Raw genomic sequence first — 56,672 nt, forward strand, 5'->3', positions numbered from 1 at the left:
CCGGGCGTTGGTGGCGAAGACCGACGACGATCGGGAAACCTTCCTGCGGCGTCGTGGGTTCTCCAAACCGGAAACCACGAAAATCATTGAGACGGTGTTGAACGAGGAGGGACGCAAGCCCGAGAGCGTGTTCGATTTCGTGCAGGGGATAACAGCACTGGCGCGGACGAAGACTAACCAGGACGCACGACTGGATCTGGAGGGCAGGGCACGCAAACTGATGGAGAAGGTCGGATGAATGCGTCCATCATCAGAGGCCAGCGTGATGGGGAAGGGGCGGCGGACAGGGTCCGCCGCCTTTCACCTGTCGGCAGGTCAGTCGTTCAGGCTGTCCTTGAGCGCCTTGGCAGGCGTGAAGGCCAGCTTGCGCGAGGCCGCGATCTGGATGGTCGCACCCGTGGCCGGGTTGCGGCCTTCGCGGGCGGCGACCTCTTTGACCTTGAACTTGCCGAAGTTCGGCAGGGTGATTTCGTCACCCGCTTTGGCAGCAGCGGTCATGGTCTCGATCAGCGCGTCCAGCACCTTGCGGGTATCGGTCCTGCTCGTGTCGGTGGTGGTGGCGATATGATCAACCAGATCGGCAATCTTCATGGGACTATCCTTCGTTATCTGTCGGGCCGAAACCCGCTGCTCCTGCCGTTACGGGGGAATTATGGCGTCTTCAAGCCTGCAGGGAGGGTGCAATGACAGACATGCCGCCATGGGATGCTGGTGATCTGGCCCGCAGGCTGGGCGAAAACGCCGAGGCGGTGTGCCGTCATTACCTCTCTGCTGGCCGACGGCACGGCAATTACTGGCTTGTCGGCGACGTTCATAACACGCCGGGACGGTCGCTCTATGTCCGCCTGCATGGTGGACCGGACGGACGTGGCCGTGCGGGCAAATGGACGGATGGCGCGACCGGGCAGCATGGCGATCTGCTTGACATCATCCGCGAAAGTTTCGGGCTGCTCGATTTTCGTGATGTTGCCGACGAGGCACGTCGTTTCCTCAGCCTGCCGCAACCGGCACCACGACCGGCCCCTGATCGCGGCCGTTCCCATGCGTTCAGCCGCGATATTTCGGGGCAGGCATCTGGCACCGCAGACGCCGCACGTCGGCTTTGGGCCATGTCCCGTCCGATCGTCGGCACGCTGGCGGAAACCTGGCTGCGGCATCGTGACCTGACGCGCCTGTCATCCCTGTCATCCCTGCGTTTTCATCCTGACTGCTATTATCGCGCCGATACCGACAGCCCGACCGAGACCTGGCCCGCGCTGATTGCCGCCGTCACCGACCTCGACGGCACTGTGACCGGGGTGCATCGCACCTGGCTGGCGCGCGACGGACGCGGTAAGGCGCCTGTCGAAATGCCGCGTCGGGCGATGGGCGACCTGCTTGGCAATGCCGTGCGCTTTGGCACGGTGTCTGACGTAATGGCGGCAGGCGAGGGCATCGAGACGGTGCTGTCGCTCCATGAGGTCATGCCCGATCTGCCGCTGGCCGCCTGCCTGTCCTCGGCGCATCTCGCCGCCATGGCGTTTCCGGCCACGCTGCGCCGCCTCTACGTGCTGCGTGATGACGACCTGGCCGGGGATCATGCAGTAGCGACCTTGATGGCCCGGACGCAGGAAGCCGGGATCGAATGCCTCGTGCTGTCACCGCGTCTGGCGGATTTTAACGATGATCTCCGCTACCTCGGGCGTAGCGCTATGCGGGCGATCCTGCATCCCCAGCTTGCCCCGCAGGACGTGGTGCGGTTTCTGCAACCCGTTGCGCACTGAGGCGGGCCGGGAAGGGGGTGTGAGATCCGTCTTCTTTCCCGTGTGGCGCGGGGCTGTCCTGTTTCCGGATGGGGCGCGCCCGCAGCCTTTCTGGAAGGGGAGCGGGCGTCAGCCAGGCCGGCCCTACAATGGCGGAGCCGGCTATTTTCCGCCGCGCGGGACTGCGTCCGCGCTTTGCATCGCGAAGCAAAATAGCCGGCTCCCTGCCATCCTCCACTGCGTTCCGGCCGCGCGCTGCGCGGTTCCGGCCCGGCCTTCGTCTGCCGCTATCCGCCCCCGGAAAGGCCGCGAGGGGCGCGGCCAGAACCGGAGGACAGACCCATGACCCGCACACCGGACGATTTTGAACCCGCACACGCCACCTCTTCCACCGCCCACGTGCTGGCCGAACTCCAGCTTTACGGCCACCGTCCCTTCGAGGATGAGCCGGACGCGAGGCCGTTGCCCGACGCCAGCCAGATCGAGGGCGCGGTCGCCGATATCTTCGACGCGCTGTCCGCCACGCTGACCGACACGCGGCTGGAACCCGATCTCGAACCGCTGCTCTGGTCCACGGTCAACGTCTTCCATCGCATGGTCGGGCAGGTGGAGCGTGATCTTGACCGCAACGAGCAGGCGCAGAAACGCAGCCAGCAGGAACAGGATGGCAGTGATATCCGCTCGGTGGAACTGGAACGCCTCATTGCCGAGGGGCTGACTTTGCTGGAGCGACGCAACGCTTACGAGATCTTCCGCGACCTCGCCTGCGACCAGTTCGAACGCCTGACCCTATCGCCCTGGCGGCCACGTTCCGGCTCGCTGGTCAGCCGCAGCACCCTGACGGCCTCCATGATCGACAGCCGTGATTTCCTCAACGCTCGCCGCAAGGCCGAAACCGAACTGCTCGTGCCGGCCGGCCCCAAGATCGCGGTCACGGGCGGCCCTGATTACGAGGACCACCATCTGATCTGGAACCGTCTCGACAAGGTGCGCGAGAAGCATCCCGACATGGTGCTGTTGCATGGCGGTTCACCCAAGGGGGCGGAATTCATTGCCTCCCGCTGGGCCGATCATCGTGATGTCGCGCAGATTGCCTTCAAACCTGACTGGAACCGGCATGGCAAGGCCGCCCCGTTCCGGCGCAACGACGCTCTGCTGAAAGTCCTGCCCATCGGCGTCATGGTGTTCCCCGGATCGGGCATTCAGGACAATCTGGCCGACAAGGCCAAGCAGATGGGCATTCCGGTCTGGAGGTTCCACAGGGAGGCTGGCGCGTGAGCGTTTATTCAAACTATTTTGATTGAGAGGGATGAATGATCAATCCACGTAAATTTGTGTCGTCCGGTTGCAGAAATTGATATGCAGTATGTTTGGCGTTTATTGCTGGAATGACGCCGCGCCAAAAGAACAACACCTGTTGTCCAACGTAGTCGGCCAAGTTGTTTAGACAAGGGTTTCTAATAGGCACATCAAAGCGCAATGGCAAACTTTCGCCATTGAACAAAAACCGTTTTATGGACGACAAAAAGTAATAATGTTTGCCCCGAGAGACTGTGGCGTCTCCGTAGATGATATGATTTTCACAGTCCAGAATATTTATATCGTTTTGTAAATATCGTATATATGTAAATGCAGATTTGTAATTCCATTGATGGTCGTTAATAGTCAGAGAATGAGCTTCCCGCTCGGTTTCGGGTATCTTGAACCATGTGTCGACAATTTTCGACATCGTAGCAGGATAAAGTGGGCGAGATGCTTTTGCCGTACGGGACAATGCGATTAATTGTTCTTTTGAAGGAGGTATTCGCCGTTGTGGGCGTGGTGGCATACCGAGACAGTTCGGTATTGGGGTCGGAGGTAATATACTAGGTTTCGGTTTGGCTTCCCCGGGTTGAAGAGGATCAGAGTGACTTTCCGCTTCGTTAGGGCATCCAGTTACATGTCCCTCCTCCGCATAGAAAAACGTATTCTTGATTGTCTTTGGGTAAACTCTGACAAGGCAATGCTCGTCCGGACAAAAGCAACTGAGGCGTCTGTCTTTTTCTGCATAAGAGACATGTATTTTACTCTGGGTTTCCCAACAGAGTGCCTCCACCATCAACTCTTTCCGCACGGTCTTTCCTATCCTGACTGTGACGCGAATTATAGTATATTACTTATTACTGCGTGTGGTTGATAGGTTCAGTTGGATTTTAACCACGACCTGACAGGATAGTGTATTTGGGGTGCGCACTCTACTCGCACCCCGGAAGGCCCCGCCCAGAGAGATCGGGGGCGGAGTGTGACCTCTTTCACCGTTCTCGCTGCGGGGACGATGGATGAGGGAGGCGATGGCTCCCTTCCTCGTCGGTGAACCGGTCGAAACAGCAGCGGCGAAAGAAGGATCGTCCAGCGGGCAACTGGCTGGCCAGCCTTCGTTGGAACGATGGGGCCATAGGATGCGGCCCGAACCGTTCGCAGTAGAGACGCGGCAGTCGGGGCAGGTATCAGGCCGCAGCCCGCGCCATCAGCATGGAAGACGGTCGCACCGGTCGAGCGCGATATTCTCCTATGTCGCACGTTCCCCACCTGTCGGACCGGTCATGCCGGCATCCTATCTTCTGGGGCTGTCGGGTCCGCACACCATGGCCTCTGTCGGATGGCTGATCTAGCCGAAGACCGGCTGCGCCTCGATCGGCTGGCCGCAACGGCGTTCCGGAACTTTCTTCCCCTGCCGGCTGCGCCGTCATTCCTCGCGAGCCAAGAAAGTTCTGGTCCTGCCGTCCTCCGCTGCGCTGCGGCCCTGAAGGGTGCTCTGCCGCTCGCCTCCGGCTGGTCGATCGCCATCGAGGCCACGGTGGTCGCGGCCCGATAACAGCATGGAGATACGACAATGGCTAACATCGGTTCCTTCAAGAAGGTGGGCGAGGGCTTTGAAGGCGAAATCGTCACCCTGGCCCTGCAGGCCCGCAATGTCCGCCTGGTGGCCGAGACCAACCGCGCCAACGACAACGCCCCCAACTACCGCGTCTATCTCGGGCGCGTGGAACTGGGCGCCGCATGGACCCGCCGCTCCAGCGAAGGCCGCACCTATCTGAGCCTGAAGCTGGACGATCCTTCTTTCGCCGCCCCGATCTTCGCCAACCTGTTCACCGACGAGGAAGGCGAGGGCTACTCCCTCATCTGGACCCGGCCGCGCAGCCGGAACGGGGACTGAACCTCCCACGACCAACCCCGCCCGGTCTCTCCGGGCGGGGCCTTCCGGGTTTTCTGGCGGGCTCTTTCAGGGCGCGGGCGATCGTGCTGGTCGCCCGACGTGAGACGCAGGAGGAACATGAGGCTTTCCCTCAGCCTTCCCATTGTACCATGCGCGAGGGCGCACCGCGTCAAGGACGCGCGGTGCCCCCAATTTTGCCCGACGCACCCGTGCCGGGCGCGCCAGACAAAATCGGCTCCCCCACGCGCCGGCGAGCCGGTCGCCTGCGGCGCTCCCTGACCCGGTCCGCCCCGGCATGAGCCGTCCGTCCTGTCTTCGAGAAACGAAAGGAGCAGGACGATGACCACGCGACACGACCATATCCAGATGCTGCGCGCCGAACTGACCAGCTTTCACCTCAGCCGTCGCGAGCGCCGACAGATCGAGCACGAACTCAAAGAGGCGCTTGCCCGACGCGATGCCGAGCCCCCCGCCTGACGGGGGACTTCCGGTTTGCAGGGCAGACTTATCGGTCAGTTGGAACAGGCAGGATCATGAGACATCACGACCCTGTCAGAATGCGCTGGTGTGGCATGGCACCGACCTCTCTGGCGATACGGCCTCTTTCAGCCCCGAACTCCCTTTTTCGTCGCGATAACTATAGCCATCATCCAAGCCCCCATGCCCGGAAGGCAGCGTTAGGCGTCATTTCCGTTACGGTTATGTATCGTGATGGTCATGCACTGCCTTTCTCACGGTATCTCCCTCCGTCTCTCGCCAGACCGGTAATTCTGGCCACAGATGGGAGGAGTCCGTCATGGTCGAGCACCTGGAATGGCACGATCCACGCTTCCGCGAGCATCTGCGTCTGCTCAATGGTCCCGGACTGGCACAGGAACTGCTGCGGCATATCCCTGCTTATGTGACCGGATACCACCATCTTCGCCAGCACCTCGATACACTTACGGACCTTCGGGTACGCTATGAACTGGCGGGCGATTTCGCTCACCACTGGGGGTTATCCTGTTCCGGCTGATCCGGATATTCCCGCATGGATCAAGCCTGCATTATGGAGCCCTGAAGTCTATCCGGGTGTGACAATTCTTGTCGAAGCCCCTGAAGACTTTCACGTTCGCACGATCCCCGCGCGCTTTATTCACGGGGCATCCCCGATGGAACAGCAGCCCGGTATCCTTGTCGTTGTCATCTCGCCCGATGATGGTGCCCATCATCTGCAGATACAGGGATGGGCGGCGTCTGCCCGTCCTGCAGCACTCATCCCTCTGGACGGCGCTGAGGAAATCCGTATTGCAGAACTGCGACGTTTTCTGAAACGTCTCACCGGTGCATCTGTTCCCGGCCTGCCACGCTCGCTCTCGCTCCGGCCCTACCATGTCTGGCGGATGGCCGATGTCATCTGCGCATATGCCGGGCGTATGGCCGGGGCCTCGCAGCGTGAGATCGGCCGGGTTCTGGATCCGTCCGTCCGCACCATGAATGCCCGGCAGTGGGATACATCGTCCCAGCGTGCGCGTGTCGGACGCCTGCTGAAGCGGGCTACACGTCTCGCTGACCGACGCGAATATGTCTCCCTCCTGCGACCGGGCCGTTTCCGTCTGCGCGTGTGATTTTGACGAATCCTGCTTTCGCGACAGGACCGTACGCGCCAAAGGAACGGTCGTTTTTCGCACGTCTCCCGCACGACAATTATTGCCGAAGCTCCGCGTGGTTACGCCCGAACAGACGGAGGCCGACATGACGATCTCACCTCCGCGTCAGGACAGTTTCCTGCGCGAGCAGCTTCTCACCACGCCACAGGCAGCCCACAAACTCAACATCTCGCCACGCACGCTGGAGCGCTACCGCTGTCGTGGCAGCGGCCCGATCTTTCGCAAGATGGGCGGGCGCGTGCTCTATCACGTCGATGATATCCGCGTGTGGGTCGAGAATGTGGCCTGCCGCTCCACGTCCGAGACGGCCTACGAGGTCGCCCGCATGCTTGGCAGCCGCAAGCACGGGAGGGGGCCATGATATCCCTTCCCGTATCGCGACCTATCACGCCATGTCTGCTGATCGACCTCATGTCGTGGCCATTCTTCAGTCTCAGCAAGTCGCCGCGGCACGTGCCGGTCAGCTTTCGCATGGGCCACGTCATCATGCACGTAGCCGGACGCGATGATACGCCCATGGCGACGATATGGGATGCGGATATCCTGATCTGGGCCGTTTCGACCCTTGTTGCCGCCCGGCGGCGGGGACAGCCTCTGTCGCCGCACGTCCGGGGCAGCATGCGCGACGTCCTGCGTTTTCTCGACCGGGGCGAGACGTCCGCCCGTTACGCGCGGCTGCGGGCGGGACTGGAACGGCTTGCTGATACCCGTGTCACGACATCCCTGCGTCAGACCCGGGAAGGTGCGCTGGGGTTTTCGTGGATTGTCGCCTGGCAGGAACGACGGGGCGAACTTGATCTCATTCTCCCGCAATGGCTGTGCGATGCGGTCGGTCGCCGGGCGGTCCTCGACCTTGATCCGCGTTATTTCGCGCTGACCGGTGGCTTTGAACGCTGGCTCTACCTTCTCGTGCGGCGGCATGCCGGTCGCCAGAAAGAGGGCTGGGCCTTTGATCTGCCGCACCTGCACGAGAAATCGGCCTCGCGTTCGCCCTATCCCCGCTTCGTCTTTGAGATCCGTCGCCTCGTCACGGCAGACAGCCTGCCGGGCTATCGGCTGCGGCTGGAGGCGCCGTCGGGGGACGTTCCGGTGCTTCATTTCATGCCTGCTTCCGAAACTTATCCACATGGAATTGTGGATAACCATGTGGAGGACTCGTGATGCCATTCGGCCTATCAGGAATCGATTTCCCGGCCTATCGGGAATGGGATGTTGCGATAGTCGATTGTTATAAAAGGAGAAAATCGCGCTCTCTAAGAGTACTAAATATTATAACTATTCAGTACTTGTACACCGCGCCAGGGCGCGCGCGTGAGTCCTCGAATACCATAAAAACCGCTGGATTCTTCTCGACATTTCCCGACAGTCCTGCGCCACGCCACGACTTTTTGAGAACAGGCTTTCTGCTCGGGAAGCGACCCGTTTGTGGCGGCAGGCGGTCCGTCGTGATGCAGCACCAATGCACGGCCAACGTCCGTCCCTCCGTCGTAGGAGGACACGCATGAACCACGCATCTCGCGAGGTGATGACGCATCTCGAACTGACCTGGCTGGAAAAGCGCATCGAACAGTGGCTGCGCTTCGGTCATGCGCTGGAAACGCAACCGATCGATCGTTATCGCCGCCGTCTGTGTTTTGCGCCGGGCGCCGTGTTCGCCCTGCTGCGCTGGACACAGGCGGAGTGCGGGGCGGCAGCCTGCTGCATCGATATCGTGCGCGCACCCCATGCGGGTGAGCCTCGGGAACGCCTGCCTTTTGTGCCGACGGGTGCGGAACGTCTGCTGCATCGCAGCGGCTGGATGCAGGTCCGGACCGTTCTGGCTGTCATCGATGCGCTGGAACGGCGCCGGATCAATCCCGTGCATGTCTGTCCATCCTACTGGCAGCAGCTTGCCAACGGTCTGCGGGAAGGCGGCATCGTGCCGTCCTACACGACCGCCCGGCATGAGGCATGGTTGTGTGGGAGGACCGTGCCATGACGCGTAGGGGCTGGTTCTTCACCACCTATTTTGCAGCGCTGGGCGTGGGCCTGTCGATGGCCCTGCATCCGGTGCCATGCCTGATCTGGAACGTTACGGCCAGTGTGCCAATGGGGCTGTATCGCCTGCACCCCGAACGCTTGCCTCATGTCGGGGATCTGGTGGCGCTTCGTCTGCCGGAAGGCGATGCGGACAGGCTGGCGCGCGGTGACTATCTGCCGCGTGGCGTGCCGTTGCTCAAACCGGTGGCGGCGATTGGCGGACAGACGGTCTGTCGCACGGGAAGTCATATCGTCGTCGATGGACTGGGTGTCGGCGAGGCACTGACCACTGATCATCGCGGGCGTCCATTGCCTGTCTGGCAGGGCTGTCACCGTCTCGATGCGCGCGAAATCTTTGTGATGAACACGCACGAACCCCGCAGTCTGGACGGCCGGTATTTCGGTCCGCTTCCGGTCAGCAGCGTGATCGGGCGCGCGACCCCGCTATGGGTTGCCGCAGATTCCGTGCCTGCCGCCAGCCTTTCTTCGCCACGCTTTTTGCAGGATCACTGACATGGCCCAGATCGGACTCTTCACGCGCACGGCAGACGGTTTTTCCGGACGCCTGCGCACACTCTCGCTGGATGCCGACCTGACACTGGTGCGCATTGACACGCCGGAAGGTGGCAACGCGCCCGATTATCGCATCCATCTCGGTGATGGCAGCGACGGCCCCGAAGTCGGCGCGGGCTGGACACGCACCGGCGAACGGGCCGGCGAATACATCGTCGTGGTGCTTGATGACCCGTCGTTGGCACAGAGCGTACGCGCGACCCTGTTCCAGTCGGGCCGTGGCGGACGGGTCTGGCAACTTGTCTGGAGCCGCCCGCAGAAACGTCAGGGAGCCCGCGAATGATACGCCTGACTGCAGGAACAGGGCAAAAGGGCAGCAACTCCCATGTGTGTGCCCGCTCCATCCTGTGTCGGCTGTGCTGCACGGGACTGGCAGCGTCGCTGATATTTCTGGCACGTCCGGCCTGTGCGCAGGATATCGACGGGCTGATCCGTCAGGCCGCCCTGCGTGTCGCCCTGCCGCCGGAATGGATCCGTGCGGTGATGCAGGTGGAAAGCAGTCAGGATGCGCATGCGATCTCTGCAAAGGGCGCGATGGGTCTCATGCAGATCATGCCTGCAACGTGGCAGGGGTTGCAGCATGATCTCGGCCTCGGTGCCGATCCTTTCGATCCGCAGGACAATATCCTCGCCGGGGCCAGCTATCTCCGAATGCTGCACGACCGCTACGGGGATGCGGGCTTTCTGGCTGCCTACAATGCCGGTCCGGGGCGTTATGAAGCCCATCTCGTCACGGGGCGGCCCTTGCCGCAGGAGACGCGGGATTACGTGGCGTCCGTTGCGCAACTGCTGGACGGACGCACGTTGTCTGCAGACGTTCTGCACCACATCGACGCAACTGTTGCGCGGAATCAGCCGGAGGATACGCTGTTTGCCGGGCACGTCATATGGCGTTCGTCCGGGGCTTTCCCGCATGCCCCGAAAGCACTGGCTGACATGTCGCAGGCGTTGTTCGTGCCTGTCTCGATGGGGCCGGCACCATGACCGGGTATGCGCGGAAGCCCTCGCAGCAGAGGGGTAAGAAGGCAGGGAAACGGCGATTGTCCTGGGGATCGGGTCTCTGGGGCTTAGCGCAAGATAAAAGCCGCAAGGTGCGGCATGGTTGGGGAGGGCGGTTTTTCAGGGTTTTTCGCAAGGTCATTTTATCGTCCCAAGGTTTCTGGCGGTCTGATTGCCCTGTTTTCAATATGTTAGCGCAAGGTGCGGCCTGTCATGGCCCGCGATGACGATTTCCGGGTCAGGCCCGGTCGCATCCGCTCGACCCGTGCCCGCCAAGGCCGGTCTTTCATCGGGCGCGTGCTGGCCGCGACCAACCGGGCCGGGGGCATGGGGCGTCCAGGACCGGCAAACGGACGCAAGGGACCATCGACCTTCGGGCGGGGCAGGGGAGCGGCAGCGCGTGCCAACCGTCTCCTGTCGCGGCGCACCCGGCTTGCCATCGTCAAGGCGAGGGTGGTTCGACATGGCGCACGGGCTACATTGCGTGCCCATCTGTCCTATCTCCAGCGTGAAGGTGTCACGAAGGACGGGGAGAAGGCCCGGCTGTTCGGGGCCGAGCGCGACCATGTGCCCGCGCGTGAATTTGCCGAGCGGTGTCAGGATGACCGGCATCATTTCCGCTTCATCGTTGGACCTGAGGATGCGGTGGACATGGCGGATCTGAAAACTTTCACGCGGGAACTGATGACGCAGGCCGAGCAGGATCTCGGCACGCATCTTGACTGGGTGGCGGTCAGTCACTGGAATACCGACAACCCGCATGTCCATGTCATCGTGCGGGGCAAGGATCAGGCTGGCGAGGATCTGGTCATCTCGAAGGATTATATCCGCGAGGGCCTGCGTGCCCGTGCCCAAAATCTTGTTACCCTGGAGCTCGGGCCGCGCACTGAAAATGAAATCCGCCGGAACGTGGAGCGCCAGGTAGAGGCGGAGCGCTGGACCCAACTGGACCGGCAGTTGCAGCAGGACGCGGATCAACGCGGCATTATCGATCTGGCGCCATCTCCAGACCGGCAGCCTGACGCCTTCTCGGTTATGAAAGTCGGACGGCTGCGGCGTCTGGAGCGCATGGGTCTTGCCCATGAGGTGCGTGCCGGGCAATGGCGTCTTGATGAAACGGCGGAGGTCACCTTGCGCGAGATGGGCCAGCGCAATGACATCATCAAGCGCATCCATCGCGGTCTGAGCGAGCAGGGGATCGAACGCGCTTCAGCGTCCTGGGTGCTGGCCGGAGAGGAACTGGCCGAGCCCGTGATTGGGCGTCTGGTTGCACGCGGTCTGGATGATGAGCTGAAAGGAAACGCCTATGCCGTAATCGATGGCGTGGATGGGCGGACACATCATGTCCATCTGCCTTCGCTGGAGGCTGCTGGGGATGTCCCGCCCGGTGGTCTGGTTGAATTACGGAACTATGAGGATGGCAAGGGTCATCGACGGACCACGCTCGCTATGCGTTCGGACCTGTCGATCAGCGAACAGGTGCAGGCACGTGGCGCAACATGGCTGGACCGCCAGCTTGTCGCCCGTGATCCGGTGGCGCTGGGTGAGGCGGGCTTCGGGGCGGAGGTCCGCGATGCCCTGCGCCAGCGCAGTAACCATCTGGTCGAGCAGGGACTGGCGCGACGTGACGGTGAGAAGACCATCTATCCGCGCGGGATGATTGCCACGCTCCGGGAAAGGGAGGTCGGTGAACTGGCCCGACGGCTGGAGGCGGAGCAGGGGCTTTCCCACCAGCCATTCGATGCAGGCGAGTATGTGTCTGGGACTTATCGCCAGCGCTTCGTGCTGGCATCCGGTCGGATGGCAATGATTGATAACGGGCTTGGCTTTCAGTTGGTGCCGTGGACGCCCTCGCTGGAAAAACAGCGGGGCAGGGAAGTCTCTGGGATCGCCCGTGATGATGGCGGTGTCGACTGGTCGTTTGGGAGACGGCGGGATCAGGGTCTGGAAATCTGATGCCTCCTGTTTGCGGGAGCGGACGGCTCAGGTTCGACCTGTCCGGCCCCATCGCAGTTTCAGGCGCTGCAGGTGATCGGCGCATCGCGCCACCAGCAGATAGAGCGCTGGCGTGGTGAACATGGTCTGTGCCTGACTGACCAGCAGGCCACCGATCAGCGTGATGCCGAGCGGCTGGCGCAGCTCCATGCCGTAGCCGCCCATCAACACCAGCGGCAACGCGCCGAGGGCAGCGGCAAAGGTAGTCATGACGATGGGCCGCAGGCGCAGCAGGCAGGCCTCCCGAATGGCATCCCGTGACGTCAGGCCGCGTTCGCGTTCGGCATGGATGGCAAAATCCACCAGTAGGATCGCGTTCTTGAGCGAGATACCAGTCAGCAACAGCATGGCGATCACCGCCATGCCCGAGAACGGCAACCCGAAGAGATCGAGGGCCATGATGGCCCCGATCCCGGCCGAGGGAATGGTGGAGAGAATGGTCAGCGGATGCCACACGCTTTCATACAGCATGCCCAATGTCAGATAGACGGCAAGCACAGCGCCGATGATCAGGATCTCGCTGTCATGCGTGCTTTTGCCAACATCCCCTTCGTCGCTCTGCAACTCGCCGGTGATGCTCTCCGGCAGATGCAGGCTCCGCCATTCCTGATCAATGATCACCTGCGCCTGCGACAGGCTGACACCGGGCGCCAGTTCCAGCGCCAGCGAGGCGGAACTGGCGTAGCCGATATGGGTGACGGCCACCGGATCGAGGCTCGGTGTTATCCGGGCCACCACCGACAGCGGCACCAGCGTTTCCGCCCCGGTCGCCACGGCCGAACCGGTCGAGGCATTGGCGCCACCCGCCAGCGAATTGGCGATCTGGTTCCGAAACGCCGTTGCACTCGTGGAGGCTGTAGTGCTGGCCGTGGCTGATGTCACCACCCGGATGGTGTTGGACGCCGAACTGCCCGAGGCCGAGCCTCCCGAGGGGCTGATCCAGAACCGTTTCAGGATCTCCGGATCGCGCTGGAAGCGGTGTTCCACGGTCAGCACCACATTGTATTGCCCGTGTGTCGTATAGACGACCGAGGCCGTGGTCTGGCCCAGCGCGTCGGACAGGGTGTTGCCGATGACCTGCGGCGTGACCCCGACACGGGCGGCGGTATCGCGGTCGATCGCCAGCGTGATGCCCTGTCCCGGCGGATCGACGTCGGGGTCCACATCCGCGAATTCCGGGTGATGCCGCAGGGCTTTCGCCAGTTTCCGTGTTGCTGGTCCCAACAGCCGGTCATCCTCGCTGCGCAGGATGTAGCTGACCCCGCTGCTGTTCGATCCGACCCGCATCATGATGTTGCCCGGCGCCTGGGCATGGTATTCGGCGTGAATGTCTTTCCCCATCTTGGCGATCACGCGGGCAGCCACTTCCGCCCCCGAAGCACGCCCGGTGGACAGGTCGCACAGCGTGGCGAACACCATGCCGTGGCTGGAGCCTTCAGACGTATCGAGATAGGCGATCACATGCGTCACGACGGGATCCTCCAGCAGCACCCTGCTGAATCGCTCCAGCCGGACCTTGGTCTGGGCCAGTGAACTGCCGCTACCGCGCGATCCGCCCGAGACGATGCCGATATCCTGACGCGGAAACACGACCCTGGGCATACGGGTAAACAAAAAGACGCCCACCAGCAGGGTGAGCGGCAAAAGCAAAGCCGTCTTGCCGGGATGGCTCAGGCAGACTTCCAGGGTGCGACGATACAGGCTGCCTCTGTGTTTCTCATGGTCCAGAAAATCTGCGATATCCACTTCTGGATGCACGGCGGTTCTGTTTTCGGCAAAGCGCATGCACAGCGCCGTCAGACAGGGTGTGAGCACGCAGGACAGGACCAGCGACACCGTGACAGCGATACCCACTGTCCCGGCAAACTCCCGGAACAGCCGTCCCGTCAGGCCCGAGGCCAGCCCGATCGGCAGGAACACCGCGAGCACCGAGACGGTGATGGACAGCAGCGTGAACGCCACCTCGCTCGCCCCGGCAATGGCCGCTTCATCGATGGAAAGTCCTCGCTCGCGCATGCGGATGATGTTCTCGATCACCACGATGGCGTCATCCACCACCAGACCCGTCACAACCGTCAGCGCCATGAGCGAGAGATTGTCCAGCCCGAAGCCCGCCAGATGCATCGGCCCGAGGCTGGCGATCAGACAGCACGGCACGATGATCGCCGCCGCAACGGATGCCGTCCACGAGCGCAGGAACACCCACACCACGGCCAGTGCCAGCAGACAGGAGGCCAGCAGCGTCACCAGCGTATGATGCAGCGAGGAACGGATCACCGCCGAGCCATCCCGCGCCACCGCAATATCCGCCCCCGGCGGCATGAGCGTGCGCAGTTGTGGCAGACGGGCTTTCACCGCATCGACTATCCCGACCAGATTGGCTCCCGGCTGGGCGCGCACCATCAGCGTCAGCGCCGGTTTTCCGTCAAAGAAGGCGGCGGCATTCACGTCCTGCATGCTGTCCGTCACGGTCGCGACGTCACGTAGGAGGATGGGGCGTCCGTTCTTGTAGGCAATCACCAGATCCCGATACGCTGCGGCATGGTCGGCCTGATCGTTCACGGCCAACTGGTAGCGCTGGCCCGCCATGTCGATCACGCCCTTCGGTGTATGCGCATTGGCCGAAGCGAGTGCTGCGCGCAGGTTCTCGAACCCCATGCCGTATTTGAAGAACAGCAGCGGGTTCATCTCCACCCGCACAGCGGGCGCAGAACTGCCCATGAGCATCACATCCCCAACCCCCTGCACCTGGAGCAGCATGGGCCGCAGGGTGGTGTTCACCAGATCATACAGGTGGGACATGGGTTGCATGCCCGGTGTCACGGCGAGGATCAGCACCGGCGTCGCATTGGGGTTGGCGCGATGATAGCTCGGGTCTGACCCCGGCGTGGTTGGCAGGTCGCGCCGCGCGGCCCTTATGGCGGCTTCCACGTCCCGCGCGGCGCCATTGAGATCCCGACCCAGTTCAAACCCTAAAGAGATGGAAGTCTCCCCCCGCGTGGAGGTGGACATCATCTGCGTCACACCCGCGATATTGCCCAGATGCCGTTCCAAAGGTGCTGCCACAGTGCGGGCCATCACCTCGGGCGAGCCGCCGGCGTTGGAAGCGGAGACCGAGATCACCGGCAGGTCGACATCGGGCAGGTCCGAGACCGGAAGATGGGGCAGCGCCATCAGTCCGGACAGCACGGCGGAGAGCAGCAGCAGCGTTGTCGCCACCGGGCGACGGACAAACCAGGCGATAAATTTCAAGGAAGATGTCCCGTCCCTGCGGGAGGGCTCACTCTATAAGACGATCGATGCGGGTATTTTTTCAAAGGAGAACGAAAAAATCTTCGTTTCTTTTTAGCGGGCTTTCAAATCCTACCCGGCTGACGACGTGACCGTGATGGCCGCACCCTGTACGGCCAGTCCATGCTCGGCGGCCACCCGGCGCAACAACGTCGCCACTTCCGGTGCGTGACACGCAATCTTCCGTCCCGTCCCCGCTTCCACAAAGGTAATCGCGAGCGCTGCCCTCGGCTCCGGAGCCACACTGTAGAGCCATTGCCGGTCGGGCGTGACATCGCGGCGCAGGATGCCCCGCTCCACAAAGAGATTCAGATTGCGCTGGATCGAACCCTGTGAGGGAACGTGTCCCTGCTCCATGATCCGGCCGAGCGTTTTCCATATCTCCACCGCGGTCGCACGTGATCCAGCTTCCAGAATGCCGTGAAACAGGATGCGCCGCAGATCGGTCATTTTGATGCCGACCTCCTCGCTGCGTTCTTCCAGGCTACGCACGGCGCTGCGGCTGGCGCCCATGCCGGGGCGGATTTCATTCAGGGACGGTGAAGAACGGCGATGTTCGGAGAAGGCGGGCATGGGTTTGATCCTGTCACGATCAGAGAAAGGGAATGGGAGCCAGAACGGAAAAAATCTCAGTTTCCGCCAGTGTGGATGTAGAACTCGACGGGGACCGTCAGGGTGATGGGATCCCCAGCAACACTGTCCGGCGGGATGGGCAGCGGCTGAGCACGTTTTGGGAGAGCGACTGCCTCCTGGTCCAGCAGAGGATGGCCAGAAGAGCTGGCGAGTGTCACCGAAAGCACATGACCTTTGCGGTCCATGGAGAAGGTCACCGTTGGCACGCCTTCCTGATGATCGGCCATGGCGTCGGACGGATAGCGCTTGAACTTTTCAAGCTGCGCCAGCAAAGCCCCCTGCCAGGTCACCGGATCGTGCGAGGCTTTTGAAGACGACGCACCGGGAGCCGGGGCAACCTGTGCGGGAGCCGGAGGCGCTTCCGAAGAAGGCGGTGCTGTTGTCGCCTCGGCCGGTGGCGTCTTGTCCGGGATCGGCTTTTTGAGCATCGGCACCGGCTTATGTTTCTTGACCAGCTTCTTTGGCTTTTCGGGCTTGGGAACTGGCACCGATGGATTGGGCGCGGGTGAAGGTGGTGCTGTGATCTTGGGCGGTTCGACCGGGGCCGGATCCGGGATGGACTGGGTCTGCTGCGGCCCCGGCGGCAGATCAGTCGGCGGGGTTGGTGTGGATACCGGCTCGGGGGCCATGTCGATGGCAATCGCAGCCGGTGGTGGTTCGGGCACGGCCATGACTGGCGGGGGCAGCCGCATGACCCACCATACCACCCCACCACTGACGGCGAGCACGGCGAGGAACGACAGGCCCCAGCGCAGGGCGTCCTCACGCCGGGCCAGACGAAGCTGCCCGCGCTGCCAGTCGGCAAAGGACATGACCGAGTTTTCGACAGCCTCACCCTGCCCCTGCATCATGTCTGCGGTGCTGCTCACGGTGTCCTTCCGGATGCTGCGGTAGGAGGCGCATTACTGGGCGGCACGGGCGTTGAACCGGCTTCGCTCCCTTCTTCCTGTCCCTGAAGGTTGACCAGAGCGACCTTGAGGTATCCCGCAGTGCGCAGCTTATCCATCACGCCCATCAGCGTGCCGTAATCGACCGTCTTGTCGGCGCGCAGGAAGATGCGCTCATCCTTGTTGCCCTTGGTCGCAGTTTCCAGCGCACCGGGAAGAGCATCGGTGCTGACGTCAGCCTCCCCCAACGCGAGACCATGATCGGCTTTTACTGTCAGGAATACCGGATCATCGGGGCGCGGTGTGGGTTTCTCCGACGAGGACGGCAGGTCCACCGGCACATTCACGGTGGTCAACGGAGCCGTGACCATGAAGATCACCAGCAGGACCAGCATCACGTCGATAAACGGCGTGACGTTGATCTCGCTCGCCTCGTGCGGACTCTCATCGGTGTGGCGGATACGGATCATGGCCGATCACTCCCCGGCGACTGTGCGGGCGTCACGCGATGCGCCCAGCCGCACCACCTGTCCGCTGGCAGTCAGCGCCTGCATGCGTCCGAGATCACGCGAGACAAGGCGCATCACAAGGGACGTCAGGTCGGCCACTTGGGCGCGGCAAGAGGCCGTCTGACGAGCGAGATGGTTGTAGATCACCACCGCCGGAATGGCGGCCACCAGACCGAGCGCCGTCGCCAGAAGGGCCTCGGCAATACCGGGTGCCACCACCGCCAGGCTGGTCGCCTTGCTGGCCGCGATGCCGGTAAAGGACGTCATGATGCCCCAGACGGTGCCGAACAGACCGATGAAGGGTGAGGTGGCCCCGATGGTGGCCAGCACGCCGGTACCACGCATGAGCCTGCGGCCTTCGGCAGCTTCCAGGCGTTCGAGATGCAGGACAACACGCTCCTTCAGGCCCTCGCTATCATCGGGGATATCCTGAGAGCATTTGCGTTCTGTCTCGGCGGCCATGACCAGTGTGTGAGCGATGGAGGACGTGTCACGCGTCCACTCTTCCCCCAGATCCAGTGTGTTGGCCTCTTCCAGTGCTTTCTCTGCTTTTGTCAGCTTTACCCGCACCCGCAACAATTCGACCGACTTCGCGATGAAGATGGTCCAGGTCAGCAGACTGGCCACGGCGAGCAGGATCATCACGCAGCGGACGACCGGACCGGCGTTGAGGAACATCTCCCATGGGGAAAATGAAATGGGAGCAAGATCGGTCATGAGAGACCTCCTTTGGAAGACGGTCTGCGCCACGCCCTGATCAGGCAGATGACCGTAACGATGAGGGGAAGGGAAAGGGCGGCCCATGACAGGGCCAGCCAGATGCCGTGCTGGCCCAGCAGGGCGGACAGCAGGCCGAAGGTGGTGAGCAGTCCCAGAGCGATCGGCCATGGCCAGACGGCAACCGGAGTACGCGACGGAGATGCTGCAAAGGATGATTGGCGCGTTTCGGGTCCCAAGGCGTTCATCGCGCACCCTCCCCTGTCAGGGCAGAAACAGGCGCACCCTCCGCATCATCCAGATCATACCCCAGTGCCCGCAGCCGGGCATCGGTGGCGATCTTCCGCTTGCCCGCCCACAGCACCAGCCCACTGACCAGCACGCCGATCACCACCACATCGAGCAGCGCCCACAGGATTTTCAGCGGCATGCCGCCATAATCGCCGAAATGCAGAGGGCGGGAGATTTCGAGGAAGCGCAGATACCACGGCATCGGATACGCCCCGGTCAGCTCGCCCGTGCGGGCATCGACCAGCACTGGTGTGAACAGACGCGCCCGCAGCGGGGTCGCGCCACGCGTCCAGAGCACGTAATGCACCGGGCTGCCGAAGGAAGCGCCGGGGAAGGACAGGCCCGTGACTTCATTGCCGGGCGCCGCTTTTGCCGCCGTGTCGAACGCGGCCTGCACCGAGGACAGATGGTCCTGCGACGGCACCGGCAGATTGGCATAGGGACGTAAAATCTGCCGCACATCGGTCACGCGCCACAGGCCGAACAGCGGGGTCTGGAGTTCGTTGACGAACCCAGTAAATCCGACGACCAGCGCCCAGACCAGTGTTGCGGTCCCCAGCAGGTTGTGCAGGTCCAGCCAGGTTAGGCGTGAGGCCCGATCCGTTCGGACAGAGCCGAACGGCAGGCGCTTCATGAACCGGCCATACAGCACCGTGCCGGATACCAGCGAGGCGACAAAAACACCGCCCATCGCACCAAGAAACAGCCGGCCCGGCAGATAAGCAAACAGGCTGGTATGGAGGCGATTGCAGATACCCATGATGATGCCGGTCCAGGTGCGCGGCTCCTTGGGTGCATCGGTGGGACGGGACTGTTCCAGCACCTTCGCCGTGCGGGCATCGAACTTGATCCAGTGGCCCGAATGGCGGTCGGTGTAGTTCTCGTCGTCCTTCAGGGCCTGCCAGCTTGGCGCCATCGAAACCAGCACTGCCGGCTCATCGTCGTCCGGATTGACGCTGGTGATGATCTGGCCGGGATAGAGCGCCCGCGCCTTGTCCACGATCACGTCAAGGCTGGCGTTGGGCGTTCCCGGCGGGAGAACTTCATACGGCGGGTCGTCGTCGCCGACGAACGTGTCCCATATCTGCTCGGAGAATAGTAGCGGCAGGCCCGTCACGCACACGATCAGCAGGAACAGTGTGCAGACAAGGCTCGTCCATTTATGGACCACGAACCAGCGGCGAAGCGTGCGGGTGGTCATGGCACAAATGCGTCGATGGATACCGCCGGTCTGCTATTCTTGAATGAATAAGAATAACACTGAATCGCAACTGTATGGCGGAAAGGCGGGCAACCGTGCTGCATATGAACTCTCCCTGCGTGCCCGGAACACGCAGTCGACGACGGCGTCCGGAATGAAAACGGGGCGAACCCCTGCTGGGAGTATGGATGCTTGGCGATGCTGTTTTTTCAGAAAAAAGAGCGATAAATGACAGACACGTGATATGCGGTTTTTGAAGGACTTGCGTCTTACCCGCAGAAAACAGCCTTTCTTCCAGCGCAGACATCCTGTTCATCGGTCCTCGCTGGACACCGGCGGTCTGCTGCTAAATCTTGCGGAAAGTGGGACCCTGTGCCATCACAATTGCGAATCCTTCTTAATTTCTGAATGCTGGTATTGTGATGGCATCGGGAACCACCTGTCTTGAAGTCCAAACATCCGTCCCTTGAGCTTTACGAGGCTCACCGCCCCGGCCTTCTGTCCTATGCGCGACAGCTGTCGGGTGACAGCGTGCTGGCGGAAGATATCGTGCAGGATGCGTGGGTGCTCTTTGCGCGGCAGTCCGCCAGCACGATTGCCTCGCCCGGAAGCTACCTGCGGACCATCGTTCGCAACCTTCTGATGACGCGTGCCCGCCGGACAAAAATCGAGCGGATGAGCGAGGCGGACTTTGACGTTGTTACGGCGACCGTTCCCGATGATGCCGCATCACCCGAAGAAACTGTAGCGGCCCGTGAAACGATGATGCGTGTGATGGATGCGCTTGATGCCATGCCCGAGCGACAGGCGGAGGCCATTCGCATGTATCATTTTGAAGGGATGAAATTGCGGGAAGTCGCCGCCGTGCTGGGTGTATCCATTCCGATGGTGCATGGTCTGATCACCGAAGGGCTGGCAGCCTGTAACCGGATACGCAAGGAAGGGCAGTAGGCCTCGGTGGATTTGAATTATTTTCTGAAAAACCGGGCATGCCGCGCATCTTATCGGTATGACCTTGCGATCCTGCCTGCTGCGTTCCACCCGGCTTGTCTCTTCCGTTCCGGGACAGGGGAGGCGCGGCATGGCTGAGTCCCGCAGTCCCGATGAGGCAGCAGCAGGCTGGCATATCTATCTCCGTGAAGAGCCGGACGATCCCGAACTGCGCCGCCAGTTCGCGGCATGGCTGCAGGAAAGCCCGTTGCACCAGCAGGCCTGGGCGGAAATCAATGAGACGCTGGGCGTACTCGATCTGGCCCCACCGGAGCGCAAGAGGCGGGGCGGCGCCCGTAGAAAGTTCTGGGGTAATCCAGCGAACGATCGCACAGGCAGGAGAAAGGCAAAGGTCGCCGCATTTGCTGGCTTTGCCATGGCCGCCTGTATAGCCGCCTTCGTGTTCGTGCCCGACCTGTCACTACGTCTGCGGGCGGACCATTACACGCGGGCAGGTGTTACGCAGGACATCCATCTGGCCGACGGCAGTGAGGTCATTCTGGCGCCGCGTTCCGCAGTCGCCGTGCATATGACGGCTCATGAGCGACGGATCGATCTGTTGCGCGGAGAAGCCTATTTTGTGGTGCATCATGATGCCAGTCGGCCGTTTACCGTAATTGCCGGACCGGTGACGACGACGGATATCGGCACGATGTTCGATGCCCGGACAGACGGTGATGAGACGTCCGTAGCGGTGCGGGAAGGGGCCGTGCATGTGTCCGCAAAGGAAGGCATCGGCTTGGAGCGCGACCTGCATGCGGGGGATCGCGTCGATGTCAGAGGCTCCCAGGTCATATCCGATACGCAGGCACCCGAGACTATCGGGCTTTGGCGCGACGGAATGCTTGTGGCGCAGGACAATACCATCGCTGACATGGTGGCAGCGCTCCAGCCCTGGACTAGCACCCGGATCATCGTCGCGCATGACACGCTGGCAGTACGTAAGGTCAGCGGTTCCTACGACCTGCATCATCCGGAAACGTCGCTGCAACTGATCGTGCATCCCTATGGGGGAAAGGTCATGTCCGTAACGCCCTGGTTTGCACTTGTGACGGGGCGCTGAGACAGTCTGGCGGGCTGGTTTCTCGTTGCTCGTAAGGCGTTCTCACAGATATCGATTCAGCCCCGCATACACGGCAGCGGACGTGACATGCTTCAGATCGCAGGAAATGGCCTCTGCGAGAGGACAGCTCTGTCTGGGAGCGTGTGCCGAGGTGTGGGGGCTGAATTCAGAAAAATGCGCAACCTCACGGAAAAGAAAAAACCATTATTAAACAGTGTGATAAAGAGCCTCACGCAAAAAAAATAAAAAAATCTGAAATTTTTTCCGAAAAAACGGTCCTCCCGTGCATCTCACTTACCATGCCCATTGAATGCAAATGAATTGCATTAAAAATTGAGATGACAGGAAGAGCCGCGCCCATGCATTCGTCAGGATTTCTGAGGAGACCGATAGCCGCATCGGTCCTGATGCTCGCCACCACCACAGCGCTGACGTCCTTTGTCCCGACCAGAGCGCGGGCAGAGACCGCGCAGACACAGCCAAAATACAGCTTCAATATTCCTGCCGGATCGCTGTCGAGTGCGCTGGTCTCGTTTAGTGCCCAGTCCCGTATTCAGGTGACATCGCAGGCGCCGACACTGGCCGGTCATACGACTACTGGGCTACGTGGACAGTTTACGTCTAGTGAAGCGTTGGCGCGTCTTCTGCAGGGCAGTGGATTGTCATACCAGACGCTGGGAGAACATGCTTTCCAGATTGTGCCCGCACCAAAGGCGGCGAATATCACCCTTGGTCCAGTTCGTGTTGGCGGTAGTTTTAACGCACATGAGTCAGCAATCGGGCCAGGTGTTGGTTACGTTGCCCGCTACACAACAGCAGCGACGAAAACTGATACACCTCTTACCGAAATTCCAAACTCGATTTACGTTATTACGAAAGACCAAATTGTAGATCAGCAATCACAAACTGTCCAAGAGGTACTACGCTATATGCCAGGAATCTATAGCGAATCGTTGGGAACAGCCGCTTGGGGAAGTGGGTCAAGCAATACTTCAAATGGAGGAAACTTTACCCAGAGGGGATTTGCATCTACTCAATATGTCGACGGACTTCTTTCAAACTCTATGGCATCTGGCGAACCGGCCTTCATTGAGCGCGTAGAGGCTCTCAATGGACCGTCGTCCGTAATGTACGGTCAAAGTGGCGCGGGCGGATTAATTTCCATGCAATTGAAGAAGCCAACGGACACGCCCTTGCGGAATGTCACAGTAGGCTTCGGCAACTGGGGGCGCTATGAAACTACGGTGGATGTAAGTGATAAAGTAACGAAATCTGGAAGCTTAAGATATCGGATTGCTGCAATCGGGGTAACCCAAGGGACACAGACTGATCACGTTAACTACCACAGAGTCGGCGTACTGCCTTCGATTACGTGGAATATTGATGAGAAGACAAATCTCACGTTACTGGGTATGTATATGTATACACCGGGTACCGGGAGCGGGAATTATTACCCGCTTGCTGGAACTCTTCTTCGTGGAACAGAAGGTTATATTCCGCGCAGCAGATTCCTAGGAGATCCAAAATATAACACCAATGGCACTAAAGAAGCAAAGTTCGAGTACCAATTTTCTCATGAATTTAATAAAAACCTAGAATTCCAGCAGAATTTTTCGTACCAAAATAGTCAATCTTTTTTCAACGATACGTTTGGTAGCGGACTAGGTACAGACGGAGCCACATACTCAATATATGGATGGAAAGGCGGGCTCGGCAACGACACGGCGTACATTCAAAAAACCGTAGCTTTGGATTCCCGGTTAGTCGGACATTTGAATACAGGACCTGTCCAACAAACATTTATAGCAGGTGTTGATTATCGGCATATCGACCAAGATGCTGCTCTCGTATACGACCGAAAAGAAATGACGATAAATATCTGGGATCCGATCATATCAGCTCATCCTAATTATGGGGCAGGAACCACAGATACTCTCGCATCTTATACTTATCCTACAAAATGGGATCAGGTAGGGGTATATTTCCAAGATCAAATTAAGTTTAAAAAACTAACTGTAACTCTTGGGGGAAGGCAAGATTGGTACGATTACAATTATCATTCAACATACTCTCGGAAATCTACGTCATTGGGAAATATTGCTGAAAGAAACCTTGTGTCTCCAGAAAGAGAAGCATCCTTAGCATTCACATGGAGAGCTGGTTTTACATATAACTTTGATTTTGGCCTAACACCTTATTTTAGTTTCTCTAAATCGTTCGAGCCTCAGTACGGAAATATTATGGCTGATGGTTCCGTGGCTCAACCGTTGACAGGTAATCAACTAGAAGCAGGTCTCAAATATATTATTCCACATACGAATGTTTTTTTAACGGCTGCCGCCTATCATATCAAAGAACATCACGTACTGGAGAGTTCACCTGACGTCGTCGGCGAAGAAATTGATGGCGGCACCGCAGTTTCTAAGGGTGTAGAACTTTCCGCCCATGCAAATATAACAAAAGATATAAGAGTAACGGCTTCATACAGTTATAATGATATGCGTTACACAAGAAGCAATAATACCGTTACGAAATATGATATCTATGGTAATAATCTTGGAAAAGTACCTTTGCAAGGAAAATACATTAATGCCTCTCCTCGCAATATGGTAAATATGTTTGTTGATTACACGTTGCCTCGAAATATATTCTACGGCCTTGGTGTCAACTTTGGCGTCAGATATGTTGGTTTTACGTACGCAGATACAGCGAATTCCTTTAAAGTTCCTGCATATACCCTATTCGACATCGGTGCGCATTATGACTTTTCCAATATATCGTCATCACTCTCTGGTTTAAAATTTTCGTTAGCAATGTCAAACCTTACCAATAAACGATACGTTGGATCATGCGCAACGCAGCAATGTTATTATGGGCAGGGCCAACGGATATATGGAAATCTCTCATATAGTTGGTGAAATTTTACCGCCCGAAACTGCACCGACTTTTCCTATTTAAAATCAACGCATTGCCCCTCGTCTCGATGCCAAAGTCGAGGGGCAGCATCGCTGCAACTTCCGAGGGGCATCCCATGCAACAATCATGGGTTATCCCCGGCAAGATCCATGGGGCCATCCATGCCAAACTCGTGGAGTGGGGGTGTGCAATATCCGTGACTTACGTGGGCACATAATGGACGGTTGGTATTCCCAAATCATTTTTGAAACTGCAGAGTCTTTGCGCCTTTGTCAGGATATATCCGGATAGCGTTCGCGGAGCAGATGAAGGAAACGAACTAAGGACGGGTTGGGGTTGTCTGCTCGCCAACAGGCCACAAAACGTAGTTCGACAGGTTGGCGACCGTTGAGCACCTGCCGGTAGACAATGTTGGTCAGACCATCCCCTGTGGCGCTTTCATAATCAATCATGACACTACCATTCTCCGCCACGAAGGGTTTGAGAAACTGTGTCTCCGTATCGTGTGTCACGAGATTGGGGGCGCGCACATCGACTGAGAGATAATGGCGGATGATGTCCGCGATCTCCGGGCCGGGATCCTGTGTGCTGATGAGAAACCGCTCATGGCGCAGAAGGCTCCATTCCAGAACGGGCAGTGCTGCGAGCTTATGATCGGACCGCAGTGCGACCACACAGCGTTCCGACCAGAGCCGGAGCAGCGCATCCTGCCATTCCAGTCCGCCCGCTGTGACAATTGCAATATCGACCTGTCCAGTTTCGACCTTCTGCAACAGTGATGCGCGGTTACCGCCCACAAACTTCCACGGAATGGTCGGGTGTCTACGCTGGAATTCCCCCAGCGTTGCACGGAGGTTTCCGGTCGAGACGGATGTATAATAACCAATCGTAAGGCGGCGGGCTGTCTGCCGGGCACCGGAACCGGGACTGTTTGCCAGCATATCCACATCATGGACGATCTGCCGCGCCACATGCAGGAAGTCGACGCCATGGGATGTTGGGCGTATGCCCGCCGGCGTGCGGATAAAGAGCGTACAGCCAATCATATCTTCCAGCAGGCGGATGTCCTTGGAAAGAAGGGCGGCACGTGTGCCCGATGCAGTTGCCGCCTTGCGGAGGCTGCGATGTTCGGCGGCCGCGAGCGCGGACCGCAGATGGCGGATTTCGATCGTCATAACAACCTAGATGCGCCTAACGCCTGAATTTTAAGCAGAAAATGAGGGCAGGCGATCCAGCAGGATTCACAACGTCGTTACGGATGTTAACGGCGTGGATCTAGTGCCGTCGTTTCAGGGGAGGCCGTCCACGTGAAAACCTGTGCAAGCGCCATTGTGACGTAGAGCCCACGCGCGCGGCGATAATTTTACGCCCGGATGCACCTGGCCACGCAGACAGGGCTCCGGCGCTGGTATTTGTAAGTCTTTCTCGCCTTTTCTCGATTGATGAAAAGGAGGGAACGGCGATGTCAGGAGCGCGGATCCTATGGGGACAGCTGTGCGTCGTGCTGGCGCTGGTTGTTCTGTCCTGGTGGGTAGCGACAGAATGGGTGGCTTGGCAACTGGCCTTTCAGCCCGAACTCGGCCAGCCATGGTTCACCTTGTTCCATCACTGGCCGGTCTACGCGCCGCCGCTTGTTTTCTGGTGGTGGTATGAATTCGACGCCTATGCGCCGCACGTCTTCTCACAGGGCGGTTGGATTGCTGCCTCGGGTGGTGTGCTGGCGTTTCTCGTGGCTGTCGCCATGTCGGTGCGTCGTGCGCGGGAGGCCAGACGGGCCGCTACCTATGGCAGCGCGCGATGGGCGAGCGCCGAAGATCTGCAGAAATCCGGATTGCTCGATCCCGACGGCGTTGTGCTGGGCTGTCACCGCAAGACCTATCTTCGGCATAATGGCCCGGAGCACGTTCTGTGCTTCGCGCCCACACGCTCGGGCAAGGGCGTGGGTCTCGTCATCCCGACACTCCTGACCTGGCCGGGTTCGGCCATCGTGCATGACATCAAGGGGGAGAACTGGCAGGAGACCGCAGGTTTCCGGGGAACATTCAGCCGTGTCCTTCTGTTTGATCCCACCAATCCACGGTCGGATGCCTACAACCCCCTGCTGGAAATCCGCCGGGGTGAGTGGGAGGTGCGTGATGCCCAGAATGTAGCTGACGTGCTGGTCGATCCCGAGGGTTCGCTGGAACGCCGCAGCCACTGGGAAAAGACAAGCCATTCCCTTCTGGTCGGGGCCATCCTGCATGTCCTGTATGCGGAGAAGGACAAGACCCTTAGCGGCGTGGCCAACCTGCTGTCCGATCCGAAGCGCCCGATCGAGACGACATTACGGGCCATGATGCGCACGAAGCATCTGGGAGAGGCGGGGCCGCACCCTGTGGTGGCGTCGGCCGCTCGGGAACTGCTCAACAAGTCTCCCAACGAACGGTCCGGTGTGTTGTCTACCGCCATGTCATTTCTAGGCCTGTATCGTGATCCGGTCGTGGCCAAGGTAACATCCCGCTGCACGTGGCGGATCACCGACATCGTGCGTGGCGGCCGCCCCACAACACTCTATCTCAGCGTGCCGCCATCGGATATCAGCCGGACCAAGCCGCTGATCCGCCTGGTGCTCAACCAGATCGGTCGTCGCCTGACGGAAGACCTGCAACACCAGAAGAAAAATCATCGTCTTCTGCTCATGCTCGATGAGTTTCCGGCGCTCGGGCGTCTCGACTTCTTTGAAAGCGCGCTCGCCTTCATGGCGGGGTATGGCATCAAGGCCTTTCTGATTGCCCAGAGCCTCAACCAGATCGAAAAAGCCTATGGGCAGAACAATTCAATTCTCGACAACTGCCATGTCCGTGTCTGTTTCGCGACCAATGATGAGCGGACGGCTCGACGTGTGTCTGACGCCCTTGGCACGGCTACCGAGGTCCGGGCACAGAAAAACTATGCCGGACATCGTCTCTCGCCCTGGCTGGGGCATCTGATGGTCTCCCGGCAGGAAAGCGCCCGGCCTCTGCTGACGCCCGGCGAGATCATGCAGCTTCCACCCGACGAAGAGGTTGTCATGGCAGCCGGCACACCGCCAGTGCGCGCCCGCAAGGCACGTTATTATGCCGATCCGCGCCTGCAGGAACGCATTCTGCCGCCGCCTGCGCCTCGGTTGTCGGCGGACGCTGCGGGCGCAGATGACTGGAGTGGCAGACCCACGCCAGACCAGATGCCCCCTGAAGATGAAGACACATTGGCTGGAACGTCTTCTGACGAACCGATGGGTGCAGGACAGAAGCAGACGCGCGAGTTTGATGCAGCCCACATACCGAAAGCGGAGCGGGGGCGGGACGAGCATGAACGCAAAAACCCGGACCTTGATCCTGATCATGCCGCCATGCGGGCCAGGCGGGAATTCGAGGATCTCCAGCGAATGACGCGGCTGGCTGCCTTGGATCGGGATGACGGCATGGAGATGGAAGGCCCATGAAACGAGCGCGCAGGAAGCAGCAGATTACGGTCTATCTGGACCCGGTTTTGGCGGAGACCTTGGGTGATCTTGCCGCCCGTCGTCGCCAGTCCCAGTCCATGCTGGTCGAAACGGCCCTGGCCGCCTTTCTTTCTCCAGAGGACGGGAAAGGTGAGGGCGCGCTAAACCGGCGGCTGGAACGGCTTGATCGCCGGATCGGTCACATGGAGCGAGACCTTGGGATCAACGTCGAGACACTGGCGCTTTTCATTCGCTTCTGGCTGCTCACAACGCCGCCGCTGCCTGAGCCGGCTGCGGCCGCTGCCCGCGCCCAGGCGACTGTACGTTATGAACAGTTCATTGAGACGTTGGCGCGGCATTTGAGCACCGGGCATCGTTTGCATCAGGATTTGAGCGGGGAGGAAGGGACTTCCCCATGATGCATGCAGTAGGAGTTGCAGTGGAAGCACCTTATTTTTCAGAATTTTCTCGATAATAGGCGATCTTTGACTGGGAAACTGCCAATCTGCTCGGGGAAAATGGTGAACATTGGGGAGGTCAGTATCAGGCTGGCAGCTGCTGACTTCGCATGCTATTCAAGAAAGAGGCAGAAATAATTGGGCACCTGACGAGATGGCAAAGGGTTGGTTAAGCGATAGTATTGGTCGGATAGATAACATCTCTCTTGCGCCAAATGCTAAGAATGCTTTGTTCCCGTTATTCGAAGCTGTAATGAACTCTATTCATGCCATCGAAGAACGATTTGGGCCTGACAATCTGTCTCAAGGAACTATTAAGATTTTAGTCCATCGGGATTCTTCTGGTGAATATTGTGGCTTTACGATTACAGACAATGGAATAGGATTTATACGGGACAATCTTACATCGTTCCAGAAATTCGATAGCCGAAAAAAGGTTAAAATAGGTGGGAAAGGTGTTGGACGCCTTCTATGGTTAAAAGTTGCAGATCATGCTGCCGTTCGCAGCACGTTTGTCGATGAGCACGGCAAACTTGTTGGGTGCAAATTTGATTTTACCGTAGATGATCCAGTTTCAAATTACATAGATATCGATAATGCGGGATCATCCGTGCAGACTTCTATAGTTATTAATCCATTTAGAAGTGAATTTGCGTCAAAACTTCCCAAAAAATTGGATACGATAGCAGGACGCTTAATCGCCCATTTTGTTAGTTATTTTACGAATATATCTCATCCACAAATTTTAATAACAGACGAAGCTGAAACTATAAATCTATTTGATATTTTTAGTGAAAAAGTGGAGCGTGATAAGGATTTTACATTCTTTGTAGAAGGCATTGAAGATGAATTTGTCATACATTGTTTTCTTTTGCCAAAAACGATCTCGGATGACGAAAAAAGCGTAAATGCGCTCTATTTGGGGGCAAATGGTAGAGCTGTTTCAAGGCATGAGCTTGATAGTGTTCTTGGATTGAAGGCAATTGGCGGGAAATATGCTTTTTTAGGCTACGTGGAATCTGCTTATTTGAACCGCAATGTGAATGATACGCGTACTGCCTTTTCTCTCGATGAAGACCAAACTTCTAGCATTGTCGATGCCGCGAAAAATTGCGCAAAAGAATTTCTTGAACCTGAAATTCGAGAAATCAGGGATGCACAAACGAAGAAAATTCTAGCAATCGGTAAGGAGTATCCGAGATTTTTTTACGCAGCGCGAAATGCTGCGTCAATTGTTGAAGAGTTGCATTTATCAACCCAGAGTGAAGAAGAGATTTTCGTCGAATTGTCGCGAAGGTATCTCCGTGATTATAAGAAAAGAAAACGTGAATATAAAGACGCTTATAAAAAAGCTCTGCCGGATGTTGAGCAACAAACAGAGCAATTTATGCAAAAGCTCAAAGAAGATGCAATGTCTTCTCTGGCTGAGTATGTAGCGAGGCGGAAAGCAATACTTGAAATTTTCGAGGCCGGACTCCGCTTCAAAGATGCAGACGATATGACGTCTCATTATGAAAAAGTCGTGCATGGCATTATATGCCCTCTAAATTCTACAAGCCAAGAATTATCATACGAAGATCATAATTTATGGCTTCTTGATGATCGTCTCGCTTTTTACACATATTTTAATTCAGATAAGCGAATGAACTCTCAGGCTGGTGGCGAGACGACGTCGACCGATCGTCCTGATATCACGCTGCTCGACGTGAGCTTAGGATTCCAGTCCGAAGATGCTAATCAGCCGATTACTATTGTTGAATTTAAACGCCCGAAAAGGGACAATTACACATTGGCCGATAATCCGATTTCTCAGGTTCGCAGCTATGTGGAGCAGTTTCGGGGTGCTCGCGAGGCAGTAAAATTCGACGGTACGCCCTTAAGGACAATTTCTGCCGATACACCATTTACGTGTCATATTGTCGCTGATATCACAGATTCCTTGATATCTGTAATGAGGCAACTTGGACAGTTTAGCCAACGTGCTGGTACATCATCCTATTATTGGTGGGATGCTAATTATAAAATATTTATTGAAATATCGTCGTTCAGAGAAGTGCTTAACTCTGCAAAAGCAAGAAATCAGGCATTTTTTAAGCATCTGGGAATTGACTGATAAAAAAGGGCACAGGCACGGTAGTCGAACAATCCACATATTCACATTCCGAAACGGCATTGCCATTTTGAGTATTCGGCTTGTGGCGAATCAGTTTTTTCTCCGTTTTAGAACATCATAATCTGGAGTGATGAAACGGTATCCACCGACAATTATACGTTACGCCGCGCCTGCCCACGTCAGGCAATAATCTGCTGTTGAAATTGGTCGGTGCATGCCTTTCCTAATACCTCCCGCAACTGATGGAAGTCCTTCTGTCAGCCAAGAAATGCGGGCAAGGTCATGTCTCACGTTTCGTCACAGCAAGGTCGCGCACGTGGTATTTCCATGCTGCGTACGGCTATGGGGACTGCCGTAGCCCATCATCTTTCGGATCCGTCCGTTATTGAAGTCATGCTCAATCCTGACGGGCGGTTATGGATCGACCGTCTGGCTGACGGCATGGCAGACACGGGGGAGACGATCTCGCCAGAGGATGCCGAACGGATCGTGCGTCTGGTTGCGCATCATGTGGGTGCCGAGGTGCATGCAGAGGCACCCCGCGTATCTGCGGAATTGCCGACTGGTGAGCGCTTCGAAGGGCTGTTGCCACCAGTAGTGACGGCCCCGAGTTTCGCCATCCGCAAACCCGCGGTCGCGGTCTTTACCCTCGACAACTATGTCGAGGCCGGGATCATGACTGCAGGACAGGCGGATTATCTCCGTCGCGCTGTCGCCGAGCGGAAGAACATCCTCGTCGCGGGCGGCACGTCGACGGGCAAGACCACACTGGTCAACGCTCTCCTGGCCGAGGTCGCAAAAACCGGTGATCGTGTCGTGCTGATTGAGGACACGCGCGAATTGCAATGCACCGCGCCCAATCTCATCGCCCTGCGGACCCGAGAAGGCGTCATCACCCTTTCTGACCTTGTCCGGTCGGGTCTCCGCCTGCGTCCCGACCGTATCCCCATCGGTGAGGTACGTGGGGCCGAAGCGCTCGATCTGGTCAAGGCGTGGGGCACCGGACATCCGGGTGGCATCGGTACACTACATGCTGGATCGGTGCTCGCTGCCCTGTATCGTCTGGAACAGTTGATCCAGGAAGCGGTGGTGACAGTGCCGCGCGCCATGATCGCAGAAACCATCAACGTCATCGCCGTGCTATCCGGGCGCGGCACGGCCCGGCACCTCTCCGAACTGGCCGAAATTGACGGTCTCGATCCCATGACCGGAGGCTATCGCATCCGCCCGGTCAGCCTCTCCTCTTCCGAGACATCATTCTCTGCCAATGGAGAATTATCATGAAGCCGCCGTCATGCAAGCGTGCCGTCGTGTGCGCTGGAGCACGTTCTGATCGTCGTCTGCCGGACCTTCGTGTGTTCGGAACATCCATGCTGCTGTCGCTTGTTTTTGCGTCATCGGCATGGGCGTCCGGCACGGGGATGCCGTGGGAAACACCCCTGAACGAGATCTTGGAATCCGTGCAGGGGCCGGTGGCGAAGATCATCTCGGTGATCATCATCACCATTACCGGTCTGACTCTGGCCTTTGGCGAAACATCAGGAGGGTTCCGCCGCCTGATCCAGATCGTCTTTGGACTCAGCATCGCTTTTGCTGCCAGCTCGTTCTTCCTGTCCTTCTTTTCTTTCTCGGGCGGAGCGCTGATCTGATGGCAGCTCTCTTCGATCCTGAGGCCGAGGCTGTGCCCGGTTATTTCGTGCCCGTGCATCGCTCCCTGACGGAACCGATCCTGTTGGGCGGTGCGCCCCGAGCCGTGGCTATCGCCAACGGTACGCTGGCCTCCGCCATAGCCCTCGGCCTGCGGCTCTGGTTGGTCGGGGCAGTGTTCTGGATCGTGGGGCACACCCTCGCGGTCTGGGGGGCGAAGCGCGATCCGTTGTTCGTCGAGGTGGGGCGGCGGCATCTCCGCTATCCCGCCTGGCTTCGCGCATAGGGAGGGCAGGGCCATGATGTCCCTTGGTGAATATCGCAGCCGCGCCGCTGTCCTGTCCGACTTCCTGCCCTGGGCCGCGCTGGTCGGGGAAGGTGTGGTCCTGAACAAGGACGGCAGTTTCCAGCGCACGGCGCGCATCCGTGGTCCCGATCTGGACAGTGCCACTCCGGCCGAACTGGTCGGTGTGACGGGGCGGCTGAACAGCGCCCTGCGACGTCTGGGTTCGGGCTGGGCCGTGTTTGTGGAGGCGCAGCGCACACCGGCGACCCTCTATCCCGAAAGCGATTTCCCCGATGCCGCCAGCCAGATGGTCGATCTGGAACGCCGGGAGGCCTTCGAGGATGAAGGCGTGCATTTCGAGAGCCGGTATTTTCTGACCCTGGTTTGGCTGCCGCCCGCGGAAACCTCGGGCCGTGCCGAGCGCCTGCTCTATGAAGGCATGGAGCGCGACGGGCATGATCCGCAGGGTCTGGTAAGGGGCTTTATCGACCGGACTGACCGTCTGCTGGCCCTGCTGGACGGTTTCATGCCCGAAGCCGCCTGGCTGAAGGACGGCAAGACGCTCACCTACCTGCATTCCACCATTTCCACTCGGCACCAGCGAGTCCGGGTGCCGGAAATCCCCATGCACCTCGACGCCCTGCTGGTAGATCAGCCCCTGGCGGGCGGTCTGGAGCCCAAACTGGGCGATGCCTTCCTCAAAACCCTGACGATCACGGGTTTTCCCAGCCGGACCTTTCCCGGCATTCTGGATGACCTGAACCGTCTGGCCATTCCCTATCGCTGGTCCACGCGGGCGATCCTGCTCGACAAGACCGATGCGACGAAGGTGCTGACGAAGATCCGTCGCCAGTGGTTTGCCAAGCGGAAATCCATCGTCGCCATCATACGCGAGGTCATGACCAACGAGGCCTCGGTGCTGGTGGACAATGACGCCGCCAACAAGGCGGCCGACGCCGATCTGGCCTTGCAGTCGCTGGGTGCTGACGATGTCGGGCAGGCCTATATCACTGCGACCGTCACGGTGTGGGATGGCTCTGCCTCGATCGCGGCCGAGAAGCTGCGTCTGGTCGAGAAGATCATTCAGGGCCGTGACTTTACCTGCATGGCGGAAAGCCTGAACGCGGTGGAGGCATGGCTGGGGTCATTACCCGGCCATGTTTACGCCAATGTCCGCCAGCCGCCGGTTTCGACCCTGAATCTTGCGCACATGATTCCGCTCTCTGCTGTCTGGGCCGGCCCTGAACGGGACGGGCATTTCAACGCACCCCCATTGTTTTACGGCAAGACAGCCGGGGCCACGCCCTTCCGCTTTTCTCTACATGTCGGCGATGTCGGCCATACCTTGATCGCCGGACCGACAGGAGCGGGGAAGTCCGTGCTGCTGGCGCTCATGGTGCTGCAGTTCTGCCGCTACGCGGGCGCGCAGGTCTTTGCCTTTGATTTTGGCGGCTCGCTGCGGGCCGCGACACTGGCGATGGGCGGGGACTGGCATGATCTCGGTGGAAGCCTGACGGAGCAGGAAGACGCAGATCATAGGGCAGGCGAACAGGATGGCGGCGTCTCGCTTCAGCCGCTGGCCCGTATCGACGATCCGACCGAGCGCGCCTGGGCAGCGGAATGGCTGGGGCAGATCCTTGTCCGGGAAGGCGTCACCCAGACACCGGAGGTAAAATCCTATCTCTGGTCGGCCCTGAATTCCCTGGCGTCGTCGCCCGCTCATGAACGGACCCTGTCAGGCGTGGTGGCGCTGCTTCAATCCAACGCCCTGAAACAGGCGCTGGCTCCCTATTGCCTTGGTGGTCCTTATGGTCGCCTGCTGGATGCAGATACCGAGCGGCTGGGTGATGCCGATGTCGTGGTGTTCGAAACCGAAGGTCTGATCGGCTCCGGTGCGGCGTCTTCCGTGCTGTCCTACTTCTTCCATCGCATCGAAGGACGATTGGACGGGCGTCCGACGCTGCTGGTCATTGATGAGGGCTGGTTGGTGCTGGATGACGGTGATTTTGCGGGCCAGCTCCGGGAGTGGCTGAAAACCCTGCGCAAGAAGAACGCCTCGGTGGTGTTTGCCACCCAGAGCCTGTCCGATATCGCCAACTCATCCATTGCCCCTGCGGTGGTGGAAAGCTGCCCGACGCGGATCTTCCTGCCCAACGAGCGGGCGATTGAACCGCAGATCGCGGCCATCTACCGTGATTTCGGGCTAAACGAACGCCAGATCGCCATTATCGCCCGTGCCGCGTCGAAGCGGGAATATTACTGCCAGACCCGGCGCGGCAATCGCCTGTTCGAACTGGGGCTCGGGCCGGTCGCACTCGCCCTGTGCGCGGCATCCGGGAAGGATGACCACCGTCTGATCGATCAGGTGCTGGCGGAACATGGGCGGGACAGTTTTCTCCCGGCCTGGTTCGAGGCGCGGGGTGTTATGTGGGCGGCGGACCTCCTGCGGGAAGGAGCCGTGCCATGACGGAAAAATCTTTCCGTATCCGGGCAAGACATTTCCGTCCCGGGTGTGCCGCAGCTGTGGGAGCCGCTCTGGTTTTTCTCATGCCGGTCGCGCCTGCCCATGCGCAGTGGGCGGTCTATGACGGAGCCAACCATGTCCAGAATGTTCTCATTGCGGCACGGACCCTCCAGCAGATCGATAATCAGATCACGTCGCTGGCCAACCAGGCCCAGATGCTTGTCAATCAGGGCCGCAATCTGGCGAGCCTGCCCCTTTCGACTCTCTCGACGCTGCAATCGACGATTTCCCAGACCACGGCACTGCTCGCGCAGGCGCAGAATATTGCCTACAGCGTCCAGTCCGTCGAGCAGCAGTACCAGCAGGCCTACACGTCCGTCTCGTCGGGCATGTCCGACAGCGCCCTGTTCAGCCAGGCGCAGACACGGTGGCAGAATTCCGTGGGCGGGTTTGAGGACGCGCTGAAACTGCAGGCGCGCGTCGTGGGGAACATTCCTTCCGACAGCAGCGCCATGACCCAGCTTGTCTCAGCCAGCCAGACCTCCACGGGTGCCCTGCAGGCAGCGCAGGCCGGCAATCAGCTTCTGGCACTTCAGTCGCGTCAGTTATCCGACATCCAGGCCGAGCTTGCCGCCAACGGCAGGGCTACAGCGCTGGAGCGGGCGCGAAATGCGGCGACGGAAGCGGAGAGCGAGGCGCAGTACCAGCATTTCGCGCAGCATGACGCCTACACTCCCGGCACGGTGTCCATGTTCGGCAGCAGCGGGAACTGACCGCCATGGCCATGAACGATGTCGGCGTCATCGACACCTTTCTGAACACCTTCAGCACCACCATCGATACCGGTTTCGGTCTGGTGAAGGGGAGTATGATCTCGCTCGCGGGATCGCTGTCCGTGCTCGACATGGCGCTGGCGGGTCTGTTCTGGGCCTGGGCGGCGGACGAGGATGTCATCCAGCGTCTGGTGAAAAAGACGCTCTATATCGGGTTCTTTTCTTTCCTGATCAGCAATTTTTCCAGCCTGTCGAAGACCGTCTTTGACAGTTTCGCCGCCCTTGGCCTGAAAGCGGGCGGGGGCACGCTGTCGTTGGATCAGTTCCTGCGGCCCGGTCGGCTGGCCCAGACCGGGTTCGATGCGGCACAGCCTCTTCTGGACTCAGTCCATAAACTGCTTGGCCCTGTCGCTTTCTTTACCAATTTCGCGCAGATTTTCGTGCTCTGCCTGTCCTGGCTGATCGTGCTGGCGGCATTCTTCATTCTCGCCGTGCAACTCTTTGTCGCCCTGATCGAATTCAAGCTGACCACACTGGCCGGGTTTGTGCTGATCCCGTTTGCCCTGTTTAACCGCACGGCTTTCCTTGCCGAAAAGGTCATGGGCAATGTCGTCTCCTCGGGCGTAAAAATCATGGTGCTGGCCGTGATCAGCGGCATTGCCGCCACTCTGTTTGGCCAGTTCACCACCTCCTATGGCGATGCGCAGCCTACGGTCGGGCAGGCCCTGTCTGTGGTTATCGCCTCACTGGCCATTGTGGGCCTTGCGATTTTCGGCGGCAGTCTGGCCAACGGGCTGATCGCTGGTGCTCCCCAGCTTGGCGCGGGAGCCGCTGTCGGCACGGGCATGGCCGTCGCCGGCATGGGGGCTGCTGCCGTGGCTGGCGTCGGTGCGGCTGTTTCTGGTGGTGGGGCAGCCCTGGCCGCCACGGCAGCGGCCGCGCGGGGAGGGGCGGCCGTAGCAGGCGCTGCATCAACAGCCTACACGCTCGGGTCGGCGACAGCGGTTGGCGGGAGTGCCGGTGCCCGGTTGGCTGCTGGCGTGGGCGGGATTGGCAGGGCTGCCGGTTCGGCGGCGGCAGGTGCCGTGAAGAACAAGGCCGCCAGTGCGGCCAGCGCCATGAAGGACAGCTTCTCATCGGGCGGGAAGGCGACCTTTACCGCGACCGGTGGCCGGACAACCGGTTCGGGTGGTGGCGCTGCTGAGACGGGGGCATCGGCAGGCGGAACGGGTTCATCCTCGTCAGCATCATCCGCCAGTGAGCCCCCGCGCTGGGCAAGCCGCATGAAGCGCCGGCAGGCCGTGACCCATGCCGCCGAGGCTGCCCATGTCATCCGCTCCGCCGATGGCGGGGGCGGGTCTTCCTCAATCGATCTGTCGGAAAAGGAATGAGGACGATGTTCCGTCGCTCCACGGTGCGCTACGGCACGACGCCGGAGCCGGTCACCCCCTATCAGAAAGCCGCCCAGATCTGGGATGAACGCATCGGTTCCGCCCGCGTGCAGGCCCGCAACTGGCGGCTGATGGCCTTTGGTTCGCTGTTCCTGTCCGCAGGCCTTGGGGCCGGGCTGGTCTGGCAGTCCGCACGCGGCACCATCACGCCGTGGGTCGTGCAGGTGGACCGGCTGGGCGAGGCGCAGGTCGTGGCGCCTGCGACAGCCAACTATGTGCCGACGGACCCGCAGATTGCCTGGTATCTGGCCCGGTTCATCGAGGACGTCCGCAGCCTATCCTCCGACCCCGTGGTGGTGCGGCAGGACTGGCTGCGCGCCTACGCTTTCACCACCACGTCCGGTGCCCAGGCGCTCAACGATTATGCCCGTCAGAACGATCCCTTTGCCCGCATCGGGCATGAGCAGGTCGAACTGGACGTGTCGTCCGTCATCCGGGCGTCGCCCGTGAGTTTCCGGATCGCCTGGGCCGAGCGGCATTACCGCGACGGGGCGTTCGTTGGCACCGAACGTTGGACCGCGATTGTCTCGGTCAGGCTCAGCCCGCCGCGTGATGCCGATCACCTGCGCAGAAATCCCTTGGGTGTTTTTGTCTCCGCCATCAACTGGTCGAAGGAGCTTGGCCAATGATCTGTCGCGCTCTTCGTGTCCTGCCGCTGCTTGTCCTGCCCCTGGCCGGATGCGCGCAGCATTACCATCCGCCGGTCATCCGCTACGATGACGCTGTTCAGGCCACGCGCCTGCCGGACCCACCGAAGCCGGTGCGGGTGGTGGAAGTCCCGAAACCGTTTCCCTTGCCGGGACAGCTCAAACCGTTGCCCTCACGACGTGCGGTCCATCCGGCCCCCGAAGTCGCCGATCCCACAGCGCGTGTGACGCAGGCCAATCTGGCCGCGCGCATCCAGCCCAAGCGGGCTGGATTCATCAATGCGGTGCAGGTCTATCCCTATTCTCCGGGTGCCCTCTATCAGGTGTACACCTCACCCGGCGAAATCACAGACATCATGCTTCAGCAGGGTGAGAAGCTGGTGGGCACCGGTCCCGTGGCGGCAGGTGACACCGTGCGCTGGATCATCGGTGATACCGAGAGCGGGGCAGGGACGACAAAGAGGATTCATATCCTGGTCAAGCCGACGCGGCCGGACCTGGCCACCAACCTGATCGTCAACACCGACCGGCGGACCTATCTGGCGGAACTGCGCTCCACACCGGCTACCTATATGGCGTCAGTATCGTGGGATTACCCCGAGGATGATCTCATTGCCCTGCATCGGCAGGACAGCGCCGCCGATGACGCTGCCCCGGTGGACGTGGGGCTGAATCTCGACGCCCTGAATTTCCGTTACGTCATCCAGCCGGTGAAAGGGGGCACGCCGCCCTGGCTGCCCGGCCGAGCCTTTGATGACGGCCAGAAGGTTTATATCGCTTTTCCGGCTGGCATAGGGCAGGGGGAACTACCGCCTCTGTTTGTGCTGGGGGCCGATGGCGGGCCGGAACTGGTCAATTATCGGGTGCGGCAGAACTGGATGATCGTCGATCGCCTGTTTACCGCTGCGGAACTGCGTCTGGGCGACAAACACTCCGAGCAGCGGGTGCGGATCGTACGCAGCGACGGACGGCGGTCATGACGGACAGGCAGGAAGAACACCGGGACGAAAGAGCGGAGGGCGGCACCGAAAATGCCTCCCCTGCGGCCCCGCCATTGCTTCCCGATCTGCGTCTGCGGGCGGAACGACCGCGTGTCGTGCGTTTGTCGCGCTATGTTGTCTGGGGTCTGGCGGGCACGGGTATGATCGGGATTGGTCTGGCGCTGGGCTACGCGCTGCAGAATTCCGCCCGGCAGGGACCAGCGTCCGCCGTGCAGGATTCTGATGCGCGACCTTCGGCCGATGGGCTTGATGCCCTACCAAAGGATTATACCGGCGTGCCCAGGCTGGGGTCGCCTTTGCCCGGTGATCTGGGCAAACCGATCCTGAAGGCACAGCAGGAAGGCAGGGCCGGACCGGTTTCGGGCATGGGTGACCGGCGGGCCGAACAGGAAGTCGAGGCAGCCATCGCCAGCAAGTTGTTCGTGCAGACGCAGGATGCCGGGCGGCAGGACAGGGCGTCTGCCCCTGCGTTGCCCTCAACCGGGAATAACGCTCCGTCTGCTACAGCGGGCACAAATGACCGGCAGGCCGCGAACCGCGCCTTTCTGGCGGGCCAGCCCGATCGTGTGACAGTCAGCCCGGATCGCCTGACGCAGCCTGTTTCCCCATACGTTATTCAGGCGGGGACGGTCATCGTGGGTGCGCTCAACTCGAAAGTCAGTTCGGACCTGCCGGGACAACTGATCGGGCATGTGACGCAAAACGTCTATGACAGTCCGACCGGACGCTACCTGCTTGTGCCGCAGGGCAGCACCCTTTTCGGCACCTATAATAGCAGCGTCTCTTTCGGGCAGCAGCGCACGCAAGTGATCTGGACCCGCCTCATCCGTCCCGATGGCGAGAGCATCGTGCTCGACAGGATCCCGGGTGCCGATGCAATCGGTCAGACCGGGCTCAAGGATATGGTGGACCAGCACTGGGGCCAGCTTTTCAGGGCTGCACTGGTGACGACCATGCTGAGCGTCGGGTCTGAAGCCGGGACATCATGGGGTGAGAACAACCTGCTTCAGGCGATCCGCAGCGGCGCCAGCAACGGGTTTTCCATGGTGGGAAACCGCCTGATCGACCGCAGTATGGATATCCAGCCCACGCTGACCGACCGGCCGGGCCTGCCGTTCACCCTAATCGTCAATCGCGATCTGGTTTTGAAACCCTGGCATCCGCATGAAGGAGCAGCACCATGACAAAACTCCGTATCAGCACCATTTCTGACAGTCGGCCGGTCAAACTGACGATCGAACTGCCAGCCGAGATACATCGTGACCTACTGCTGTATGCTGAACTGGTTTCGGAAAAAGCAGGGGAGGCGGCAGATGCCATCCCCGATGCGGCCCGGCTGGTGCCGCTCATGGTCGGGCGTTTCATGGAGACTGATCGGGCCTTCCAGAAACAGCGGCGGGGCAGAAAGCCAGCATCTGCAGCAGGAACGACAGGCGTTTCCAGCGAAGGGTAAAGCAGGTTTGGCGAGCACAAGCAGCGTCAGTCTGTTTCCATAAACCGCTCCCAGCGCCGTAGTCGAGGCAGCACGCGGACGATCAGAACCCCTTCGTCGTCAATGAGATAGAGGATATGGTGAGCCCGATGACGATGCAGTCTTATCGGTGGGTCGAACTCGCGACGTTCCGGCGCAAGCTGCGGATGTGAGGCAATAAGGTCGAACGCGTCCGCCAGTCCTGTATGGTAGATTTCGGCCCGCCGTGGCCCGAAATCCCTCACGCCCTGCGTATAGATGTTGACGATGTCGTCTTCGGCGAGCCGCGTCTTTCTACAGGTCGGCATCCGTCGTCCCGGCAGCCGCGCGAGCATCCTGCAGCAATTGCTTCATGCTCCTGGTCCCAACGCCACTACGCAGACCGGCCGTGATGTGGGCCTGAACCTCATCATGCGCGGCACGGGCTTCCTGATCACGCCGGATCAGATCGCGGACGTAGTCGCTCGCATTGCTGTAGCGTCCTGTCCTGGCCTGAGCCTCTACCCATTCCTTCATGGGGTCGGGCAGGGATACGTTCATTGTTGCCATCGGCGCCTCCGACCTTAAGGATGACAAATTTTGCCAATCCTTGTCAACGAATTTGGGGTCTTGCGCGGGGGCTTCCAAGTCTGAATAGCAGGTAGTATTGAAGCAAGACCATATGTGCGGGAAGACAATTGGACTTTTGTTTATGGAATATTGTGCAAGAGTATATTGGGCAAAATACACGAATATCGTAATGTATAAATTCAATCCAAATAACAAAATTTTAAGAAAAATTTACATATCATATATATAAGAAAATATAATGTGATATAGGTTCTGTGTGTGGTAATGTGCAAGTAATTATTTAAATTATATCGATGATTCGTGATTGTCCGGGAGGGATATATTCCGAATGTGATGAACTCGATAGAATCGGAGGACGTGGGTGCGTATTAAAAAGGTGCGGGTTCAAGGATTCCGCTTACTACGTGACGTGGAGCTTATGCTCGAAGACACTACAACGGTGGTGGTAGGTCGTAATAATAGCGGGAAGACATCTCTCACGGACGTTTTTAGGTGCTTTGCGTCTGGCGGATCATCTTTCAAACTGCAAGATTTTTCTGCTGCAGATCGGAGCAAATTTGCGATTGCAAGAGAGGCAAGGTTAGCAAAAGAAGCACCACAGGACGTGCTTGGAAAGTTACCGACGATCGCTGTTACAATTACTTTGACTTACGACAAAGCGGCTCCTGATATCGGACCAATGTCATCCTTTGTGATTGATCTCGATGCCAACTCGGATACAGCGATAGCGCATGTTATCTACGCGCCGCGATTGTCGGCCCTATCAAGCCTCTTGGATTTCAATGCAGAGGCCGAAGCTGCGGATCCAATGATTGAGTTCAATCGCCATATCAAAGATACAATCGGCTCCGCATATGATGTCGAAGTATGGGCAATCGATCCGACTGATTCGAGCAATCGGCGTCGCCTCGACATGAATCATCTTAATACATTGATCAAGTGCAATTTAGTGCGAGCGCAAAGAACACTTGATCATTCCGGCTATGGTGATGCCGACGTTATCGGCAGACTTTTGGGTGGTCTTTACAAGACGGCCCAAGCTCCTACAGCCGCAGCCGCTGACCAGCAACTTGCTGCAGAGTTGAAGTCTTCGGTTTCGGAGATTGAACGCACTGTCCAAAAAGATTTTGATTCTGTTTTAGCAGCCCTGCTGCCTGCGATGGATGTTCTCGGTTTTCCAGGACCTAATGATTCGACGTTACGACCCGAGACGGTCTTGAATGTCGAGGCCTTGCTTAATGATCATACTAAGGTCGTCTATGCTAGTAACGACGGCGTTCATTTGCCCGAGGGCTATAATGGTCTCGGTACGCGCAATCTCATTTATATGTTGCTTCAGTTACAGAGCTTTCATAAAGAATACAGGGCTCGAGAAACGCGGCCTAATACACATCTGATTTTCATCGAAGAACCTGAGGCTCACCTTCACCCGCAAATGCAGGAGGTGTTTATCGCCCAACTACATAAGGCCGTTGCCAAGTTATCCGACGGATATCCTGACGAGCCGGCGTGGAAAGTCCAGTTTGTCATTACTACCCACTCTCCGCATGTTGCCAACGCAGCCACGTTCGAAGCTGTCCGTTATTTCCTCAATGCCGAACCAGTCTCCGCTGGTGCACGTCAGACGAAGGTTAAGGACTTCAAAAAAGGCATGGCGACCATTCCTGCCTCAGACAAAGACTTTTTGCATCAATATATGACGCTTACGAAATGTGACCTCTACTTCGCCGATAAGGCGATTATGGTGGAAGGAACTACGGAGCGTATTCTTGTGCCGAGGTTATGTGCTCTGGTGGACAAGAATATTCCTGCTGAGCACAAATTAGCGCGACAATACGTGACGACAATGGAAGTGGGGGGAGCATACGCTCATTTGTTCTATCCCCTAATCGATTTTCTGGAAATCAAGACGCTCGTTATAACCGACATCGACGCTGTTAAAGCGGTCTCGGCGAAGACAAAAGCCGGAAAAGACACGACTAAGTATCCAAAATGTCCTGTGGCGGAAGGTGAGCGCACCAGCAATTCGGCGATCAGGCGTTGGTTCGACGCTAGCTCTACCCCCTCCCACATCAAGCCATTAGATCTTCTTTCTAAAACGGATGAGGAAAAAACCTTAAAAGTAAGGCGAATAGCGTATCAAGTTCCAGAGGTAAAAGGGACGGAAACTTGTGCCCGTAGCTTTGAAGACGCTCTGGTTCTTGCCAATCCTGAGCATTTCGGGCTTGAAGAAGGGGAGAATATGGCCGCCGATGCATGGGAAATGGCCAAAGATATGGGGAAAGCCGATACCGCACTGCAATTCGCTATCAGGGAAGATGTTTGGGTAGTGCCGCGCTATATCCGTGAAGGATTGGCTTGGCTAGCTGAGCCTTTAACATCAACCTTATCACCGACGGACGCCGGTGGCGAAACTTCGGAAACTTCCTCGTGACTGAAGCATCAGAAAATCCAGCCATTGTCGCAGCCGAAGCTGCACAAACTAAGGTTGACGCCTGCCTTGATGCAGGAAAAAGCTTCCGGCTTGAAGCTGGAGCAGGTGCAGGCAAGACTTATTCACTTGTAGCCGCTCTCAAAAGGATAATTGCCGAGCGGGGACGCTCATTGGTTCATACTGATCAGCGTGTTGCTTGTATCACCTTTACTGAAGTGGCGCGTGACGAGATTGCTATGGAAATTGAGGACCATCCAGCCATCCTGGTGGAAACGATTCATTCTTTCTCGTGGGGTTTTATGGCTCCATTCCAGTCAGCGCTCAGATTTGCGCTTCCAGAACTGTCACGGCGAAGAGAAGCGATTATTGAGGTGGGAGGTGTCGGTGAGAGACCTGTGGTCTACGACCGCGGATTCTTCCGTATAGATGAAGACAAAATATCGCTCGCGCATGATGATATCCCAGCGCTTATGGCCAGATTATTGTCACATGAGAAGTTCAAGCGCCTACTTACCCAACGCTTTCCTATAATGTTCATAGATGAATATCAGGATACGGATCGCGACTTTATGGCTGCCATTGAGGAATACGTCTTCAATGGCGATGGTGGCCCGCTAGTCGGCCTGTTTGGCGATCACTGGCAAACGATCTATCGAAGTGAATACGAACTTCCCGATTACTCTGTTGAGGTCATTGATAAGGGTTCGAATTTTCGTTCGGTGCAACCTATTGTCAACGTGCTGAACCGGCTACGGCCCGAATTACCCCAGGTAGTTAGCAATCCTGCTCTGCCCGGCGAGGCCCGCTTTTACCATACCAATGCTTACGTTGGAGAAAGAACAAACTCGTCCCATTCTAAAAAAGACTTGCCGCCAGAAATGGCGAAAGCCGTCCGGATTAACTTGATGGAGCGTCTTAAGACAGAAGGTTGGGTTCCGGACAAAACTAAAGTTTTGATGTTGACGCATAGTGTTCTTGCCGCTGAGCAGGGGTACCCTCGTATCGCAGAGATATTCAGAGGACGGACCGAACAATTCGTCAAAAAAGAGGATCCCGTCGTCAAATTATTGATAGAGGTTGTGGAGCCGATGTGTGCGGCTTATTCGGGTGGCAACTACGGCGAGATGTTCCATATTTACGGTGCCGGTCCAGCAATTCGATGTCACGCAGATAAAATCGCTTGGCGCGCCGATATGGACCAACTACTTGAATTGAGAGCTAGTGGTACTATTGGTCAAGTGCTGGATCATCTCGGGCAAACGGGCCGCCCGACTCTTACATCGCAAATCATCAAAAGACAGAGTGAGTTCGAAGCGCTTCGGGGTCAACCTATTCCCGACGATATGGGATCGTTGCAACGATACGCTACTTTGCGGGAAGTGCCTTATGCAGAGATTGTTGAAGTCACTAAATTCGTTGAAGGCTTCACTCCGTTCGCTACTCAGCATAGCGTCAAGGGCGCCGAGTTCGAGAATGTGCTCGTCATTCTTGGAGGCGGATGGAACCACTATAATTGGCCAAAATTATTTGAATTACTAAAAACAAAAAAAGTCACGGCAGCAAATTCGAAGGGCTACTACCGCTCACGGAATTTGTTTTATGTGTCGGTATCTCGGCCGATGAAGCGTCTTGCTGTGCTTGCTACTCAGACCTTATCGGAAGCCGCTTTGGAGGCTGTAACGCATCTCTTTGGCCTTGATGGAGTAGAGGAACTTTCGCGTGAGCAATTAGGATAACGCCTTATCTTGCATAGAAAACGAACACTGTCAGTTAGACTTCGCTGTCGGTAGTTCCAAATCGGACCTCTTGCGTTACGGTATAATCTTGTGGTTTGCGGCGATTAGGCGCCATATTCTCCGCAAGGAGTGCAGGGAATATGGCGCGATACATTCATGAGCTCGGAGATTGGCCGGACTTCCGGTGGGACAATGATGCCATCTCCCATGCATTGGCCGCTGTGCGTCACCGGCAGGGTCGGCTTCTGGGGCGTATGGAAAGTCTCGGCTTCGATTTCAGATCGGAAGCGGTACTCCAGACCCTGACCGAGGACGTCATCAAGTCGAGCGAGATCGAGGGCGAAAACCTTGATCGTGAGCAGGTAAGATCTTCCATTGCCCGGCGACTGGGTATGGATATTGGCGCGCTGGCATCGGTGGATCGGGATGTAGAAGGCGTCGTGGAGATGATGCTGGATGCGACCCGGCATTATGCCGATCCGCTGACCGAGGAGAGGCTGTTCGCCTGGCATGCGGCTTTGTTTCCAACCGGCCGAAACGGCATGTCACGCATTCTGGTCGGAGAGTGGCGTGATGACAGAACCGGCCCGATGCAGGTCGTGTCAGGCCCTGTCGGACGGGAGAGGGTCCATTATGAGGCGCCGGCAGCCAGCAGGGTGCCCGTAGAGATGCAGGTCTTCCTCAACTGGTGCAATGCCGGGCAAGCGCTGGATCCTGTGCTGAAGGCAGCCATCGCACATTTGTGGTTTGTTACCATTCATCCGTTTGAGGATGGAAACGGGCGCATGGCACGGGCCATCGGTGACCTCATGCTGGCGCGTTCGGAACAGACGGACCAGCGTTTCTACAGCCTGTCGACCCAGATTCGGCAGGAACGGAAGGATTATTACGCAATCCTTGAGGCTACCCAGAAGGGGGATATGGACATCACGTCCTGGCTTCACTGGTTTCTAGGGGCGCTGGATCGCGCCTTTAATCGCGCTGAACTGGTCCTGGGAAAGGTTATCCAGAAGGCCCGTTTCTGGGATAATCTGGCCGGACAATCGATCAATGACCGGCAACGCCTCATGCTGAACCGTCTGCTGGACGGGTTCGAGGGCAAGCTGACCTCATCCAAATGGGCGAAGCTTGCAAAGACGTCACCGGATACAGCCCTGCGTGATATCAATGATCTCGTATCGCGCGATATTCTGGCCAGGGAGGCTGCAGGAGGCAGAAGCACCAGCTATGTGCTGGTTGTTCCCGAGACTTAAAACGCGGGTCGATACTGGTGGACAGACCGTTGATTGGGTACCATCGGCATTCAGGCCTATGTCCTTGCGTCGGTGAGCGCGGATGAGATGCGCTGGGCGACCTGATCCGTCGAGCGTTTGACATTTTCCCGCTTCAGGTGGGCATACCGGGAGGTGGTCTTGATGTCGGTATGGCCCAGCATCCGGCCAATCATTGTCAGGTCCGCTCCCATTTCCAGGGCATCCGATGCAAAGGAATGACGGAGATCGTGGAGCCTGACGCCATCCAGCCCTGCCGCCTTGCGGATACGACGCCACGGCTTTTGCAGGTCAGTGAGATATTCGCCAGCCTTGCGTCCGGTGATGACATAGGGATTGTCGGGCAGGCGAGGGGTGGTCTTCAGGACATCAACCGCTGCCGTGCCCAGTTGGACTGTTTTCGCTCCGGTTTTGCTGTCGGGAAGGCGCAGTTCGGCTTCACCCAGCCAGACATGCGCCCACTGAAGTGTCTGGATTTCCCGCAACCGGCAACCCGTGAGGGCAAGCAGACGGATGGCCCGTGCCGCTTCGGGCATATCTTCGGCGGCCTCGTCGAGGCTGCCTCCTAACCGGGCATACTCATCCCGGGTGAGGAAACGCTCGCGTCTTTCCTCCCGGTAGCGTTTGACGCCCCGGCATGGATTCACACCGTCCTGGCGGATACCCCATAGATCGGCAAGGCTGAACATCTTTGACAGAACGCCCAGCGTGCGGTTGGCCTGATAGGGGATATGGCGGAGGCTGCCATGAAATTCGACGACCTCAGCCCGTGAAAGGTCGGCCATCCGCCAGCTTCCGAATTTCGGGACAATGAACAGTTCCACCGAGCGCCTGTATTCTCCCCGTGTTCTGGGTTTCAGGTGGACATCGACATATTCGTCCAGAAAGCGCCTGGAGAAACTCGCGACAGTCATGGCCTTGCGGTCATCGGACCGTTTATCCGCCGGATTTTCCCCGGTATGAACCCGCGCGAGGATCCTGATGGCTTCATCACGGGCGAGATCTGCTGTCCACGGGCTGCCATGCTGGCCAATCGTGTAACGCCGCAGCCTCCCGCCAGAGCGGTAGTGAATGACATAGACCTTGCGGCCTGATGGCCAGACGCGGACAGCAAAGGCCGGGATGCTGTCATCCCACAGGAAATAATCTTTTGCTTCGGGCGTCGCCGCCGTGACGGTTTTCTTGTTGAGCCGGGCCATTCTCGCCTCCACCGCAGGAAACACATAGGAAACAGATGAGAGCGCAACCGAGCGTAGTCGGTGAAGGAATGACGTATCCCGACGGGGCCATTTTTCAAGGAAAAACAAAGGGTTTTCGTGGCCCGGCGCTATTCTGTCGGCACGGGAGCTGGCCAGCGTAGGCTAAAAAATCTTTCTCATAACCTGAAGGCCGCAGGTTCAAATCCTGCCCCCGCAACCATCTGAACTTGCGATGCCAACGCATCATGAACCCCAGTCCGGAAACGTGCTGGGGTTTTTGTTTGTCCGCTGCCCGACGCCATCGTCAGGATGCCGGCAAGGTCGCCCCGGACATCGATCTGGAGGCCCTTGTCGGATGGCGTCAGGATGATGGCTTCGATCAGCGAGCGGATGACCTCGGCCGCCTCCTGGCGTTTCTCGTCCAGCTCGGAATGCAGCATGTCGTGCAGGCGCGCGAGTTGCCGGTGGTAGAACTCCGCCATCTGCGGATGGAGCAGGGGCGGCGGCGCCTCGGCGGTGGCCAGGAACTCCTTGAGTTCGGTCTTGCGGGTTTCGAGCTTCGATCCGCGTTCCTTGACCGTCGCGATCGAGATCGCCTCGGAAAGATAGAGATCCATCAGGCGCTGGATGTCACGCTCAACCCGCTTCAGTTCTGATTCCGCTGCGCCGATGTCGGCTGACGCCTCCATGCGCAGGCGGTTCATCTCGTCCGTGAACGCGGTGCAGAACTCCGCGAACAGGTCCGGGTCCATGAGATGCTGGCGGAGCGCGTTGAGGACGCGCCTTTCCAGTTCCTCGCGGCGCATATTGGTCCGGTTGTGGCAGGTGCCCTTGTTGCGCGCTGTTGAGCAGCCCAGCAGGGTGCCAGAGATCATCGAATAACCGCCACCGCAGCAGGCGCATTTGCTCAGGCCGGAGAACAGATAGCGGGGACGACGTTTCTCACGGAAATGGTCGGGTGATGATGTGTCGCTTGTGTTCCGGCTGGCGCTGACGCTGGCCTGCCGCGCCTTGACCGCGTCCCACAGATCCTGATTGACGATCCGCAGTTCCGGCACATCCTGGATCACCCATTCGGTTTCCGGGTTGGGGCGCGCCTGGCGCTTGCCGGTGTCGGGATCCTTGATGAAGCGCTGCCGGTTCCAGACCAGTTTTCCCACATACATCTCGTTATTGAGGATCCCGGTGCCACGCGCCCGGTTGCCGGTGATGGTCGAGAAGCCCCACGCACCACTGCCCGGTGCCGGGATGCCCTCGTCATTGAGACGGAAGGCGATGGCGCGCGGCCCCAGTCCGGCCGCGAAGTCGCGGAAGATACGACGGACGACCTCTGCCTCCACCACGTTGATAGTTCGGTCGCCCCGGATCGGCTCGCCGTTGGCGTCGAGCTTACGCACGACATCATAGCCATAGGCGTTTCCGCCGCCCGACTTGCCCAGTTCGACCCGGCCGCGCAGGCCGCGATGGGTCTTCTCGGCCAGGTCTTTCAGGAACAAGGCATTCATCGTGCCCTTGAGGCCGACGTGAAGGTGGGACACCTCGCCTTCTGAAAGGGTGAAGATCCGTACGCTGGCATAATTCATGCGCTTGAAGACGCCGGCGATATCTTCCTGGTCGCGGGAGAGGCGGTCCATGGCCTCGGCCAGCACAATCTGGAACCGTCCGCGCTGTGCGTCGGCGATCAGCGCCTGAATACCGGGCCGCACCAGGGAGGCGCCGGAGATGGCGTGGTCGGTATACTCCTCGACGATGGTCCAGCCCTGTTTTTCCGCGTGGGTGCGGCAGACCCGAAGCTGATCCGCGATCGAGGCGTCGCGCTGGTTGTCGGACGAATAGCGGGCGTAGAGCGCGACCTTCATGGCGAGGTATCCCTTACGGTCCGGAGCGGCGGCGCTGCTCCTGTTGCTGCGACCGGAACCAGTCCCGTGCCGCACGACGGGCCATGAGGCGGACCAGCGCTATCAGGCGCGGGTCGGGGGCATTGGGCCGCAGGATGAGCCGTAACTCGGGCTCGGGCGGCCGATACGCCGGGGCAATGGACTGGCTGGGTCTGTCCGTCATCGTCGCTCTCTTCCAACCGTATGGCAAGGAAAACAGACACACGATCCAGACAGATGACTGTTATTTCAATGGAAATGCGCATTGTGGAACATCGTGCTTGTGCGTGTTCCAGCGTACGGAATCGTAGTTATGGGTAGTCCCGGATACAGGCGCGTCGTACAAATACTGGCGTAAGACGGGCAGACTGGACGCTCTCGTGTGGTCAAGTTGCGACAAGCGTCAGGCGAGATTGTTCCTCTTGGCGCCCTGTATACCCGCTACCCCATAATGTTGCCGGATCAGATCGCCCAGCCCGGTGGCCGCACGAGTGAGTTGCCCCGCACGCGAGTGAAGCACCAGATCGATCGAACCAGGAGACGGCAAGGTCTGGTTCACGATACTCGGGACAAGACCTTCTGTCAGATCCTCAGCAAGAGGGGATACCCCCAATCCGGCGTTAACCGCAGCCAGAATGCCCGCGAGTGAGGGACTCACATAGGCGACTGCCCAGGGAATCCCGGCTTTTTCAAGCGCCCTGATGGCGCGCTCACGATAGATGCAGGGTTCGGGAAATACGATCAGGGGCACAGCCCCGGTGGTGGAGGCCAGTCCCATCCAGACCACGGTACGCCTGGCAAGAATTTCACCTCCGGCAGCCCGATCCTGCTTGGTCAGCACATGGTCAAGGCGCTGTACATCCAGGGCAGACAGGAGACGGTCGCGGTTACCAACCTCCACCTCGAGGCGAGCGTCGGGATGTTGTCGGGCGAAATCAGCGAGAAGCTGCGTAAAGCCACGTCCGCTGGCAAAATCGTCTGGCAGACCGACCCTTACAAGACCAGTGAGAGAGGTCCCGGCCAGACGTGATCGGGCCTCCTGGTCCAGCCGCAGGATTTCACGCGCATAACCGATGAGTTCCCGCCCCTGAAGCGTCAGTGCGACAGACCCGCCACGATCGCGCTCCATAAGTCGGTGGCCAGCCTGTTCTTCCAGACGCTTGATATGACCGCTGATTGTCGACTGGGTGGCATTGAGACGCCGTGCGGCTTCCGTGAAGCCACCGGTGTCAATGACGGTCAGAAAACTGCGAAGGCAGATCGGCGAAAGCATAGCTTTTCTTATCGTAAAAGGCGATATGATCTAATTATATATCTGTTTCTATGTTAAGAAGAAAGCGCGCATAGCAGGAGCGGAGGTACGCTCATGCAGCACATAACGATCACAACATCCCAACTCGACATTGCGTGTCGGATATCAGGACCGGAAGACGGATTTCCAGTAATCCTGCTTCATGGGTGGCCGGACGACGCGCTGACATGGCACCGGCTCCTGCCGGATCTGCATGCGGCTGGTTTCCGGACCTATGTGCCCTGGCTGCGCGGTTGCGGCCCAACGCGTTTTCGGGAGGCAGACATCCCTCGAAACGGGCAGCTTGTGGCTCTCGCCCAGGATGTGCTCGAAATGGCGGATGTCGTGGGGATTTCCCGTTTCAACATCATCGGACATGACTGGGGCGCGCGAACTGCCTACATCGCCTCTGTTCTGGCACCTGACCGGATAGCAGCGTGCGTGGCCTTGTCCGTGGGATGGGGAACAAATGATGCTGGTCAGGCCATGTCTTACCGTCAGATGCAGAATTACTGGTATCACTGGCTGATGGGGCTTGATCGTGGTGCCGAACTTATCCGGAACGATCGCCAGAAATTCATGCGGTATATCTGGTCGATCTGGAACCCGGGATGGCAAATCCCCGAAGCCGAATTCGCAGCGACGGCTCAGGCATTCGAAAATCCCGACTGGGCAGATATTACGCTGCACTCCTATCGCGTGCGCTGGGGGCTGGCTGAGCGTTCCCCGGCATTTGAAGACCTTGAGAAACGTGTTGTTGCCGACCCGATCATTCATGTGCCCACGCTCGTCATCCACGGGGATGATGACCCGTGTAACGATCCGGAGACGTCAGCCAGTAAGGGTCATCTGTTCAGGGGGTATTATAAGCGGCATGTTCTGCCCGGGACCGGTCATTTTCCCCAGCGCCAGAGCGCGAATGCTGTGACAGAACTTACCATTCCTTTTTTCCTGCAGAATCGCTGACGAAGCAGATCGGCAATGTCCGCGTTCGTGTTGCAGGTTCAAAGTCCATCGGTTTCCCTTGAAACTGGAAGAAAAGTCAGTATAGGCTGCCAGAAAGTAAAACCTGCACGTCACATATTCAGGGATTAACTGACGAAACATCTAATATCGTCGTCAGGTTTTCGAACTCAGTTCAATGCGCATGTTGGAATTACTGGATAAGGAACTCGTGGCCGTCGGACCGTGAAGACAAAAGCGAGATCGGTAGCTGGCTGGTGGGAGGCCGGTTGCGGTGCGGAAATGTTGTCGAAAATTCGTCGGTGTGCCAAAGCCCGTGCGCTGCGCGATCTCATCAACGCAGAGGGTCGTCTCCTCCAGCAAGTCGCGCGCGTAGGCAATGCGTTGCTGCTTAATCCACTCCCCAGGTGCCAACCCTGTTGCTTCGTATATATGTCGATGGACGGTTCGGACGCTGACATGAGCGATCTCGGCCATACGCTCAAGAGTCCACTTTTCGCCAATCCTTTTCTGTACCGTCTCAAGGAGTTCCGAAAGCCGTGCGCCTGACGGAGGAGGAACAGAGCGTTCGATGAACTGCGACTGGCCGCCGTCTCTGTGTGCTGCGACGACCAGTCTGCGCGCTACGCTGTTTGCAGCCTTCGCTCCAAAATCCTTCCGAACAATATGCAGACACAGGTCGAGACCTGCAGCACTTCCTGCAGACGTCAGAATGTCTCCTTCATCCACATAAAGCGCATCTCCTTCAACCACGATGTCAGGATATCGGGACGCTAATATTGAAGCATGACGCCAATGCGTTGTTGCTCGTTTGCCTGCGAGCAGACCGGCTTGTGCAAGCACGAATGCTGCACCGCAAATCGAGACGATTCTTGTTCCTGCCGCATGTGCCCGCCGGAGCGCGTCGAGCAATAAAGGAGGTGCTACAGAATCTGGACCCCTCCAGCCCGGAATGATGATCGTGTCAGCACCATCGAGAAGTTCCAGTCCGTCGGCTACTTCCAGTCGCAGACCACCTGCGGCCCGGATGGGTTCCGGTTCAGCGGCGGCTGTGAGGCAACGATACCAGCCACGCCCCATTTCAGGGCGTGAAAGGCCGAATACTTCGAAGGCACAGCCGAATTCAAACGTGCAGAGCTGGTCATACGCTAGGATGACGACGAGAGGACTGGAGCCATTTGGCATGATCGTTACGCTAATGGCCAATCCGGCCACTTACAATACGGTCATTTGCTCGTTAGCGTCGTCGTGAACGGGATCACCGATCCCGCAGGTAAATCATCTCGCATCCAGGATTGATCCCATGAAGCTGATCGGAATGCTCGATTCTCCCTATGTGCGCCGTGTCGCTATATCCTTTCACCTTCAGGGCATAAGCTTCGACCACCAGCCGTTATCCGTATTCTCGGCGTATGACACCTTCGCCACGGTCAATTCGGTCGTAAAGGCACCCACGCTGGTCACAAATGATGGGACTGTGCTGATGGACTCTGGGCTAATCCTTGAACTGGGTGAGCGACTGGCGCCCCCGCACCTCAAACTGATGCCCTGCGATCTGGAAGCGTATATCCGGTCACAGCGGATTATCGGCCTTGCACTCGCAGCCTGCGAGAAGACGGTACAGATCGTCTACGAGCGCAAGCTTCGTCCTCCCGAAAAGCAGTACCAGCCCTGGGTTGATCGCGTTCATACCCAGCTGATAGCTGCATATCGTCTCCTTGAAGGGGAAGTCAGTCAGACCAACGCCTGGTTATTTGACGAGCGCCCGCTTCAGGCCGACGTCAGTAGCGCCGTCGCTTTCCGTTTTTCTCGCCATATGCTGCCGGAGATCATTGAAGCCGACGCCCATCCAGCCCTTGATGCTCTCTCCGCGCGCGCAGAAGCGACAGAGGGCTTTTCCGCGTTTTCGTTCGTGTGACACGTTGAGTAGATAAGCTATAAGAGCATTTAATCGACCTCTATTACCGGCCGACATCCAATGGCCGGAAAATCATCCTCATGGCGGAGGAACTTTCCGTTCCCAAAAGGGTGGATTTCGTTAACCTCGTTAAGGTTGAGTAATTAGAGTCTGTATTTTTGAAGCTTTCCCCAAACGCCCGCGTTCCGGCGCTGGTTAACCCAAAGGGACCGGACGGAAAACCGATTTTGGTCTTTGAGTCGGGAGCTATTCTCCAATATCTCAGCCAAAAATTCAGGCGTTTCAATCAGCGAGAAGAGCGGAAGCGTGTCGAGGTCGATCAGTGGCTGTTCTGGCAGTCGCGACGGGACTTTTTATATCGATCAAACGATGGCTTTTTTCGCTGAACCGACGATGGAAGGGCGTAAGTCTGACTGCCAACGCCCCATGGGTATCAGGTCACGAGCCGCAGCTTTGGACGACGTGGCGAGGAACCCTCTACGGGACCATACATTTTAATAAACTCACTCTCATAGAGAGGAACGAGGCGGCACAAGTCGTCTAGAGAAAACCCAAGATCCTCAACGTGTGCCTTGATGATTGACTTTAGAACTTTTGCTTCCTCATGCTGAAAATCAAGCTCAGCAGGCTCATTCAGGCGCCACCCTCTGGCGCTTAACTGCTGCCATAGGTAACGGCTTTGATTGTAGTCTAGAAAACCACATGACTTGGCCCGCATGAGCAGCGCCTGCATCGATACGCGCCACTCCAGCTTTAGCGACGCCAGTAACTCGAGCGTTATTTTTCGACTACGGAAGGCCGTAGAGATATCTTTTTCTGGCATTAGGAACGCAGCGGCAAACTGATTTGCTTCGTCCTCCATTGAGGGTGTCGGGAACCGATGCATCACCAGATGTCCCAGTTCGTGAGCGAGCGTGAATCTCATTCGGTCAGCGGGATGTGCCGCATTAAGAAGCACCAATGGTGGCTGGCCAGGCACCCGAAAGGTCATGCCGCTGACTGAAGCACCACCAAAGTCCGACGTGCCGACTACAACACCTGCTCGTTCGACCAAGGCTGTCATATCTTTTATCGGCCCCGACGGCAGCGTCCAATGTGCTCTTACGACGGCGGCGATTTTCTCGGGCGTGCCATATTGTTCGACGTCCAGTATCGGTAAGTTTTGCTTGGGTTGGAAATCCACAGCTTCAAGGAAACGACGCATTTGCATTACGCGGATGTTTAGTTCTGCAGTGACCAATTCCATGTCGCGCGCCGTAACGTCAGATTTAGCTCGCGGCATCGGATGAACGCTGACAGGCGGTCCATATACCGGTTCCTTGAGATCAAAAAATGGACGCGGCAAGCCGTAAACGATCGCAGCTTTCTGCAAAAACGTCTCGTCTGGGTCTGCAACGCCGGTCTCAAAGCGTGATAACACTGGCTGCACAACAGACAACTTCGTGGCAGCTTCTTTCTGCGTGAATCCTATGCGTTGCCGCGCCAGGCGCAGCATTTCACCAGGACTAGACATTCCACTTACTTCTTTTCAGATTTTTGCGCAGGAAGGGGCTTGGCTTTGACCATGCCTTCGTCCGGTGCGCCGCTTGGGTCGTCCCCGCGAGGAAGCAGCGGGAGCACTGTTCCGCCTTTCTCACTCTTATCGATTTCATATTCCCAAATTAGACGATCACCGTCCCTCGCGACTACAAGAACGCGATCCACGTGCGTCCAAAGTTCGTTTGCTTCCCATACGACTTCCACCCGCGCTGTCTCTGGAGGGAAACCTGGCAATTCAGCATCCCCATCAGCAAATGCCAGTGCTGCTTGCGTCGGGATATTCCGACCGAGCCTGTCGTCTCCGGCCTTCTTAAAGCGAAGTAATATCTTGCTTTGAAAGAATAATTTGATGGTCTGCGCTTCGTCCTTCACAGAAACGCGCGGGTGGTTGCCAAAAATGGTGAGAGCGCGACGTGCTATGGCATCGAATATGATGTTTACGGTCGTACGCCGATACATGTAGGGGGACATGCCGTTCTCTGCACGAAGCCGATGGGTGGTGCGCCATTCCGTCCATCCATCAATGACGATCTGGCGGATCGTCTCGTGGTAGGGCTCTAAGATAGCTTGTGCTTCAGTGCGTGTTGGTATCGTCAAGGCATGGCCCCCGTTAGCTCGTCTTTTTTATACATGATCGTTTTTGCATTTTCAATCTGAAATATACAAATCTCATACCTTGGTGGGTGCTCAGGTGCCTTCAGGGGGGAATATCTGCTTCGTGCCGATTTTTGAATCAAACTTTACGGTCAGTTTTTGCTTGTGGTTTTGACTGTTATACCTGTTGTATGATCCAGCTTTCCAAAGCCCTGAGATGCTCTGACGCGTCATTTTTCCCGGGTTGGATAAGCCCATAAAACGTCCCGTCAGCACTGAACCCGACAGGGGCCAACAGACGCCCGCTCGTGACATCGTCTGCAGTGATGATGTGGGGGGATAAGGCGACACCCAAGCCGCTGGCGGCGGCTTCCAGCATCATGAAATGATGGTCGTAGAGACGGATGTCGCGTGGTGCTGGTATGTCGGGCCGAGTGGCCAGCCATTTTCGCCATGCCTCGGGGCGCGTGCGGGAGCCGAGCGCCAGGTAGTCTCCACCCTCGAACCGTTCTACCATATCAGGTCGCATGACCGGGCCGACCGCCTCTCCCGTGAGCGTTGTTACGGCCCAATCCGGATCTAGCGGAAAATCAAGCCGTCGGATTGCCAGCGTGATGCGGTCGCGTGCGAAATCCAGTGCGCCACCACCGGTCGAAAGATGCACGTCGATGCCAGGATGCCGGTCCTGAAAATCGGACAGGCGTGGAATCAGCCAGCGCATCGCCAGTGACCGCTCGCAAGAAAGCACGATCGGCGGGGAGGTCAGAGGAGACCTGATCTCGGAGAGCACTGTCGATATTCCCTTCAGTGCATCGCTCGTGGCCAGGGCCAGACG

Annotated in this window: 56 protein-coding genes and 1 pseudogene (1 of these 57 running past the window's edge); 37 read left to right on the plus strand and 20 right to left on the minus strand. The window is 58.3% G+C overall.

Translation table 11 applies throughout. The annotated features are described in order from the left end of the window. Nucleotides 1–238 (plus strand): annotated as a pseudogene (locus J2D77_RS10520) (hypothetical protein); the annotation flags it as partial. Nucleotides 239–315: 77 nt separating this feature from the next. On the opposite strand, the gene J2D77_RS10525 reads toward J2D77_RS10520, so the two are convergent. Further along, a complete protein-coding gene (locus tag J2D77_RS10525; protein WP_207846461.1) occupies nt 316–609 on the minus strand; it encodes an HU family DNA-binding protein in 294 nt (97 codons plus the stop codon). 74 nt (nt 610–683) lie between these two features. Here J2D77_RS10525 and J2D77_RS10530 point away from each other — a divergent pair, with 74 nt between their 5' ends. Together J2D77_RS10530 and J2D77_RS10535 are read left to right on the plus strand one after the other, a co-directional pair. Continuing rightward, nucleotides 684–1,763 (plus strand): DUF7146 domain-containing protein, encoded by a 1,080-nt coding sequence (locus J2D77_RS10530; RefSeq protein ID WP_207846259.1) that lies wholly within the window; start codon nt 684–686, stop codon nt 1,761–1,763. A 321-nt stretch (nt 1,764–2,084) separates the two neighbouring features. Continuing rightward, a complete protein-coding gene (locus J2D77_RS10535; RefSeq protein WP_207846260.1) occupies nt 2,085–3,020 on the plus strand; it encodes a DUF2493 domain-containing protein in 936 nt (311 codons plus the stop codon). Nucleotides 3,021–3,033: 13 nt separating this feature from the next. Here the strand turns inward: J2D77_RS10535 and J2D77_RS10540 are convergent, their stop codons facing one another. After that, on the minus strand, nt 3,034–3,855 hold the full coding sequence (locus tag J2D77_RS10540; RefSeq protein WP_207846261.1) for a hypothetical protein: 822 nt from the start codon (nt 3,853–3,855) through the stop codon (nt 3,034–3,036). Nucleotides 3,856–4,380: 525 nt separating this feature from the next. On the opposite strand from J2D77_RS10540, the gene J2D77_RS10545 reads away from it, so the two are divergent. The 12 genes from J2D77_RS10545 to J2D77_RS10600 all read left to right on the plus strand — a co-directional run bounded on the left by J2D77_RS10545 (nt 4,381) and on the right by J2D77_RS10600 (nt 12,134). Continuing rightward, a complete protein-coding gene (locus tag J2D77_RS10545; RefSeq protein WP_207846262.1) occupies nt 4,381–4,596 on the plus strand; it encodes a hypothetical protein in 216 nt (71 codons plus the stop codon). Between the two features lie 18 nt (nt 4,597–4,614). Then, a complete protein-coding gene (locus tag J2D77_RS10550) occupies nt 4,615–4,938 on the plus strand; it encodes a DUF736 domain-containing protein (RefSeq protein WP_006560122.1) in 324 nt (107 codons plus the stop codon). Nucleotides 4,939–5,277: 339 nt separating this feature from the next. Continuing rightward, nucleotides 5,278–5,415 (plus strand): hypothetical protein, encoded by a 138-nt coding sequence (locus J2D77_RS10555; RefSeq protein ID WP_207846263.1) that lies wholly within the window; start codon nt 5,278–5,280, stop codon nt 5,413–5,415. A 319-nt stretch (nt 5,416–5,734) separates the two neighbouring features. Then, complete coding sequence (locus J2D77_RS10560) at nt 5,735–5,953, plus strand: transcriptional regulator domain-containing protein (RefSeq protein WP_207846264.1); 219 nt, start codon at nt 5,735–5,737, stop codon at nt 5,951–5,953. A gap of 58 nt (nt 5,954–6,011) precedes the next feature. Continuing rightward, entirely contained in the window at nt 6,012–6,545 is a 534-nt protein-coding gene (locus tag J2D77_RS10565; protein WP_207846265.1) for a DUF2285 domain-containing protein, read from the plus strand. Nucleotides 6,546–6,672: 127 nt separating this feature from the next. Further along, nucleotides 6,673–6,948 (plus strand): helix-turn-helix transcriptional regulator, encoded by a 276-nt coding sequence (locus tag J2D77_RS10570; RefSeq protein ID WP_207846266.1) that lies wholly within the window; start codon nt 6,673–6,675, stop codon nt 6,946–6,948. Beyond that, nucleotides 6,945–7,748 carry a replication initiator protein A gene (locus J2D77_RS10575; protein WP_207846267.1) on the plus strand — a complete coding sequence of 268 codons (804 nt, stop codon included), beginning with the start codon at nt 6,945–6,947 and terminating at the stop codon, nt 7,746–7,748. The genes J2D77_RS10570 and J2D77_RS10575 overlap by 4 nt, the downstream gene beginning before the upstream one ends. A gap of 340 nt (nt 7,749–8,088) precedes the next feature. Then, entirely contained in the window at nt 8,089–8,565 is a 477-nt protein-coding gene (locus tag J2D77_RS10580) for a DUF2840 domain-containing protein (RefSeq protein WP_141302040.1), read from the plus strand. Then, nucleotides 8,562–9,119: a S26 family signal peptidase gene (locus J2D77_RS10585; protein WP_207846268.1), complete on the plus strand. Its 558-nt coding sequence runs from the start codon at nt 8,562–8,564 to the stop codon at nt 9,117–9,119. The genes J2D77_RS10580 and J2D77_RS10585 overlap by 4 nt, the downstream gene beginning before the upstream one ends. Before the next feature lies 1 nt (nt 9,120). After that, nucleotides 9,121–9,462 carry a DUF736 domain-containing protein gene (locus J2D77_RS10590; protein ID WP_207846269.1) on the plus strand — a complete coding sequence of 114 codons (342 nt, stop codon included), beginning with the start codon at nt 9,121–9,123 and terminating at the stop codon, nt 9,460–9,462. Next, on the plus strand, nt 9,459–10,163 hold the full coding sequence (locus J2D77_RS10595; RefSeq protein ID WP_207846270.1) for a lytic transglycosylase domain-containing protein: 705 nt from the start codon (nt 9,459–9,461) through the stop codon (nt 10,161–10,163). The genes J2D77_RS10590 and J2D77_RS10595 overlap by 4 nt, the downstream gene beginning before the upstream one ends. Nucleotides 10,164–10,391: 228 nt before the next feature. Beyond that, a complete protein-coding gene (locus tag J2D77_RS10600) occupies nt 10,392–12,134 on the plus strand; it encodes a relaxase/mobilization nuclease domain-containing protein (protein ID WP_207846271.1) in 1,743 nt (580 codons plus the stop codon). 27 nt (nt 12,135–12,161) lie between these two features. Here J2D77_RS10600 and J2D77_RS10605 read toward each other — a convergent pair whose 3' ends face one another. From J2D77_RS10605 to J2D77_RS10635, 7 genes are all read right to left on the minus strand, one after another. Next, nucleotides 12,162–15,425 carry an efflux RND transporter permease subunit gene (locus tag J2D77_RS10605; protein ID WP_207846272.1) on the minus strand — a complete coding sequence of 1,088 codons (3,264 nt, stop codon included), beginning with the start codon at nt 15,423–15,425 and terminating at the stop codon, nt 12,162–12,164. 111 nt (nt 15,426–15,536) lie between these two features. Then, nucleotides 15,537–16,037: a Fur family transcriptional regulator gene (locus J2D77_RS10610; RefSeq protein WP_207846273.1), complete on the minus strand. Its 501-nt coding sequence runs from the start codon at nt 16,035–16,037 to the stop codon at nt 15,537–15,539. Between the two features lie 56 nt (nt 16,038–16,093). Beyond that, nucleotides 16,094–16,966, minus strand: a complete 873-nt coding sequence (locus J2D77_RS10615) for an energy transducer TonB family protein (protein WP_407927100.1) — start codon at nt 16,964–16,966, stop codon at nt 16,094–16,096. Then, nucleotides 16,963–17,454, minus strand: a complete 492-nt coding sequence (gene exbD, locus J2D77_RS10620) for a TonB system transport protein ExbD (RefSeq protein ID WP_207846274.1) — start codon at nt 17,452–17,454, stop codon at nt 16,963–16,965. The genes J2D77_RS10615 and exbD overlap by 4 nt, the downstream gene beginning before the upstream one ends. 6 nt (nt 17,455–17,460) lie before the next feature. After that, nucleotides 17,461–18,210 carry a tonB-system energizer ExbB gene (exbB, locus tag J2D77_RS10625; protein ID WP_207846275.1) on the minus strand — a complete coding sequence of 250 codons (750 nt, stop codon included), beginning with the start codon at nt 18,208–18,210 and terminating at the stop codon, nt 17,461–17,463. Continuing rightward, the gene (locus J2D77_RS10630; protein WP_207846276.1) at nt 18,207–18,458 is read right to left on the minus strand and encodes a hypothetical protein; all 252 of its coding nucleotides are present in this window, start codon (nt 18,456–18,458) and stop codon (nt 18,207–18,209) included. The genes exbB and J2D77_RS10630 overlap by 4 nt, the downstream gene beginning before the upstream one ends. Then, nucleotides 18,455–19,702 carry a PepSY-associated TM helix domain-containing protein gene (locus J2D77_RS10635; RefSeq protein ID WP_207846277.1) on the minus strand — a complete coding sequence of 416 codons (1,248 nt, stop codon included), beginning with the start codon at nt 19,700–19,702 and terminating at the stop codon, nt 18,455–18,457. Before J2D77_RS10635 ends, J2D77_RS10630 begins: the two co-directional genes overlap by 4 nt. Before the next feature lie 444 nt (nt 19,703–20,146). On the opposite strand from J2D77_RS10635, the gene J2D77_RS10640 reads away from it, so the two are divergent. The 3 genes from J2D77_RS10640 to J2D77_RS10650 all read left to right on the plus strand — a co-directional run bounded on the left by J2D77_RS10640 (nt 20,147) and on the right by J2D77_RS10650 (nt 24,673). Further along, complete coding sequence (locus J2D77_RS10640) at nt 20,147–20,653, plus strand: RNA polymerase sigma factor (RefSeq protein WP_141302061.1); 507 nt, start codon at nt 20,147–20,149, stop codon at nt 20,651–20,653. A gap of 130 nt (nt 20,654–20,783) precedes the next feature. Further along, entirely contained in the window at nt 20,784–21,755 is a 972-nt protein-coding gene (locus J2D77_RS10645; protein WP_207846278.1) for a FecR family protein, read from the plus strand. A gap of 407 nt (nt 21,756–22,162) precedes the next feature. Then, on the plus strand, nt 22,163–24,673 hold the full coding sequence (locus J2D77_RS10650; protein WP_230975725.1) for a TonB-dependent siderophore receptor: 2,511 nt from the start codon (nt 22,163–22,165) through the stop codon (nt 24,671–24,673). A gap of 270 nt (nt 24,674–24,943) precedes the next feature. Here the strand turns inward: J2D77_RS10650 and J2D77_RS10655 are convergent, their stop codons facing one another. After that, nucleotides 24,944–25,846 (minus strand): LysR family transcriptional regulator, encoded by a 903-nt coding sequence (locus J2D77_RS10655; protein ID WP_207846280.1) that lies wholly within the window; start codon nt 25,844–25,846, stop codon nt 24,944–24,946. 287 nt (nt 25,847–26,133) lie between these two features. Here J2D77_RS10655 and J2D77_RS10660 point away from each other — a divergent pair, with 287 nt between their 5' ends. From J2D77_RS10660 to J2D77_RS10720, 13 genes are all read left to right on the plus strand, one after another. Continuing rightward, entirely contained in the window at nt 26,134–28,134 is a 2,001-nt protein-coding gene (locus J2D77_RS10660) for a conjugal transfer protein TraG (protein ID WP_207846281.1), read from the plus strand. After that, nucleotides 28,131–28,553 carry a ribbon-helix-helix protein, CopG family gene (locus J2D77_RS10665; RefSeq protein ID WP_207846282.1) on the plus strand — a complete coding sequence of 141 codons (423 nt, stop codon included), beginning with the start codon at nt 28,131–28,133 and terminating at the stop codon, nt 28,551–28,553. The genes J2D77_RS10660 and J2D77_RS10665 overlap by 4 nt, the downstream gene beginning before the upstream one ends. Before the next feature lie 193 nt (nt 28,554–28,746). Next, on the plus strand, nt 28,747–30,705 hold the full coding sequence (locus J2D77_RS10670; protein ID WP_207846283.1) for an ATP-binding protein: 1,959 nt from the start codon (nt 28,747–28,749) through the stop codon (nt 30,703–30,705). Nucleotides 30,706–31,032: 327 nt separating this feature from the next. Then, nucleotides 31,033–31,989, plus strand: coding sequence for a P-type conjugative transfer ATPase TrbB (trbB, locus tag J2D77_RS10675; RefSeq protein ID WP_207846284.1), 957 nt, complete (start codon nt 31,033–31,035; stop codon nt 31,987–31,989). Beyond that, complete coding sequence (locus tag J2D77_RS10680; RefSeq protein ID WP_207846285.1) at nt 31,986–32,354, plus strand: TrbC/VirB2 family protein; 369 nt, start codon at nt 31,986–31,988, stop codon at nt 32,352–32,354. Before trbB ends, J2D77_RS10680 begins: the two co-directional genes overlap by 4 nt. Next, nucleotides 32,354–32,638, plus strand: coding sequence for a VirB3 family type IV secretion system protein (locus tag J2D77_RS10685; RefSeq protein WP_207846286.1), 285 nt, complete (start codon nt 32,354–32,356; stop codon nt 32,636–32,638). The genes J2D77_RS10680 and J2D77_RS10685 overlap by 1 nt, the downstream gene beginning before the upstream one ends. Before the next feature lie 13 nt (nt 32,639–32,651). Then, the gene (gene trbE, locus J2D77_RS10690; protein WP_207846287.1) at nt 32,652–35,105 is read left to right on the plus strand and encodes a conjugal transfer protein TrbE; all 2,454 of its coding nucleotides are present in this window, start codon (nt 32,652–32,654) and stop codon (nt 35,103–35,105) included. Then, nucleotides 35,102–35,875, plus strand: coding sequence for a P-type conjugative transfer protein TrbJ (gene trbJ / locus J2D77_RS10695; RefSeq protein ID WP_207846288.1), 774 nt, complete (start codon nt 35,102–35,104; stop codon nt 35,873–35,875). Before trbE ends, trbJ begins: the two co-directional genes overlap by 4 nt. 5 nt (nt 35,876–35,880) lie before the next feature. Further along, the gene (gene trbL, locus J2D77_RS10700) at nt 35,881–37,266 is read left to right on the plus strand and encodes a P-type conjugative transfer protein TrbL (protein WP_207846289.1); all 1,386 of its coding nucleotides are present in this window, start codon (nt 35,881–35,883) and stop codon (nt 37,264–37,266) included. A 5-nt stretch (nt 37,267–37,271) separates the two neighbouring features. Continuing rightward, on the plus strand, nt 37,272–37,955 hold the full coding sequence (gene trbF, locus J2D77_RS10705) for a conjugal transfer protein TrbF (protein ID WP_207846290.1): 684 nt from the start codon (nt 37,272–37,274) through the stop codon (nt 37,953–37,955). Then, nucleotides 37,952–38,953, plus strand: coding sequence for a P-type conjugative transfer protein TrbG (gene trbG / locus J2D77_RS10710; protein ID WP_207846291.1), 1,002 nt, complete (start codon nt 37,952–37,954; stop codon nt 38,951–38,953). Before trbF ends, trbG begins: the two co-directional genes overlap by 4 nt. Continuing rightward, nucleotides 38,950–40,158 carry a TrbI/VirB10 family protein gene (locus J2D77_RS10715; RefSeq protein WP_207846292.1) on the plus strand — a complete coding sequence of 403 codons (1,209 nt, stop codon included), beginning with the start codon at nt 38,950–38,952 and terminating at the stop codon, nt 40,156–40,158. The genes trbG and J2D77_RS10715 overlap by 4 nt, the downstream gene beginning before the upstream one ends. Beyond that, a complete protein-coding gene (locus tag J2D77_RS10720; RefSeq protein ID WP_207846293.1) occupies nt 40,155–40,427 on the plus strand; it encodes a DUF2274 domain-containing protein in 273 nt (90 codons plus the stop codon). Before J2D77_RS10715 ends, J2D77_RS10720 begins: the two co-directional genes overlap by 4 nt. A 26-nt stretch (nt 40,428–40,453) precedes the next feature. Here J2D77_RS10720 and J2D77_RS10725 read toward each other — a convergent pair whose 3' ends face one another. Both J2D77_RS10725 and J2D77_RS10730 read right to left on the minus strand, forming a co-directional pair. Then, a complete protein-coding gene (locus J2D77_RS10725; protein WP_207846294.1) occupies nt 40,454–40,753 on the minus strand; it encodes a type II toxin-antitoxin system RelE/ParE family toxin in 300 nt (99 codons plus the stop codon). Continuing rightward, complete coding sequence (locus tag J2D77_RS10730; RefSeq protein ID WP_099963191.1) at nt 40,740–40,994, minus strand: type II toxin-antitoxin system ParD family antitoxin; 255 nt, start codon at nt 40,992–40,994, stop codon at nt 40,740–40,742. The genes J2D77_RS10725 and J2D77_RS10730 overlap by 14 nt, the downstream gene beginning before the upstream one ends. A 382-nt stretch (nt 40,995–41,376) precedes the next feature. Here J2D77_RS10730 and J2D77_RS10735 point away from each other — a divergent pair, with 382 nt between their 5' ends. From J2D77_RS10735 to J2D77_RS10745, 3 genes are all read left to right on the plus strand, one after another. Further along, nucleotides 41,377–43,449, plus strand: a complete 2,073-nt coding sequence (locus tag J2D77_RS10735; protein ID WP_207846295.1) for an ATP-dependent nuclease — start codon at nt 41,377–41,379, stop codon at nt 43,447–43,449. Continuing rightward, nucleotides 43,446–45,185 (plus strand): UvrD-helicase domain-containing protein, encoded by a 1,740-nt coding sequence (locus tag J2D77_RS10740; RefSeq protein ID WP_207846296.1) that lies wholly within the window; start codon nt 43,446–43,448, stop codon nt 45,183–45,185. Before J2D77_RS10735 ends, J2D77_RS10740 begins: the two co-directional genes overlap by 4 nt. 140 nt (nt 45,186–45,325) lie before the next feature. Continuing rightward, the gene (locus J2D77_RS10745) at nt 45,326–46,438 is read left to right on the plus strand and encodes a Fic family protein (protein WP_207846297.1); all 1,113 of its coding nucleotides are present in this window, start codon (nt 45,326–45,328) and stop codon (nt 46,436–46,438) included. A 56-nt stretch (nt 46,439–46,494) separates the two neighbouring features. Here J2D77_RS10745 and J2D77_RS10750 read toward each other — a convergent pair whose 3' ends face one another. The 4 genes from J2D77_RS10750 to J2D77_RS10765 all read right to left on the minus strand — a co-directional run bounded on the left by J2D77_RS10750 (nt 46,495) and on the right by J2D77_RS10765 (nt 50,805). Then, nucleotides 46,495–47,655: a site-specific integrase gene (locus tag J2D77_RS10750; protein WP_207846298.1), complete on the minus strand. Its 1,161-nt coding sequence runs from the start codon at nt 47,653–47,655 to the stop codon at nt 46,495–46,497. A 176-nt stretch (nt 47,656–47,831) separates the two neighbouring features. Further along, a complete protein-coding gene (locus J2D77_RS10755) occupies nt 47,832–49,514 on the minus strand; it encodes a recombinase family protein (RefSeq protein ID WP_207846299.1) in 1,683 nt (560 codons plus the stop codon). A gap of 13 nt (nt 49,515–49,527) precedes the next feature. Beyond that, the gene (locus J2D77_RS10760) at nt 49,528–49,716 is read right to left on the minus strand and encodes a hypothetical protein (protein WP_207846300.1); all 189 of its coding nucleotides are present in this window, start codon (nt 49,714–49,716) and stop codon (nt 49,528–49,530) included. A 219-nt stretch (nt 49,717–49,935) separates the two neighbouring features. After that, nucleotides 49,936–50,805 carry a LysR substrate-binding domain-containing protein gene (locus J2D77_RS10765; RefSeq protein WP_207846301.1) on the minus strand — a complete coding sequence of 290 codons (870 nt, stop codon included), beginning with the start codon at nt 50,803–50,805 and terminating at the stop codon, nt 49,936–49,938. A gap of 93 nt (nt 50,806–50,898) precedes the next feature. Here J2D77_RS10765 and J2D77_RS10770 point away from each other — a divergent pair, with 93 nt between their 5' ends. Next, nucleotides 50,899–51,789 carry an alpha/beta fold hydrolase gene (locus J2D77_RS10770; protein ID WP_207846302.1) on the plus strand — a complete coding sequence of 297 codons (891 nt, stop codon included), beginning with the start codon at nt 50,899–50,901 and terminating at the stop codon, nt 51,787–51,789. Nucleotides 51,790–51,942: 153 nt separating this feature from the next. On the opposite strand, the gene ftrA is transcribed toward J2D77_RS10770, so the two are convergent. Beyond that, entirely contained in the window at nt 51,943–53,001 is a 1,059-nt protein-coding gene (ftrA, locus tag J2D77_RS10775; RefSeq protein ID WP_331000101.1) for a transcriptional regulator FtrA, read from the minus strand. Between the two features lie 88 nt (nt 53,002–53,089). Between ftrA and J2D77_RS10780 the strand changes: the two genes are divergently transcribed. Both J2D77_RS10780 and J2D77_RS17625 read left to right on the plus strand, forming a co-directional pair. After that, nucleotides 53,090–53,704, plus strand: a complete 615-nt coding sequence (locus J2D77_RS10780) for a glutathione S-transferase (protein WP_207846303.1) — start codon at nt 53,090–53,092, stop codon at nt 53,702–53,704. A 158-nt stretch (nt 53,705–53,862) separates the two neighbouring features. Then, complete coding sequence (locus J2D77_RS17625) at nt 53,863–54,090, plus strand: glutathione S-transferase family protein (RefSeq protein WP_207846304.1); 228 nt, start codon at nt 53,863–53,865, stop codon at nt 54,088–54,090. A gap of 47 nt (nt 54,091–54,137) precedes the next feature. Here the strand turns inward: J2D77_RS17625 and J2D77_RS10790 are convergent, their stop codons facing one another. The 3 genes from J2D77_RS10790 to J2D77_RS10800 form a co-directional block, all read right to left on the minus strand. Next, a complete protein-coding gene (locus J2D77_RS10790; protein WP_207846305.1) occupies nt 54,138–55,217 on the minus strand; it encodes an XRE family transcriptional regulator in 1,080 nt (359 codons plus the stop codon). Between the two features lie 5 nt (nt 55,218–55,222). Next, entirely contained in the window at nt 55,223–55,840 is a 618-nt protein-coding gene (locus tag J2D77_RS10795) for a hypothetical protein (RefSeq protein WP_207846306.1), read from the minus strand. A gap of 175 nt (nt 55,841–56,015) precedes the next feature. Beyond that, nucleotides 56,016–56,672 carry the 3' portion of a LysR family transcriptional regulator gene (locus tag J2D77_RS10800; RefSeq protein WP_207846307.1) on the minus strand. The gene runs 204 nt beyond the window's last position, so the window shows 657 of its 861 coding nt (coding positions 205–861); the start codon falls outside the window, past its right edge — the gene reads right to left on this strand; its stop codon occupies nt 56,016–56,018.

It is taken from the genome of Acetobacter garciniae (genome assembly GCF_017377735.1).
GTDB classification, from domain to species: Bacteria; Pseudomonadota; Alphaproteobacteria; order Acetobacterales; family Acetobacteraceae; genus Acetobacter; species Acetobacter garciniae.

What these genes read in the sequence shown, in the direction of transcription:
- J2D77_RS10530 (WP_207846259.1), top strand. Translation starts at nt 684, where the DNA reads ATGACAGACATGCCGCCATGGGATGCTGGTGATCTGGCCCGCAGGCTG.
- J2D77_RS10535 (WP_207846260.1), top strand. Translation starts at nt 2,085, where the DNA reads ATGACCCGCACACCGGACGATTTTGAACCCGCACACGCCACCTCTTCC.
- J2D77_RS10545 (WP_207846262.1), top strand. Translation starts at nt 4,381, where the DNA reads ATGGCTGATCTAGCCGAAGACCGGCTGCGCCTCGATCGGCTGGCCGCA.
- J2D77_RS10550 (WP_006560122.1), top strand. Translation starts at nt 4,615, where the DNA reads ATGGCTAACATCGGTTCCTTCAAGAAGGTGGGCGAGGGCTTTGAAGGC.
- J2D77_RS10555 (WP_207846263.1), top strand. Translation starts at nt 5,278, where the DNA reads ATGACCACGCGACACGACCATATCCAGATGCTGCGCGCCGAACTGACC.
- J2D77_RS10560 (WP_207846264.1), top strand. Translation starts at nt 5,735, where the DNA reads ATGGTCGAGCACCTGGAATGGCACGATCCACGCTTCCGCGAGCATCTG.
- J2D77_RS10570 (WP_207846266.1), top strand. Translation starts at nt 6,673, where the DNA reads ATGACGATCTCACCTCCGCGTCAGGACAGTTTCCTGCGCGAGCAGCTT.
- J2D77_RS10575 (WP_207846267.1), top strand. Translation starts at nt 6,945, where the DNA reads ATGATATCCCTTCCCGTATCGCGACCTATCACGCCATGTCTGCTGATC.
- J2D77_RS10580 (WP_141302040.1), top strand. Translation starts at nt 8,089, where the DNA reads ATGAACCACGCATCTCGCGAGGTGATGACGCATCTCGAACTGACCTGG.
- J2D77_RS10585 (WP_207846268.1), top strand. Translation starts at nt 8,562, where the DNA reads ATGACGCGTAGGGGCTGGTTCTTCACCACCTATTTTGCAGCGCTGGGC.
- J2D77_RS10590 (WP_207846269.1), top strand. Translation starts at nt 9,121, where the DNA reads ATGGCCCAGATCGGACTCTTCACGCGCACGGCAGACGGTTTTTCCGGA.
- J2D77_RS10595 (WP_207846270.1), top strand. Translation starts at nt 9,459, where the DNA reads ATGATACGCCTGACTGCAGGAACAGGGCAAAAGGGCAGCAACTCCCAT.
- J2D77_RS10600 (WP_207846271.1), top strand. Translation starts at nt 10,392, where the DNA reads ATGGCCCGCGATGACGATTTCCGGGTCAGGCCCGGTCGCATCCGCTCG.
- J2D77_RS10610 (WP_207846273.1), bottom strand. Translation starts at nt 16,037, where the DNA reads ATGCCCGCCTTCTCCGAACATCGCCGTTCTTCACCGTCCCTGAATGAA.
- exbD (WP_207846274.1), bottom strand. Translation starts at nt 17,454, where the DNA reads ATGATCCGTATCCGCCACACCGATGAGAGTCCGCACGAGGCGAGCGAG.
- exbB (WP_207846275.1), bottom strand. Translation starts at nt 18,210, where the DNA reads ATGACCGATCTTGCTCCCATTTCATTTTCCCCATGGGAGATGTTCCTC.
- J2D77_RS10630 (WP_207846276.1), bottom strand. Translation starts at nt 18,458, where the DNA reads ATGAACGCCTTGGGACCCGAAACGCGCCAATCATCCTTTGCAGCATCT.
- J2D77_RS10635 (WP_207846277.1), bottom strand. Translation starts at nt 19,702, where the DNA reads ATGACCACCCGCACGCTTCGCCGCTGGTTCGTGGTCCATAAATGGACG.
- J2D77_RS10645 (WP_207846278.1), top strand. Translation starts at nt 20,784, where the DNA reads ATGGCTGAGTCCCGCAGTCCCGATGAGGCAGCAGCAGGCTGGCATATC.
- J2D77_RS10650 (WP_230975725.1), top strand. Translation starts at nt 22,163, where the DNA reads ATGCTCGCCACCACCACAGCGCTGACGTCCTTTGTCCCGACCAGAGCG.
- J2D77_RS10655 (WP_207846280.1), bottom strand. Translation starts at nt 25,846, where the DNA reads ATGACGATCGAAATCCGCCATCTGCGGTCCGCGCTCGCGGCCGCCGAA.
- J2D77_RS10660 (WP_207846281.1), top strand. Translation starts at nt 26,134, where the DNA reads ATGTCAGGAGCGCGGATCCTATGGGGACAGCTGTGCGTCGTGCTGGCG.
- J2D77_RS10665 (WP_207846282.1), top strand. Translation starts at nt 28,131, where the DNA reads ATGAAACGAGCGCGCAGGAAGCAGCAGATTACGGTCTATCTGGACCCG.
- J2D77_RS10670 (WP_207846283.1), top strand. Translation starts at nt 28,747, where the DNA reads ATGGCAAAGGGTTGGTTAAGCGATAGTATTGGTCGGATAGATAACATC.
- trbB (WP_207846284.1), top strand. Translation starts at nt 31,033, where the DNA reads ATGCTGCGTACGGCTATGGGGACTGCCGTAGCCCATCATCTTTCGGAT.
- J2D77_RS10680 (WP_207846285.1), top strand. Translation starts at nt 31,986, where the DNA reads ATGAAGCCGCCGTCATGCAAGCGTGCCGTCGTGTGCGCTGGAGCACGT.
- J2D77_RS10685 (WP_207846286.1), top strand. Translation starts at nt 32,354, where the DNA reads ATGGCAGCTCTCTTCGATCCTGAGGCCGAGGCTGTGCCCGGTTATTTC.
- trbE (WP_207846287.1), top strand. Translation starts at nt 32,652, where the DNA reads ATGATGTCCCTTGGTGAATATCGCAGCCGCGCCGCTGTCCTGTCCGAC.
- trbJ (WP_207846288.1), top strand. Translation starts at nt 35,102, where the DNA reads ATGACGGAAAAATCTTTCCGTATCCGGGCAAGACATTTCCGTCCCGGG.
- trbL (WP_207846289.1), top strand. Translation starts at nt 35,881, where the DNA reads ATGGCCATGAACGATGTCGGCGTCATCGACACCTTTCTGAACACCTTC.
- trbF (WP_207846290.1), top strand. Translation starts at nt 37,272, where the DNA reads ATGTTCCGTCGCTCCACGGTGCGCTACGGCACGACGCCGGAGCCGGTC.
- trbG (WP_207846291.1), top strand. Translation starts at nt 37,952, where the DNA reads ATGATCTGTCGCGCTCTTCGTGTCCTGCCGCTGCTTGTCCTGCCCCTG.
- J2D77_RS10715 (WP_207846292.1), top strand. Translation starts at nt 38,950, where the DNA reads ATGACGGACAGGCAGGAAGAACACCGGGACGAAAGAGCGGAGGGCGGC.
- J2D77_RS10720 (WP_207846293.1), top strand. Translation starts at nt 40,155, where the DNA reads ATGACAAAACTCCGTATCAGCACCATTTCTGACAGTCGGCCGGTCAAA.
- J2D77_RS10725 (WP_207846294.1), bottom strand. Translation starts at nt 40,753, where the DNA reads ATGCCGACCTGTAGAAAGACGCGGCTCGCCGAAGACGACATCGTCAAC.
- J2D77_RS10730 (WP_099963191.1), bottom strand. Translation starts at nt 40,994, where the DNA reads ATGGCAACAATGAACGTATCCCTGCCCGACCCCATGAAGGAATGGGTA.
- J2D77_RS10745 (WP_207846297.1), top strand. Translation starts at nt 45,326, where the DNA reads ATGGCGCGATACATTCATGAGCTCGGAGATTGGCCGGACTTCCGGTGG.
- J2D77_RS10750 (WP_207846298.1), bottom strand. Translation starts at nt 47,655, where the DNA reads ATGGCCCGGCTCAACAAGAAAACCGTCACGGCGGCGACGCCCGAAGCA.
- J2D77_RS10755 (WP_207846299.1), bottom strand. Translation starts at nt 49,514, where the DNA reads ATGAAGGTCGCGCTCTACGCCCGCTATTCGTCCGACAACCAGCGCGAC.
- J2D77_RS10760 (WP_207846300.1), bottom strand. Translation starts at nt 49,716, where the DNA reads ATGACGGACAGACCCAGCCAGTCCATTGCCCCGGCGTATCGGCCGCCC.
- J2D77_RS10765 (WP_207846301.1), bottom strand. Translation starts at nt 50,805, where the DNA reads ATGCTTTCGCCGATCTGCCTTCGCAGTTTTCTGACCGTCATTGACACC.
- J2D77_RS10770 (WP_207846302.1), top strand. Translation starts at nt 50,899, where the DNA reads ATGCAGCACATAACGATCACAACATCCCAACTCGACATTGCGTGTCGG.
- J2D77_RS10780 (WP_207846303.1), top strand. Translation starts at nt 53,090, where the DNA reads ATGAAGCTGATCGGAATGCTCGATTCTCCCTATGTGCGCCGTGTCGCT.
- J2D77_RS10790 (WP_207846305.1), bottom strand. Translation starts at nt 55,217, where the DNA reads ATGTCTAGTCCTGGTGAAATGCTGCGCCTGGCGCGGCAACGCATAGGA.